This is a genomic window from Arthrobacter sp. ok362 (assembly GCF_900102785.1).
Lineage (GTDB): Bacteria > Actinomycetota > Actinomycetes > Actinomycetales > Micrococcaceae > Arthrobacter.
On sequence record NZ_FNGC01000019.1, the window covers coordinates 1 to 57,671 of the forward strand.

Here is a 57,671-nt window from a genome sequence, read left to right on the forward strand (position 1 = left end):
ACCGGCATCGAACTCCAGGTCATCATGACCGACCGCACCCTGTTCCAGGGCGACAGCGAACCCGCCCGGATCCCCGGCTACGGCATCGTCCCCGCAGCCTGGGCGAGAACCCTCCTCACCACCGGCACGGCACCCGGAACCACAAACACCACCGGACGCGGTACCGGCCCGGACGGACCCGAGGTCAACGGTGCCAGCAAGGGAAGCCCCGCTGCCCGCCACGGAACAGCCCCGCCGGGCATGGCCCCGGACGATGCCGCGTTCGGCGTCTGGCTCCGCCGGCTCTACACCCACCCCGCCGCCGGCGACCTCGTCGCCATGGACTCCCGCGCCCGGATCTTCCCCGCCGGCCTGCGCCGTTTCATCCAGGCCCGCGACGACACCTGCCGCACCCCCTACTGCGACGCCCCCATCCGCCACCTGGACCACATCGTGCCGCGACACGGCGGCGGGAGCACCAGCCAGAGCAACGGCGCAGGACTCTGCGAAGCCTGCAACTACACCAAGGAAACCCCCGGCTGGACCGCCATCCCACGCCCAGGACCACGGCACACCATCGAACTCACCACCCCCACCGGCCACACCTACCACTCCACCGCGCCACCCCTCCCGGGAACGCTGTTGTCAGGAGCAGCTTCCAAGGGCCATCTGCCCACGGGGGATCCGGTTTCCGGACCAACCCCTCTTGACCCACATGCGTTTGGAACGGATTGGCCGGGATCCCGGCACCGACGCCAGCTCCGCCACCGTGCGAAGACCCTCAAGAGCGGCAAGCGCCTTCCAGTGGAGGTGGCATAGGCCCTGACAGGTGCGGTTGGAGAGTGCCGGACCAGCCGAGCCTACAAACACAGGCCCGAGACGAAAACACGAATGCCGCCGTCGAGTCTTACAACTCGACGGCGGCACGTTATCGCCAGGCGGTTTCCCGAAGTCCAGAACCCCGTGGCTAGACCCTCAGGGCCACAATCTTCAGGACAACCGGGCGGGCAGCGTCTTGGGCTTGAAGGAGGGCCGGGTGGCCTCGTACGCCGTGATGTCTTCTTCGTGCTGAAGGGTCAGCCCGATGTCGTCCAGGCCTTCCAGGAGGCGCCAGCGCGTGTAGTCGTCAATCTCGAACGGCGCCACGATGTTGCCGCATTGCACGGTCTTGGAGACCAGATCCACCGTAACCTCGGTGCCGGGTGCGTTCTCGAGCTCTTTCCAGATGAGCTCGATGTCGTCCTGGGCGACCTCGGCGGCGAGCAGGCCCTGCTTGCCGGAGTTGCCGCGGAAGATGTCCGCGAAGCGCGAGGACAGCACGGTCTTGAAGCCGTAGTCCTTCAACGCCCAGACGGCGTGCTCGCGGGACGAGCCGGTGCCGAAGTCGGGCCCGGCCACCAGAACGGATCCGGCATTGAATGGCGCCTGGTTCAGGATGAAGGCCGGGTCTTTGCGCCACGCGGCGAAGAGCGCGTCCTCAAAGCCTGTGCGGGTGATGCGCTTGAGGTACACGGCGGGGATGATCTGGTCCGTGTCGACGTTGCTCTGGCGCAGCGGGACACCGATGCCGGTGTGGGTGGTGAACTTTTCCATTGCGGATCCTTCGGGACTGTATGGATCGGGGCTGTGCGGATCGGGGCTATGTGGATCGGGCCTGAGCCAGGCTTGAGATCCGGGCGGAGTGCGGCCGGAGGCTACGTGGCAGAAACTACGCGGCGTCGACTCGGACCGCCGCCGACTCCGGAACGGGGTCCAGATCCGACGGCGAGCTCAGGGTGCCGCGGACCGCCGTCGCCGCCGCGACTACCGGCGAGACGAGGTGGGTGCGGCCACCCTTGCCTTGACGCCCCTCGAAGTTGCGGTTGGACGTCGAGGCGCAGCGCTCCCCCTCTTCCAGCTGGTCCGGGTTCATGCCCAGGCACATGGAGCAGCCGGCAAAGCGCCACTCGGCCCCGAAGTCCTTGAAGACCTTGTCCAGGCCTTCGGCTTCAGCCTCGAGCCGAACGCGGGCGGAGCCGGGCACCACCAGCATGCGTACAGCCGGGTCCTTGGTCCGGCCACGGACGATGTCAGCGGCGGCCCGGAGGTCCTCCATCCGGGAGTTCGTGCAGGAGCCCAGGAACACCGTGTCCACCCGGATGTCTTTCATCGGGGTGCCGGCTTCGAGCCCCATGTACTGCAGGGCGCGTTCGGCGGCGGCCTTGGCGTTTTCATCGCCGAAGTCATCCGGCGATGGCACCTTGGCGGACAGCGACACCCCCTGGCCCGGGTTGGTTCCCCACGTCACGAACGGCTCCAGGGTGTCGGTGTCGAGGTCCACCTCGACGTCGAACGCCGCGCCGTCGTCGGTGCTCAGCGTGTTCCAGTATTCGACGGCGGCATCCCATTCGTCGCCCTCGGGCGCATGCGGGCGGCCGTACATGTAGTCGTAGGTGGTCTGGTCCGGAGCCACCAGCCCGGCGCGGGCGCCGGCCTCGATGGACATGTTGCAGATGGTCATCCGGGCTTCCATCGACAGCGCACGGATGGCGGAGCCGCGGTACTCGAGCACGTAGCCCTGCCCGCCGCCGGTGCCGATCTTGGCGATAACGGCCAAGATGATGTCCTTGGCGCTCACGCCCGGGCGCAGAGTGCCTTCGACATTGATGGCCATGGTCTTGAACGGCTTCAGGGACAGCGTCTGGGTGGCCATGACGTGCTCCACCTCGGAGGTGCCGATGCCCATGGCGAGCGCCCCGAAGGCGCCGTGCGTTGACGTGTGCGAGTCGCCGCAGACCACGGTCATGCCGGGCTGGGTGAGGCCCAGCTGGGGGCCCACCACGTGGACGATTCCCTGCTCGGCGTCGCCGAGTGAGTGCAGCCGGACGCCGAACTCCTGGCAGTTGTTGCGCAGGGTCTGGATCTGGGTGCGGCTGGTGAGATCGGCAATTGGCTTGTCGATGTCCAGCGTGGGAGTGTTGTGGTCCTCGGTGGCGATCGTGAGGTCCGGCCGGCGCAGCTTGCGGCCGGCGAGGCGGAGGCCTTCAAATGCCTGCGGCGACGTCACCTCGTGCACCAGATGGAGGTCGATGAAAAGGAGATCCGGCTGGGCGTTGGCTCCTTCGCCGTCCCCCTTGCGCACTACGTGCGCGTCCCAGACTTTCTCGGCCAGTGTCTTTGCCACGGCCTGCTCCCTTCACTGCGGTAAGTAATGTGCGTTCCTGCGGACTATTGCTTCCACTGAACCAGCACAGCCAAGTAATACGCCAGCGCGTTGACTTGCATCTCAGATAATGAGACGGCAATATCATTACATGGACAATTCTAGTGGAGTCGGTGTCATCGATAAAGCGGCCCATGTGCTTGACGCACTTGAGGCCGGCCCCACCACCCTGGCGCAGCTGGTGGCGGCCACAGGGCTGGCCCGGCCCACCGTTCACCGGCTGGCTCTCGCCCTGGTGCACCACAGGCTCGTGAGCCGCGACATCCAGGGCCGCTTCGTGCTCGGGAGCCGCCTGGTGGAACTGGCCTCGGCTGCCGGCGAGGACCGCCTCATCGCCTCCGCCGGCCCCGTGCTCATGCAGCTGCGCGACGCCACCGGCGAGAGCGCCCAGATCTTCCGCCGCCAGGGCGACTGGCGCGTCTGCGTGGCCTCCGCCGAACGTCCCATCGGCCTGCGCGACACGATCCCCGTGGGCACCCAACTGTCGATGAAGGCCGGCTCCGCCGCCCAGGTGCTGCTGGCGTGGGAGGACCACGACCGTCTCCTGGAGGGCCTCCAGTCCGCCCGCTTCACCCCGACTGTCCTGGCGGGAGTTCGACGCCGGGGCTGGGGACAGAGCCTGGGTGAACGCGAGCCGGGGGTCGCCTCCGTTTCGGCCCCGGTCCGTGGGCCGTCCGGCCGCGTGATTGCCGCCGTGTCCATCTCCGGCCCGATTGAGCGCCTGACCCGCCAGCCGGGGCGGTTGCACGCTGAGGTGGTCTGCAACGCCGGGCGTGTCCTGACGGAGGCGCTGCGCAAGACCAACGACTGAGTATGCTGTGCCCATGAATAGCTATGCGGTGTTCCTGCGGGGCATCAACGTGGGCGGCATCAATATCAAGATGGCCGATCTCAAGAGCGCACTGAAGTCGCGGCCGTTTTCGGGTGTCAAGACCCTGCTGGCCAGCGGCAACGTCGTGCTGGCCAGCGAGCTGGATCCTATTGGCATCAAAAACGATTTCGAGGCGTGCCTGAGGGAAACCTTCGGCTACGACGCCTGGGTCGTGGTGCTGACCGCGGGCCGCGTGGCAGCACTGGTCGACGCCTGCCCCTACCCGGCCGACGACGCGTCCACCCATACGTACCTGACGCTCGCTTCCGACGAGGCGGTGCTCTCGGAACTCTTCGAGGCAGGCAGCGCCCTGGACGGGTCCGAGCTCACCCGGCTGGGCCCGGAAGCCCTGGCCTGGCTCGCGCCCGCCGGCGGAACCCTGGACAGCCCGTTCAGCAAGCTCTCCTCGAAGGCGAAGTACAAGGCCGCCACCACCACCCGCAACCTGCGCACCATGATCAAGGTCCGCGACACGGCGCTCCGGAGCTCAGGCTTTAGCGATGACGGAAGCAATGGCTGAGGTACCCTCTTGCAGCCAGTCAAACCGCTCACCCAGATACTAGCTACTGGCGAACTTGTAGCCCTTCATGAGGAACGGATAACTGACGGGCGTACCCACCGAAGATGACGCTACGTCCCCATATTTGACCCCACCCGCCAAATCAATGCCCACTACTCCGTTGAATCCGGTCCTGTGACCAATGACCGGCGAGAACGCAGTCATACCGGTGTATCCTCCCGTGCTCAGTCGTACGGGCGTCGTTGAGACCTTTCCGGTCGATGTCCGGGCGTAGCGGTAGAGGGATCCGTTGTCGTTCACAATCAAGGCGGCAGCTGTCGAACGCGAAGGTACCAGCATGACCATCTGCTTGCGTTTCCACCCTGAGCCGATCGCGACCGGCGTCCCCAGCTTCCCCGTCGACAGAACAGGCCAAGCCTGAAGCGCTCCACTGATGTTCTCTGACGCCACCACAGACAGGGTCGAACCCCACTTGCCGATCGCCATCTTCCGGTCCAGCCAGCCGCTGACTCCCACGACGATGCCGGGAGCGAACCCGCCCTCCGGCAGGCCCTTGTGCACCTGCAGCGTCCCGTCACCGTGGCTGGTAATCACATCAAGAATGCCGTCACCGTTCCAGTCCGCGACATGGCAGGATCGGACATACGTACCAAAGCCTGAGTCGGCCCGCATCGGCGGCGCAAACTTCCCGCCTCCGAGGGACCGCGCCACATAAAGCCAACCGTCGGTTCCGACGGTGACGAGATCTGCCGCTGAGCGGATTGACGGCTTTTGCACAGTACTGACCTCAACGACATCCGTGCCATTCTCAGCCAGATACAGCTTTCCCTTGCTCGAAACCACCATGTTTGAATAGCTTCCGCGCAGGATTTCTTTCTTGGTCCGCGACTCCATGTCCAAAACCGTCACGGTCCCGCCGGCCTCATGCAAAATCGATCTCACGCTGGGGAGGTAACTGATGCTGCTCGTCTTATAGCCGGCAGGAGCGGCGCGGTTAAGGAGCTTGTATGCAGACACCACGCTGCCACTGGACTTATTCAGCCGGATCACACCGTTATTGGTGCTGACGTAAAGGACGCCGGAAACCAAAATCGGGCTGTTGACCTCGACTTCGCCGGTCAGCGCCCGCTTCCAAACGAGCTGCTTCAGCCGGGCATTCCAGGCAAACACATGCGCCGGCTTAGTGTCGTTAGCAGATCCGTAACCGCCCTTAATTCCGGTAGTGCCGTAGACGATGTCGCCCTCGCCAACAAGGCCGAGGACGGATTGTCCCAGTACTGGTCCACTGACCACGCTGATATCAGAATTGTTCAGGGGGTTGATGCTCACAAGGGCACCCGTGTTGTGACCGTACTCCGCAACGGTTCCAGCGACCACCCGGCCACCCGCGCGTGCCCAGGCGAACGGCCGGGACTGCAGGTACTTCTCACAGAGCTCGATGAGGCTGGTTACGCTCTTGGTCTGGGGATTGAATCTGAACAGTCGGCCGCCACCGTATGAACCCACGTAGATACTTGTCGCGTCGTACTGGAACATTCCCTCGATTTGGGCGATGCCTGTTTCAGTGGGCGAGCGCCATGTTGCCCGCGTGCCAAGGTCCACGGATCCAATACCGTCTCCCATAAATGCGCCCAAATACATGACGGTCCCGGACGCGGCCGGCAGCAGCGTCTGAATCTGGAAAGGACTTGTGGCAAACGCAATGGGTACCGTCTGGGTGATCACTTTTCCGGCAACTGAGACCTTGACGTACTTGTTGTTTTTTCCGTCCCCACAGAGGAGATTCACCGACGTGGCTCCATTGATGGTTTCCACGTTCAGTGCACGGGGAGTGTCAGGGACCAGGCAGACGGTTTCCGCGGCCATGGTCTTGGGATTGATCTTCATCAGTTTGTGCGTTCCCACCGTGTTCCAAACGGCATAGATGTCGCCACTGGCGCCCAACCCTGCAGAGACACGGCCAGCCGGTGCCCAAGCCCAAGGAAGCGTCTTCCACGCCCCGGCCGCTATGTCGTAGGCCTTGAACGTCAGGGTGCCGTCGGCGCCGTCGAAGTAGACGAAGAGCCAACCGGAGTGCGCTGAGATGCTACGGACAAAGCCCTTCGCCACTGCACTCGGAAGCGCGATTTCCCGCAATATCGTTGGACTGTCGGTGTGCCAGGTGACGATGCGCGGATTCTGAGCGCCGGTTCCGGCATAGACGTTGTCGCGGGCGTCGACAGCCAGGCTGCGGACATACTGCGCGTCGGCGTGCACCCGCGGTGTGTGGATGGTTGCGCCCGTTGCAGGATCGAAACGGGTGGCGCTACCCGCGGGATAGTTGCCGCACCAAACCCTGTTCTTCGAATCGGTTGCCCGGGCAAAAGAAACGTTTGTCGTGCCGGCCGCCGCAGCGAAGCCATTCGTCACCGTCCCCGTCAGGCTAACCTTTTTGACCGTGGCGCCGAAAGCAAGAATGGAGTTCGAGACGGGCTCGTAACTGACGTTGCCCGCGCCTCCTCCGCCCTCGGGGAAGGGAGTGGCTGACATCTCCCGTTTCCCGGTGGCAACATCGAAGACCTGCACCTGCTCGACAAGCCCGTGGCAGCCGGCAGCCAGCTTGAGGACGCCCACCTTGTTGCGGAAGAAGACGGCGCTTGGATCCGGGACGCTGCTGAAGACATTCTTATACCGGTTCACCACGGCCGACGGCTCGGTGCCTACGGTGGTCAACACAACGTCAGTGCCGTTCAATGACTCCAAGGAATTGGCAGGCGCAGTCGCCGGAGTGGCGGCCATGGCAGCTGTGGTGGTGGCGGAGGACAGCACCACCCCGGCCCCCAAACTAACGGCCATGGACAATACGCTTCTTCGCCCGATGATTTTAGGGAGCTGTGTCACTAATATTGCCTGTCTTCGTTGGGGCCCGGTTCACCAATAGCTTCACCCAATGGATTCCCATTTAGAGGCCATGAAATCTGTTTTGAGAGTAAATTTCTGGTTGACCTATCGGTCCCTGATTTGGACGCACTTCATTCAGCAAAACGTATCACCGCTCCCGCGCTGAAATTCGGCAGATGACAGCTACTTTGTCCAAGGTTTTCCGCAGAAGTTTCCGCAGTCAGCTAGTGGGCAGCTGCTCCAGCAGCACATGGGGAAGGAGGGCTCTCCGTGGTTGCCCAGACACAAGGCCTACACCACGACTCGAAACTTGTGCCCCACTACCAAAGTCCACGACGACGAGGCGAGACAGTAGGGCGACCCAACTCGTGTATGGCTCCCTAGCCGCTGGCAAACTTGTAAGACTTCATCCCAAAAGCGTAGCTAAGGGGTATTCCCACCGAGTTGGGCGCGACATCGGTATATTTGACCGCGCCCGATGCATCGATCCCCGCAATGCCGTTGTGGTCTGTTTTGTGCCCGACTATGGGCGAGAATGCAGTCATATACGAGAATCCACCCGCGCTCAAACGTACGGGCGCCGTCGAAATTTTTCCGCCCGCACCTCTGGAGTAACGGTATAGGGAACCGTTTTCGTTCACGATTAAGGCGGATGCCAGGGTCCTTGATGGTACAAGCATCACCATTTGCTTGTTTCTCCAGCCTGAGCCGATTGACACCGGTTTCCCGACTGCCCCCGACGCCAATACTGGCCACGCAAGCAGTTGCCCGCTGCTGTTGTCCGCGGAGACAACGGTCAGTTCCGCCCCCCAGATACCGACTGCCAGTTGTCGGTTGTGCCAGCCGCTCGCCGCTAGCCGTGTCGGGACGGCGAAGCCGCCTTCGCGCAGTCCTCGGTGCAGATGAAGGGTCCCGTCATCGTTACTAGTTAGCACGTCAAGAACCCCGTCTCCGTTCCAGTCCACCGCATGGCATGAGCGGACAAGAGAACCGAAGCCTGATGCAGCGCGGATAGGCTTTGCATATTTTCCGCTTCCAACTGACCGTGCAACGTATAGCCAGCCATCGGCCCCGACAGTGACGAGGTCGGCGGCAGTGTGGATGGTTGGCTTCTGGACTGCATCGATCTCGACGATGTTTGTGCCGTCCTCCACGAAATACAGCCTGCCCCTGCTTGTAGCCACCATGTCCGAATAGGTGCCCCGCAGTATCTCCTTCCGGGTCCGCGACTCCATGTCGAGAACGGTTGCCGTCCCTCCGCTGAAGTGCACGATGGAATTGCATTGAGGAAGATAAGTGATCTCACTCGTCTTGTAGCCAGGAGCAGGACTCCTGTTCAGGAGCTTGTAAGTGAAGACAAGGCTTCCAGTAGCCTTGTTAAGCCTGATGACACCGTTATTTGTGCTCACGTACAAGATGCCGCGAACCACGAGCGGGCTGTTTAGCTCAACTTCCCCCGGCAGTGGCTTCTTCCAAACGAGGCGATTCTGCCGGACATTCCAGGCAAAAACGTGCGCTGGCTTGGTGTCGTCCACCGAACCGTAGCCACCCTTGATCCCGGTAGTCCCATAGACGATGTCACCTTCCCCTACAAGGCCCAGGACCGACTGACCCGGGATGGGGCCGCTGATCACAGTGATATCGGAATTATTCAGGGGATTGATTATTGCCATGGCGCCGGTGTTATACCCGTACTCTGCGACGGTGCCCGCGACCACTTTGCCGGCGGCTTGGGTCCAGGCAAACGGACGGGACTGCAAATGTACATCGCGTAGTTCTATGAGCCTTATGACGCTCCTAGTTCGCGGATTGAACCTGAAGAGACGCCCTCGAGTGTACGACCCCACGTAAATAGTTGAGTCGTCGTAGTGGTACATCCCCTCGATTTGGGCAATTCCGGTATCGGTAGCAGAACGCCAGGTTGCCCGCGACACCAGGTCCACCGATGCGATCCCGTCACCCATGTATGCGCCCAGATACATGGTGGTCCCGGATGCGGAAGCTGCGAGCGCCTGCACTCTAAGCGGCGTGTCGGCCAGGCCAAAGTGGACGGTCTGGACAATTCTTTTCCCTGTAACTGAGACCTTCACGTAGTCGTGTTGCTGCCCCACCCCGCACAGAACGTTTAATATTGTGTCTCCGCTCGACATTTCGATGCTCATGGCACGGGGAGCACCTGGAACGACGCACACGGCCTCGGCCGCCATGCTTCTGGCGTCGATTCGGATCAATTCGAAGACGCCGGCCGTGTTCCGGATGGCATAGATGTCGCCGCCGGCGGGCAACGCCGCGGAGAGGCGCATCGCGGGCGACCAAGTCCACGGCAGTGTTTTCCAAGTCGCGGTTTCTAAGTCGTACACTCGGAATAATTCTTTGCTGCCTGCACCTTCGTAGTGCACGAAGAGAACGCCCGGATGGGCCGCAATGTGAAATACAAAGCCTTTCGCGGCAGCACCCGGGATCGCGATTTCACGCAATTTCATTGGGCTGTCCGTGTGCCACGTCACGATTCGAGGATTCAGCACGCCGGTCCCCGCATAGACGTTGTCCCTGGTATCGATGGCCAGGCATCGAACATACTGTACCCCCGCATGCACGCGAGGCGTATGGATCGTCTGTCGCGTGGACGGGTCGAACCGGGTTGCGCTCCCAAGCGGATAGTTTCCGCTCCAGATCCTGCCCTTCGAATCGACCGCCGGAGCAAAGGCAACACTGGTGGTACCTGGTGCGCCGCCGTAAGCGTCGGATACCAGTCCCGCCAGGCTCACACGTTTAGCCATTGCCGAGGGGCCAAAGGCGAACAATGCCCCTGTCGACGGCTCATACACAACCCGGACAGCACCCCCTCCTGCTCCCGGGAAGGGGGTTGAGGAGAGCTCAAGTTTCCCGGTGGACGCATCGATGACTTGAACTTGTCCCGCCAGTCCACGGCAGGCGGCCACGAGCTTGAGGGCGCCGGCTCTGTTCCGGAAGAAGAGTGCGGTGGGATTCGGTCCGCTCCTAAAAACATTTGCATAACGGCGCAGGACCGCTGAAGGCTCAGTGCCGACTATAGACAGCGGAACTTCCGTGCCATTGATCGCGTCCAGCGAGTTGGCCGGAACGCTTGCGGTGGTTGTGTTGTTTCCGACCGATAGTGCCGCGCCCGCCCCGACGGCCGCGGCCAGGGATAGAAAGCTGCGGCGCCCTACTACGCTGGGTGGATACATCACGGATAGTCCGTCCTCGTTAAGGAACTACCGGTTGTTTCCTTAACGAAGCTAACGCGAGGGGCTTGGGAAATCCTTTAGACGTTCTCTTCCCGCTTCCGCCTCGCTTACATCACATGACAGCAAGCAATGCGAAAACCCATCGAGGGTAGCGACGGTTCCGCTTCGGAAGAGTCCGCGCCGGCACCTCGACGTGCGAGGTCGGCTTCCGGCCCGAAAATGAACGACGCCGTCCGGGTCACCCCGAACTCCGCCACGGCGGCGACAACGAAGTGAGCAGCTCTGGGGCGCCTCCCCGGCCCCGATCCGAAGCAGTCATGAACGGCGCCAGGGCGCGCCCAGGACAATCCTGAAGGGGCACCCCGCCGGCGATAATGACGGTCTGCGGTGGCCAGCCCCCCGACCAGCGTCACATCTGGGACATAAGACGAACAGCCAGCGCGGTATGCCGAATCCACCGATGCAAGTCAGCGGCACCAGCCCTACACAATGTTGAACGGCGTCGACACTCCGTCTGACTCCCGCAGTGGACGAGATGGCCGCCAGCTGGTCGTGGCCCTAGTGGACGGCGCCACAGATATCGGCCTGAAAGCGTCAGGTGCCCGATCCGGTGTCGCATCCGCAGTCCCAAACAGCAATATCCGTGTGGTCCCAATGCGTGGCAGCCGGCTGGACGAGACCCTCCACCACGAGCGGGACACTGGCCCGACGGCCGGTACTAAGCTGCTGCGGTCATTTCGGGCAGCGGAATTAGTGGATTCTTCTACGCTGCCAAGGCTGGCCGTTGATAACAATAGTGGATTTCGTTGGGCCGACGGTAACCGAGCGCGGAGTGACGGCGCCGGTTGTTCTAAAGCCCCTCGATGTAGCGAATGACGTCGCTCCGGGCTTGTGATTTAGTCGCGTAAACGGTCCAATACACACGCTCGTTTTTCAGGGCTGAGAAGAACGATTCGGCAACGATCTTGTACCAGCATTATCCGGCTAATAGCCCGGAATGCCGGGGATTGGCCGGTTAAGGATCTAGCTGCTTCGGCTGGTCAGTTTCTGGAGTTGTTCTTCGTGGCGCCGCACGCTTGTGGCGAGGATGTCGAGTGCGGTGGGGAGGGTGGCGATCTCTTCGGTGAGGCCGTTGAGGGTGCCGCTGGCGGCTGCGCGGTGGCGGTTCTCCTCGATGGTGGCTCGGATCATGGGGTCCCGGTAGAGGGTGGTGCGGCCCAGGCCTGTGTGGGCGGCAACGGCGGCGAAAGTCACTGCCTGTCCTTTCCGGAGGAGCTCGGTGCAGGCGCGCTCGACGCGGTTGGGGGTGCTCGTGTTCGTCATCCCGCGGTGGCCTCGTTGATCAGTCTGTTGAGTCGTCTGATGAGCTGTTTGTGTCGTTCGGCTTCGGCGATCCAGCCTCGTTGTTCGGCGTCGCGTGCGAGTGCGTCGGCATCAACTCTTTGTGCGGCAAGGATCGGCAGTGAACTGGGCTCAGCGTGGAAGCCGGGGCCGTGCTCACAAATATTTGCATAGGCGCAGGCGCCCTGGGCGGGTGCCCGTAGGCAGAACCCTCCGGCCATGCGGGACTTCAGCAGCGGTGTCCTTCCAGTCCTTTCCGCCGGTGATGTCTCTCAGCGGCAGGCTGGTCCTGCCGGTCGCGGGTGTGAGTGCCTGTTGTTTGGCCAGATCAAGGGCCCGTTCGTACTCTGTGCGCACGGTATCGTCGAAAAGCCGTCCGTAGCGCAGGCTCATCTCTGCGGACATGTGACCGGGCAGCGCCATCAAGGCCTGCAGCGAGACACCGGCGTTGACCAAGGCGGTGGCGTAGGTATGCCGTAGCTGGTGCGGGGTGATGTGTTCGAGCCTGGCGAGACCGGCGGCGCGGTCGAGTTCGACGCGGACGGTTTGTTGCCCGAGCCGCCGTCCGTGGTCAGTGAACAGGAACTGGGCCGGGCGTCGGTAACGCGGGTGTGGCAGCGGCCGTCCGTGCGATCTGGTGTGGGTTATGTGGTCGATCAGCTCCAGGATCTCTGCATCGAGGGGGACCATCCGCTCGGTGTCCAGTTTGCCGAGGGGGACCTTCAGCCAACTGCCGTGGCCGGAGACTTCGTGGACGCAGTCCAGTTCAAGGTCGAGCAGTTCTCCGATACGCAGCCCGCAGGAACGTTGCAGGCGCAGGGCGGCCGCGGCCAATTCGTTTCCCGGGGAATCGGTCAGGGCCTGGGTGAGGCGCCGGTCGACGTCAACGGGCAGGTAACGAGGCAGCGTTTGCGGGAGCCTGGGGATGTCCTCGCGGAAGAGAAGCTTGCGCCGTGGCGCTTAGGGCCAGTCCCACTCGGTGATGTCGGTCAGGAACCCCATCAGCGCGAGCACCCGCCGGGACCGGTCGGCCACGGTGATGCTCTCACCGTTTTTGGTGTTGACGGCATCGACCATGCTGCTCAGATAAGGCTCGATTTCCTTGCGTCGATCGAGGGCAGCGACGGAGTCCAAACTGATCCAAATAAATGGTTGGGCCCTACAAGTTGTAAGTGTTCGGTGGCCAGTTCAAACAGGTTTCTTATCAGACCTTTGCGAATACTCCGGTGGAGGTATCTGGTTCCTCCACCGGATAGCCGGACGTCAGGACAGGCCGAGTTCTTCCCATGGCCCAGGAGCAGGTTCACGAGCCAACTCCGCCTTGCCGCCCATGTGCATCAAGGGCCCCCTCAGCATGCGCACGGTGCGGAGGTTGCGGACCTTCGCCGCGTTCGGGTGCAGGACGATGTCAACGCCCTTCCGTAGGGCCACTTGGTCAACGCCCCAGTTGAGGTACCACTCGGTCTGTTTAGGGAACGTCAAGACTGTGCGTATGTAGGAAGCCACGTAGCCCAGGAACCGTCGGCCGAGGTCGCTGTTCGAGAAGTACATGGTTCCGGCTGCAACGTCCCACGGTCGTGTGCCGGGACCGTAGTGTTCAGTGATCCATTCATCGGTTGAGCCGGAAATATAGCCGGCGTCAGCTTCCCCGATGGCTTCGAGTGTGTCCGCCCATGGCTGGTTGACAACCATATCCACGTCACTGATAACGAGCGGCTTGTTGTAGTGCCGCATTATTGCCGGGGCGACGAGGAACCGCAGCGTCGTGTAGTAGGGAACGCTAGTGAGCGATTCATCGCGGTATTCGAAGCTGAATCGGACCATCACGTCCTCCCGGTTTGCCCAGCCTTCCAGAATCGTGAGCGTGTCGCCCGAGGGGTTACAGACGTGGACGTGCACGATGACATGCGCCGGCCCTGACCGAAGCGACGAGTAGATGCACATATTGCCGTACTTCTTGAAATAAGAATCGTCACACCCGAGAAGGTGCACCAGGGAAGCGCGATCGAGAGATGGGTCTAGGTCCGGCAGCGTGATGCTTTTTGGGCTGTCGTGCAGGCCCTCAATCGCTTTGCTGAAGGCGTGCGACCTCCATGTGAAGACTCCGTTGTTGTAGTGGATGTTGCGCTGGCCATGTCTTTGCAGCAGCCGCGCAGCCTGGAGGTAGAAGCCGTCAGCCTCCGCGATCTCTTGCCGCCCGAAGTGGTTGTGGCCCAGATTGGTGTTCGACCAGCTCCGCTCGCCATTCAGCGCAATATCAGCAAGGCAAACGGACCGGCTGGATTGGTTGTGCTCCAGAGCATCCCCGAGGAGATCAAAGCGCTTGCTATAGGCCGAGTCCTGTTCAGTGTGTGTGGCGGGGACCTTGGCTGTGAGGAGCGGGATGGAAAGGCTCTTCATTACGCTCTTTCGGAATGCCTCGCCGACCTGAGAGGCTCGCAGGTCATCAATGGAACCGAGCTTCGACGGGTTCCGCTTCATCCACACGAGGGCCGAGAGGGCCAGAATGCGCAATTGGCTGGCGCGCGTGAGCGCATCGACAGCGGAGGCATCCAGCTCTGAAGCTACCACGGCGGATAGTTCAACATGTTCCGGTCGCCACTCTTGAACACGGACCTCTCGACGCCGCACGAGCGTGGAGCCGCTGAAGCCAGCCGTGACTTCGTCGACGTAATCGCCGTCGACGTCGAGGACGGCCCCGTAGAAGAGCCCGCTTTCAAGGAACACAACATCCGAGTGCAGCAGGCCATCAAGACCTGGGGTCACCGGGTGGACACCGCTTTGCGTTTTACTGAGAACGCGCCCGTCCTTCTTGAACTGGACAGTGAGGCTAGAGGGGTCTGCGATCCGCGGCGTAGCACCGAAGTAATACAAGCAACGCAGGTGTGGGACGTAGAGCGCGTCGTGTATCCGAATTGGCGGTGTCATCGAGGGGCCTCCATGGGCGCACGTAGGGACACTTCACGCGTCCGGAAAGCAGCTTTGTGTATCAGCTTAGTTCAGGCGGATACCTGACGATCACGACGAAGTAGCCCTGCCGCCCCCATCTTCCCTCGGGAGGGTGGGGGCGTTTCGTGTCCAGCTAGAGTTCTTTTGGCTCGGAGGGGTCTGGGCCACCGATCTATCGAGGCCGGTGCGGCATCCGGAACAGACTCCGACGAACAGGTGGGGACAGTCCAACCGGACGAAGCCCTCCCCAAAGGGCCACGTAATTCTCATGGCCTATGTATAGCATTCAAATGCGAACAGTGCGTGGCCGGCTGCTGGCCCTGAGCCGTCGAGTCATTCCGGGGCCCTTCCGGCGTCCAGATACGAAGTGGCCATGGCATCGTTCGCTCTCGACGGGTCCACTTATGAGTACCTACGACCGGATCCCGGGCACCCAGCGGACGAGACTCGATCATGGGAGTACGGGAATTACCCGAAGGTCATGGCGAGCGTGCCGTTGGCCGGCGGCGCCACGGGGGACGTCTACGCGGTCGCCGAACGCTGGAACCACTCCTATGTGTTCGTGGCCTGGGGCGATGACGGCGACCACAAGCACTTGGTATGATCCCCGCCGGCAACGTCGGCCGCGTCACCGATTGCAAACGGGACATCGAAGAATACCGCCGCTGCCCGCGAAGCTGCGCGCGATCCGCAGAGGCAGCCGGCTCCCCGGATCCTTCCTGCCTAGTCTTAGTCGGGAGTCAGCGAATGCCGGGGTAGCGGATATTTCCCTGAACGAGTGCGTTGGTTGACGACCGGATCAGGACTCCTGCACCGCCGCCATAGATTCGGTTGTTCCGAACCTTCGGGGACGTAGCCCACATCACGTGGATGTTGACCGCGGTTTTCGCGTCCTTCTGCCGCAAGATGTTGTCGCGTATGTCGATGCCGCGAAGGCGTGTCGCGGAGACGCCGCTCACGGTGATGCCGGTGCCGATCAGGTTGGGGTTTATTTTGTTGCCGATGACGTTTGCGTATTCGGACCGGATGATGTCGATTGCCGGGCCGGGGTTTGCCGGGGGCCTCGCCAGATCGAAGTTGAGGGTGTTTCGCTCGACGACGACGTTCGATGCCTGAACCTTGATGAAGCGTCGGGAGACGTTACGGATCTGGTTATCGCTAATTGACACCTTGCCCGATTTGAATGGGTACGTGCCGTCATAGAAGAGCACATGGATTGCATCGCCTTCCTCGCCAGTAATGTTCTCGATGCGGTTGCCGGAGATGACTGAATTGGCGGTTGCTGCGGTGCGAGCGTTGAGTCCGATGCCTCGGGAGAACCCGGGGCCGTTACCTCTCGTCTTGTCCCCGACACTGACGACATTGCGGACAACATTGTTGCGAACAATGATGCCGCCGGTGGTGGTGGCGTCGATTGCGCGAGCAGATTGTGTTGCTGACCGGAAGTTCTCATATCGGCCGTTCTCGACCGCGGCCGCTGCGCCGGTAACTTTCAGTCCGAAGGCTGCCCTGTTGTTGCCGTCGATGTAGGCGCGGATGTCGGCCTTCTTACCTGTCACAGTGAGCGCGGTGATGTTCGGCCCGTCAGCAAGGATTTTCGCGTTTGCGGTGTAGAAGTGCCTATCGTTGCCCGCCAGGGTGAGGCCCTTAACGATGCGGTATGTACCGTTTGCGAGTCGAATGCCGCCTGCATTGAGCCACATCTGGACGGCAATGGTGTCGTCAGTTACCCCGTCGCCCTTAGCGTTGAAAGGCGCGAGCTTCGGGTTCAGGGCGACGGCGTTTCTTGAGGGCAGGGCCAACTCTCCGATGCTGAGCTTCTGGGCGAACTCAGCGCTCAACGCTGTCCGAGTCCCGTCGTTCCGGAACTCCGGCGGACCGGGCTCTGTTTTCTCAAGCGGCTGACATCCGGTAAGGAGCAGGCCCAGACACGCGGTCAGGACGACGGCTGCACCCCTTACCCCTCGCGTCGATGATTTGGCGGCCACGGCGACTCCAATCCGCAAAGAGAATTCACGAATACGCGCCCAGCCCGTCCCATAAGTATCGTCAGGAATGCACCCGAGGGAAACCCCGGAATTTGGCTTGATTAGTCCGCCAGTGCGACCAGCGGCAAGTGCCTTCTTCAACCATCCCATGTAGGCGGCCTAGCCAGGCGCATCGGCCGCCGCGGCGCCTGAGGCTTTCGTCAGGCGTGCGTAAATGCGCAGGGTGGATGTGAATCCTCGTGCCCTAGACGGGCTTGCACCACGTGGACGGTAGGCCAGCGTCAAGCAGGGAGTTTTGTGGGCGAGGATCTCGAGATCCACGGCTTCCGGTCCAGACTGCCATCCTCCAACAGCTCGGCAGTGAGCGGCCGCCAGGCCCCTTCGCCGTTGGGCCGCTGGAAAACGAAGTCGACGTTCAACCCCCGCCCCGGTCGGCTGGCGACGGCCCCGCGTCCTATCTGGTGACGGGTTCGCGGTCAGGGTTCGGCCCACGGCAGCGGTGCCGGTAATGACTGGCCTGGGCGCGGTCAGGACGTTTCTCGCTACAGGGGCCGTTGGGCGGCTGGTGTTGGCCGCGACGTTGTAGCCGACCTTGCGGGCAGTAGTTTTGACGGTGATGGTCTTCCCGAGGTCGGCAGCGGTCAATTTGTACGTTGTGATGGTCGCACCGGCGATGGCCACCCCGGTCGGGACGTTGGTCAGACTCCTATCAGGACATGGCGGCCGGCCCGGTCACGCCTCGTAACGTGAGGCGGGCCGGTCGGCAGGTCGCATTGAAGACAACGGGCCGCACGCGGCCGGTGTCAGAAGGGCCGTGGGCCAGACCGACAGCCCCGGGACATATTCTGCCCGGGGAGCCAGATCGGACGCCATGCCGTGCTTCGGGCCAGACCTCCGGACCCTCACAGATCAATTTTGAAGGGCCGGATTGCCCGCGGCTTCCGCAACTTCCAGAACTACGGAATCAGGACCCTACTCGCCGCCGGAGGCCACCGCCCGTACCGGGAGAAATCACCCAACCACGCTTAGAGACGAACAGGCCCTATTGCCTTGGCAGCTCCGGACGCCTCAGCGCGCCTAGCCGCCCGAGTGCTGGTGGAAGGAAATCGAACTTCTCATCGTCACCGAAGCAACGACGGCGAAGGTGGAAAAGAACAGTACGGCCATTAAGCTTCTAAAACGTGCTGGTAGGGGATTCGTCGGTAGCAGGAACAACACGCTCCGCATTATGCCCAGAAGCGCCGCCAGAACAGTGGCCTGCAACATCCGCCGTGGAGCGGAAATGATCACGAACCACCGAGAGCTCAGCGATTACGATGGCGAATTCGACCGAGAAGGCTCACGCTGTCTGAATAGATGACGTCGGCGTGACAGTATAGCCCTCGCTGGACAGCGATACATCCTCTGCCCAACCATGTCCCGCCATCGAAAGGCGCAGTAGCTTGCTAGTTCGCTCCACAGCGGAGCAAACTATCCAATTCAAATCGGTGCTACTTGTTGTTTGGATCAGAGTGCTGAATCGGACGGACGGGCCTCGAAGTTCAAAAGTAATTTCCGGCGTCTCATACATGTTCCGATAATCATCACTACGCCACCCTGACATCGGTTCTGTTTGGCCATATGCCAAGTTGACTCGAGGGTTGTTCCCGAGCGCCGTGAACAGCATTGTGTTGCCCCGATCCGTCCGCACGCTGCAGGTCCCGGCCGCGGGATTTGCTTCGGTCACGGCGCCGGGGGGCAACTGCCAGCGCTGCAGCGTTGGGGAGTCCTCGGCGCCGCTTATACGGTCATCAACCAGGATATAGCCGCGCTTCAGCGAGTGGAGTAGCGTTCGATGCCAAACGATCCCCTTCAGCCCGCGAACTTGCACCGTGGCCATGACGTGATCTTCGCTTATCCGATGCGCAATCATGGGCGACTCTGCACTGGGGTAGTATGCCCGTCCGGGAACGTCAACGACATTGTGGGAGCTACGTCCCCGGAAGAACAGCCGCTCCGCTCCTGCTTCATATGCATATAAGCCTGAGTCGCACAGTAGCCTCTCGCCGTGTGCATCGAACGTTATCGAGCCAGCATCTTCGTGACCATGGACCGCGGTGGATCGCCCCGGTCCGAACCGTAAAGTTAGATAACTCGTTGCGGGCGTCTCGTGCCATGTGTCCCAGCTACTTCGCGCGAACAGATAGCCGGCTTCGTAAAGTGCGACGCGCTCCTCGGGCGCATTGCTCTTATTCTTGACCCATTCCGTCGGAGTTCCGCTTACTATCGGGGCCCGATGGAGAAGAGTATCTCCAATCAGCGCATAGTGAGTCGACGGCGACGTAGCGTGGGCCATGAAGGTCGGCATCCGATCCAAGACGGATTCAATGGCTACAGGTAGAGCCACTCCAGCGGCCTTCAGCCTCCTTGCCGCTTCCTCGTACCACCGATAGTTTCTGTATTGATAATCGATGGAACCTTCTCTGGAGACGCCTTGATCATCGATGGCTTGCTTGAACATGGACAAGATTCGCTGAGTCGCTAATTCAAGCCAGTCATTTCGTTCGAGAAACTGGGCAACCACAATCAGCCCCATATCTTGGTGCAGGCTGTGGTTCCCTTTCCCTTCATAATTTGCGGCATCCGCGAGGTGTTCCCCATGAACTACAAGACTGTTAACAAGCCAATCCGCGGGCCCAAATACAGTCAAAGCTTGTATCAAGACGATGGCTCTGACTCCAACGGCCATGTCGAACCAGGCGTAGTCAGACTCTGGGGTATCGACGGAATTCTTTTCAATCCAGTCTTTCAAAACACGCTCGTATAGCGCGATACCCAATTCGGAATCGATTTCCGAACTGTACTCCCTCAGGTTGTCCAACCACAGGAGCGTATGATACTGAAATCTCCAGTTAGCGTCGTCCAGTGGATCGGCGGACCATGAAAAATCAGGACCGACTCTCTGGGCCGCATGAGGGGGCAACGTAAGCATGCCATCGAGCAACTGCTCAAGGTGGATACTTCCGGAAACTTTCTTGCTCGCGGCCGTCGCATACGTTTCAAAAAGCTGTCCGCTGAGATCAGATATGTCTTTCATAGTTTTGAATTGCAAATCCTCTAGTACCGGTTATGGTCGGGCGAACAAATGTCTGCTGCCGGCTACCGGCCATCCAGCAGACGCCAGATTACTGAATACGCGTTAGCAGGTTTCGCGCAAATTCGCTGCTAACTACGGCTGGGGCAAGCCGTTCCATATGCGTCGCAAGTGACCGTTTGACGGACTCATTGCCAATCAGACCCACCGAGGCGACCATAGCCCGGGCGAAGGCGTCGGCCGAATCGTCCTCCACGAACACGGTAGAGCCGGCGTCGAGTCCCTCGCGAAAAGTCGGAGTATCGGCCGCAACCACCGGAAGGTCAAAGGTACCGTAGAGGAGAGCGGCACCGCTATTGAGCGTGCGCTCATAGTTCACGAGTCCCACGTCGGCCGCTCGCAGGAAGTACTGCGCCCTGTCATTCGGGATCTTGTTGCTCTCTATCAAGATGCTTGAATTAACAAGGGCACGATTTATGAATTCCCTGACAGCGGAGCTGTCATCCGCACTCCCCGCGACGAGGACCCGAAAGCGAAATTCAGGAGAGGCGGCAGCCATGATGTCCACGGCGTCGAGAAGCCGATCCAGCCCTTTATAGGACTTCAACGCGCCAAATAGAAGAAACACGACCTCGTCTGGGCCCAGGCCCAGCATCGCTCGGGCTTCTTCCCTGGTTATGACGTCAACATACGCGCCCTTGTAGCTCGGGTGCGGGGCTACAAGAATTTTCTCGCGGTCTAGTTTGACGTAACCGTCCATGGCGTCGACGGTGCTGGCTGACATTACGTGCACGATATTGGCTGCGTCGGCAATACGCTGCTGGATTTCAAGCTCGACGTCGACGTGAACAGCGTCATGCGGATAGACATTGTGAACTGTCCAGATTACGTTCACGCCGTTGTCTCGTAGTTGTTCCAGCCGAGCCGCCATTCCGATTCCAACAGTACGCGCACGTTCCTCCTCGGCGGCTCCCAGCGTCATCCAAGAGTTCCAGTGAAGATGTAGCGAAGTGGTGGAAGCCATCCTTCGGAAATCCAAGAGACCACGAAATTTCTCAGGTTTCAGAATCGGTGCTACGGCTATGCCGTGTCCGCCGAAATGCCGATAGAGCAGCGCCTGATAGGGATTCATACGAGCTACAGGAGTGTAGCCCAACAAATGCGGTTTTTCCTCACCGTTTGCGAGGGAAGAATAGGCGGCGAGCAGTTCGGACGCCGGGGACTGCGGACTCGCAGTGAAACTTCGGTATTCAATCTTCACTTGATTGGAGCCCCTTCGAACAATCCTGCAAATTCGTCGACGTAGCGTTCACCGTTACTGTCCCAGGTCCTAGAAGTCCTCACCCATTCGAGGCCCGCAGACGCCATGCGCCTGCACTCGTCAGGGTCTTCAAACAGATCAAGAAGCAATCCTGCCAACGCGCTTGCCTGGCCCGCGGCGAACGTAGTTCCTCGCAATGGTGGATCGACGATTTCGACCAGAGCGGGCAAATCACTAGTGACAATGGGTTTGCATAGAGCCATGGCCTCAAAGGGCTTTAAGGGAGTCACATAGGTGGCTGCGCGCTCGGGGATTCGTGGCACTACGAAGATGTCGATTAGCGAGTAGTAGTCGGGTATGGCTTTGTGGTCCACAGATCCAGTGAATATGACGCGGTCCGAGACACCCAAGTCAGCCGCCAGTTGCACAAGCGAGTCCTTCCGAGGGCCCCCTCCAACTAAAACGCACCGAGCCTCAGAACCGGCGTCTTTGAGGAGTCGACATGCTTGGATAAGGGTCTCTTGAGACTCCCGATAGTGGTCCATATTGGAGACATATCCGAAAGTGGGATGGCTATCAATCCCGTGATGATTGGCCAGCTCATTCGAACGTTCCCGAGGAGTAAAAGCTTCAGTATCGACTGCATTAGGGATAATACCAATCTTGTCAGCTGGTATGCCGCGGCTAATCAGTTCGTCCTTCATTGCTTCGCCAATGGTTAGCACGCGATCAGCACGGTGCATACACATCTCTTCGACCCACATACGGCGGGAAAATGTTTCCCCTTGAGACTCCCACTCCAAGTCGCCCGTCCAATTTCCTTCGAAGAATGAACGAACCTCGTAGACCAAGGGCAGCCCGGTCTTCTCTTGGAGAGCCAGACCGACGAGCGCCGTGTCGTAGCCTCTACGGCCAGAGCTAGCGTGTATGACCGACGGGCGGTACTTAAGGACTTCCTCATAGGCGAGTTGAGCAAACATTTGCAGGAATTCGTCAACTGGCATGCCCGCGTAGTCAATGTCGCCAACGTCAAGCCGGACGTGCCGAATGCCGTCGACGTCCTGAGTCGTTCCGAACGGGCCGCTGTTGAGTATTCGCGGGAAACCGGGTTCCGTGACAACGATGGGCTCGAGCCCTGCCTTGGCCTCGGCTAAGAAATTACTATGGCTGCGGGACGTGAATCCATTCGAAAGATATGGCCGACTTTCTTTGACGAGATGTAAAATCCGCCCCGCGACGGGATCCTCGATCGGAATACGGCGACCAGGGATGGATGGCGTCCATCCGGAGATCTCTCGCAATCTTCCCTCAAGCCTTCGAACTCCTCTCGGGTCGACGTTTCGATCCAACCGTGCCGATTCATAAGTGAGCAAAAGTGCGTCGCTGATTTCACCCCTCTTGCCTTGGAGATCCCTCAGTGCACGTACGAAGGAGGCGTTTTCCTTTAGCCTTTTCCTTAGCGCCGTCGCCCAAACGAAAGCCCTATCGTAGTTTTTCTCCGCCATGTAGTGCGTCAACGCGTTCAGCCCACCGAACCGTGAAGTCAACTGCACTATCTTCGTGTCTTGCGAGGAACCCGCGGCTTTCGAATCCGGAAGTGCCGAGATTGCTGCAACATTGGACTTATGGAGCCTCAAAAGCCTTGAAATGTCAGCGTGAGCCTTGTCGAGCTCCTCCATCGCGACTTCCAACATCTCCGAGTCTGAAATGATCCGAGAGTGAGTGTTCATTTGATGGTTCCATCAGCCTTCCGACTATTGTGTGCGGGGTACGCGGGATTCCTGCCGACGAGGCGAACGTACGAGTGGCTACACAGGCGTCAAGACGCGATTCTTATGCATCCATTCCGGGCAAAAACCAGCCTTCATCCTGGAACGGTCACTGACCCCTGCCCAATCTTGCCCGACAAGGTGCCGAGACACACAATCGCATGCAGGACTGCTACAGGTTGGTCTGCGGTCACGATGCGCTCCACTCGATCAAGAAGTAGTCTATTGCCGCCGGCTACTCAACGCCCCACTTCGAACTGCGAGTGTCACCTTCTCGTATTCCGCCCAACGAAAAACGACCCCGGGCTAGTGCCCGGGGCCGTTCTATCTGTGACCCCAGCGGGATTCGAACCCGCGTTACCGCCGTGAGAGGGCAGCGTACTAGGCCGCTATACGATGGGGCCGCGTACTCTCCAGAACAGCACTTCTGCCGTTCACGCTAAGCGATTATTTCATACACTCAGCAAGTGTTTCAAATCGGCTAACCGACCCGAAACCCCTGATCAGCCGCGGAACGCCGCGGACTTTCAGAGCTGGGATACCAGGACTCGAACCTAGAATGACGGTACCAGAAACCGTAGTGTTGCCAATTACACCATATCCCAATGGCACTTTCGGTCCGGATGTTTAGGCCTAAACCTTCGCTCCCGGCGCCTCAGCACGAGTAATTACTTTACCCGAGAGTTTTCACTTCCACAAATCGGGCCGGCAGTGCCGGGATCGAGCTGCACGGGCGGCCCCAGTGCCACCTCGGCGGCCGCAAACCCCGGGCCAGCCCTTGCCAATCCAGCGGAAACACGTTTACGCTCGATAAGTTACCAACGAGTAACCACCCCTCCCCCACTCCGCTGCGGGCAGCTTTGCGATCATTTTCCGATGTTAGCTGCATCACATCACCTTGGGTGGCCGGCGGCGGAGCCGCTGCCGGCGAGAACGTCGAGAGGAATCACCTGTGCCACAGAGTCGTGCCGCCGCCAGCAAGACCCGGACCCGAGCGCAGCAATTCGCCATCGCTACCCTGGCGCTGCTGCTCATTGCCCTGCTGGGGTTCTATACCCTCGTGACAGGCCGCATCACTGACGGTTCAGCGAAGCTCAAGGACGGGGCCGCCCAGGCTTCCGCCGGAGCCGGCCAACTGGAGGACGGCGCCGGGAAACTCGCCAACGGCGCTGGCCTGGCCGATACCGGCGCCGGCAAACTTTCCGTCGGGGCGGAAAAGATCTACTCGGGCATCAACAGCCAGCTGGCACCCGGAGCGGACAAGCTCCAGGCAGGCGCCGGGGAATTGGCCCAAGGCGCCGTCAAGATCGAAACCGATGTCAACAGCAAGCTTGCCCCAGGCGTCTACAAAGTCGACGACGGTGCGCAGAAGCTCGCGGCGGGGGCCGTGCAGCTGTCCGCCGCGCTGACTCCGACGCCGGCGGGCAACGCCGAGAACAACCTCGCAGACGGCGCCACCCAGCTGGACGGTGGCGCCGCCCAACTGGCCGCGGGAACCGTAGCACTGGCAGGCGGCACCGACCAGCTCAAGGGCTATCGCGGCGCCAACGCCAATCCGGAAGCCGGGACCGGGACGGCGGCCCTGGCTCAAGCCATGGAACTACTGCAGGCCGCGGCGAATGATCCGGTCCAGGGCCTCGTTCCGCTTTCAGTGGTGAAGGACAAGATCGCGAAGATCACCGCGGGCGCGCACAAGCTGGACGCCGGCGCCAGCCAGCTGCGGGCCGGTGCCCAGCGGCTGCAGGACGGCGCGGGCCAGATGCACGCGGGAACGGGCAAGCTCACGGCCGGATTCGCCACGCTGGCCGGAAAACTCAACAGCCAGGACCCCGCCAGCCCGGGCGTAGTGCTCGGCACCAGGCTCCTGGCCGACGGCACCTCCAAAATCCGTGTCGGGATGGACGGCGTCCCCGGCGATCCCGAGCACCCGGGCCTGCTCAAGGCCGCCGCCCGGATGACTGCGGGCAGCTCGCGGCTGGCAGACGGAACCATGGCGCTGAACGCCGGCATCAAGGGCAGTCCCGGCGATCCGGCCAACCCCGGCCTGCTGGGCGGCTCCAGGGCCCTGGCTTCCGGGGCCTCAGAACTTTCGGCCGGCAACACCAAGCTGGCGTCCGGCTCCTCACAGCTGGCCACGGGCGCGGACAAGCTCGCGGACGGCAACGCCAGGATCGCCGACGGCACCGGCACGCTGTATTCCGGAGCAGCCGCGGTGTCGCCCACCAGCATGCTCCGGCAGTCCGACGCCGCCACGGCCCTCGGACTCGTCGCAGTGCTGGCCCTTGGCTCCGTTGGCGCCTTCCTGGTGTTGCGGAAGAAGCAGGTCGACCCCCGGTAGTTTCTGGCGCCGGTTCCTGCGAACCCGCTACGCCAGCAGGTCCAGCAGGGAGCCGACCTCGCGCCCCACGAAGCCCGGGGCCGGCTCCCCGCCGCGGTTCAGCCAGACACCGAGGAGGCCGGCCGCCGTCGAGCCTTCCGCGTCGAGGAGCCGGTTGTCCCCGACGTACAGCGTTTGGCCGGGGCCGGTACCGATCCGCCGGACACCCTCGAGGTAGATGGCCGGGTCCGGTTTTGCGACGCCGACGGTATCGGTGCCCACCAGAACGGTTATCCGTGCCAGCCCGGCCGCGTCCAGCTTCACGCGCTGGTAGTCGTGGACGTTGTTGCTCACGGCCCCGTAGGGAATGCCGGCGGCGTCCAGGGCGTCCAGCAGCGGACCGACGTCGTCGAACGCGCGGATGTAGCCGTGTTGGCGGCTCGCGTAGGAACTCACCCAGTGGTGGGCCTGTTCGCCGTCGGCAAGTTCGACGCCGAAGTACCCCAGCGCCGCCCGGCCGCGGAGCAGCCGCTGCTCATTGAAGGTCAGCTCGCCGGCCAGGTAGCGGTCGTAGAAGTGGGTGGTCTCGCGGGTGAAGATCCGCCCGAACCTCTCCCACCCGGCCTCGTCCAGGCCGGGCAGGAGGTGCTCGCTGACGTCGCGGAGGGCCGCCGTCATGGCGAATTCGAGGTCCACCAGGGTGTCATCGATGTCGAACAAGACCCCATGAACAGCGCCCGCGGCCAGGCCCGCCGCCAGCATGTCAGCCGCGGAAGGCACGGAGGCGGGCCAGGGATGAATCCTTGCCCAGGATGACCATGGATTCGAACAGCGGCGGGGAGATCCGCCGGCCCGAGACGGCCGTGCGGACCGGGCCGAAGGCCAGGCGCGGCTTGACGCCGAGGCCTTCCACGAGGGCCTCCTTCAAGGCAGCCTGGATGTTCTCGGCCGTCCAGTCGGCGACGGGCTCCAGCGCGGACAGGGCGGCGTCGAGCACCTCGGTGAGGTTTTCCGGCAGGCCCTTGCGGGCGTCATCGGCGACGTCGATCGCGTCATCGGCCTTGAACAGGAACGCGAGCATTTCGGGGGCCTCGCCCAGCAGCGAGATGCGCTCCTGGATCAGCGGGGCGGCCTCGGCCAGGATCTCCTCCTCGCGGGCCGTGAGGCTCTTCCCGACCAGGCCGGCGGCCTGCAGGTAGGGCACCAGGCGGCCGCGGAAGTCCTCAGCGCCGAGCATGCGGATGTGGGTGCCGTTGATGGCTTCGGCCTTCTTGATGTCGAAGCGGGCCGGGTTGGCCAGCACATCGTTGACGTCGAAGTGCTCGATCAGCTGCTCCACGGTGAAGATGTCCTCGTCGGCGGAGAGGCTCCAGCCGAGCAGGGACAGGTAGTTGAGCAGGCCTTCGGGGATGAATCCGCGGTCCCGGAGCAGGAACAGGTTGGACTGGGGGTCGCGCTTGGAGAGCTTCTTGTTGCCCTCGCCCATGACGTACGGCAGGTGGCCGAAGACCGGCATGTAGCTGGCGACGCCGATGTCCATGAGGGCGCGGATCAGCACCACCTGGCGGGGCGTGGAGGAGAGCAGGTCCTCGCCGCGGAGCACGTGCGTGATCCCCATGAAGGCGTCGTCCACCGGGTTGACCAGGGTGTAGAGCGGGGAGCCGTCGGCGCGGACAATGACGTAGTCCGGGATGCTGCCGGCCTTGAACGTGATCTCGCCGCGGACCATGTCCGTGAACGTGACGTCCTCGTCGGGCATGCGGACGCGCAGGACGGGCTGGCGGCCCTCGGCCTTGAAGGCGGCGAGCTGGTCCCCGGAGAGCTCCCGGTCGAAGTTGTCGTAGCCCAGCTTGGGGTCGCGGCCGGCCGCGCGGTGGCGGGCCTCGACTTCGTCCGGCGAGGAGTAGCACTCATAGGCGTAGCCGGCGTCGATCAGCTTGGCCACAACGTCCTTGTAGAGGTCCAGCCGCTGCGACTGGCGGTAGGGCTCGTGCGGGCCGCCGACTTCCACGCCTTCTTCCCAGGTGATGCCGAGCCATTTGAGGGCTTCAAGCAGCTGCTGGTAGCTCTCCTCCGAGTCGCGGGCCGCGTCCGTGTCCTCGATCCGGAACACAAAAGTGCCCTTGGTGTGCCGGGCGTGGGCCCAGTTGAACAGGGCGGTGCGGATCAGGCCGACGTGCGGTGTGCCCGTGGGCGACGGGCAGAACCGGACACGGACCGGGGTGTCAGCGGTGACTTCACCGGTGGAGGCAGCAAGGGCGGAGCTGGAAACGGCGTCGGACGCGGAAGCAGTAGTCATAGTGGTACCAACATTACCAATCTCTCCCATCGCCACTCGCCCGGAATGCCGCTACGAAAAAGGACAGCCGCACCGTGGATCTGAACTGGTCAATCCACGGTGCGGCTGTCCACAATCGGCGTTGCTTCTTCGGATTCTTCGGAGCGAAGGCGGTCAGCGGCGGACCACAGGGTTGGAGAGGCGTCCGATGCCCTCGATCTCGACCTCAAAGCGGTCGCCGGCCTGCACCGAGCCGACGCCGGCCGGGGTACCGGTCATGATGACGTCGCCGGGCAGCAGGGTGAAGGCCTGCGAGACGATGGAGACGAGCTCCCGGACGCCGCGGATCATCTGGTTGGTGCTGCCGTCCTGGCGCAGTTCGCCATTGAGGCGGCCCTGGATCTGCAGGTCCTCGGTGTCGAGCTCGGTCTCGATCCACGGCCCCAGCGGGGCCGAGGTGTCGAAGCCCTTGGCCCGGGCCCACTGCAGGTCCGTCTTCTGGACGTCGCGGGCGGTGAGGTCGTTGCCGCAGGTGTAGCCGAAGATCACGTCGTCCACCCGGTCCTCGGGGACGTCCTTGCAGATCCGGCCGATGACGACGCACAGCTCGGCTTCGAAGGAGACGTCCTCGGAGAACTCCGGCAGGACAATGGGATCGTTGGGCCCGATCACGGAGGTGTTGGGCTTGAGGAACAGCAAGGGCTGCGCCGGGACCTCGTTGCCGAGTTCCCGGGCGTGCTCCGCGAAGTTGCGGCCAACGCCGATGACCTTGCTCCGCGGGATGATCGGCGCCAGCAGGCGGACGTCTTCCAGCTTGTGCTTCATGGGGGTTCGTTCCACGCCGTGGAAGAACGGGTCACCCTTAATGACAGTGACTTCCTCACTGCCGGGCTCACCGTCCACGATGCCGTAGAGGGGATCAGAATCGACTACAAACCGGGCGATACGCATGGTGCCTAGCCTACCGTCCCGTCGGCCGGCTCCTGGTTCAGCGGCGCCCGGCGGCCACCAGCGACGATCAGCGGCGCCCCCTGTTCAAGTAGTCAAGCGCTGCGCAGGTAGTCCAGCTGCGCCGCCACCGAGAGCTCCGCGGCACGGCGGACGGAGGGATCGACGTCGGCGTACACGGCGTCCGTGACGGCTCGGACATCGGCGTCAGCGCCGGCGTCCTCACCCAGTGCCGCGAGTGCGGCCCGGATCTGCTCGAGGCGGCCCTGCCGGTGGTCCCGGTAGGCGCGGGCGACGGCGTCCAGTGCCGGCAGCACCGGGCCGTGGGCCGGCAGGACAGTGGCCGGCCCCAGTCCCTCCAGCCGGTCCAGCGATTCGAGGTAGTCGCGGAGGGTGCCGTCGGGGTAGTCCAGCACGGTGGTTCCGGAGCCCAGAATCGTGTCCCCGGTCAGCACCGAGCCGTGCGGGCCGTCCTGCGGCAGGTGGAAGCACAGCGAATCCGCGGTGTGGCCCGGCGTCGCCAAAACCCTGATCTCCGTTCCGGCTGCCCGGATCGTTTCGCCGTCCTGCAGCGGCGGTGCGCCATGGCAGTGCGCGGGATCCGCGGCCCGGACAGGTGCGCCTGTGAGCTCCGAAAACCTCGCGGCGGCCGCGGTGTGGTCGGCGTGCCGGTGCGTGATCAGGATGAGTTCGACCGGCCCGTCGCCGGCCAGCGCCTGCAGGTGCGGTTCGTCGAGGGGTCCGGGGTCGACAGCGACCCTGCCCGCCGCCCCCGGGCCGGCAATGAGATAGGAGTTGGTTCCGTCCAGGCTCATGGGGCCCGGGTTCGGGGCGAGGCGGAACCGGGTCAGCTCGCTGCTGCGGAGAATGTCGCGGGATTTCTCGGTGGTCACGGTCCCATCCTTGCACTGATCCCCATCCTTGCGCTGGACTCCCTGCGGCCGCAGACGCCGACGGCGGCCGCCACCGGAAGGTGGGGACCGCCGTCGTACCGGAGGTTCCGGTTCTATATGCCTTGGTGTTAGGCGAGGCGGGTCAGCCAGCCGTGGGTGTCCTCCACGGTGCCGGTCTGGATCCCGAGCAGCTGGGCGCGGATGGCCAGGGTGGTCTCCCCCGCCGTGGCGTCTTCGGAGCCGATGAACTCGGTGGCGTCCTTGAGCACGCCGATCGGGGTGATGACCGCGGCGGTGCCGCAGGCGAAGACCTCGGCAATTTCGCCGGAGGCAACGCCGTCGCGCCACTCATCCAGGGTGATCTTGCGCTCGGTGACTTCCCGGCCCATGTCCCGGGCCACCTGCATCACCGACATCCTGGTCACGCCCTCGAGGATCGTGCCGGACAGCGCCGGGGTGACCAGCGAGCCGTCCTTCATCACGAAGAACACGTTCATGCCGCCGAGTTCCTCGACGGCGTTGTCGTTGAACTGGTCCAGGAACAGGACCTGCTTGCAGCCGTGCGCCTCGGCCTCCTGCTGGGCGATCAGCGAGGCGGCGTAGTTGCCGCCGCACTTGGCGGCGCCTGTTCCGCCGCGGCCGGCGCGGGCGTATTCACGCGAAATCCAGATGGAGACGGGCTTGAGCTCGCCGCCGAAGTAGTTGCCGGCCGGGGAGGCGATCACGCGGAAGGAGACCTCGCGCGCTGCCCGGACGCCCAGGAACGCCTCGGTGGCGATCATGAAGGGCCGCAGGTACAGGGCTTCGCCGTCGCCGGAAGGCACCCAGCCCTTGTCCGCCGCGACGAGTTCGCGGATGGCGCCGAGGAAGTACTCTTCCGGGAGTTCGGGCAGGGCCAGGCGCCGGGCGGACTTGTTCAGCCGGGCAGCGTTGGCCTCGGGGCGGAACGTCCAGATCGAGCCGTCGGCGTGGCGGTAGGCCTTGAGGCCCTCGAAGATCTCCTGGCCGTAGTGCAGCACTGCGGCGGACGGGTCCAGGGAAATGGGTCCGTAGGGCTCCACCCGCGCGTCGTGCCAGCCGCCGTTGCCCTCGGTGTCGACGCTGTAGTCGACAATCGCGGTGTGGTCGGTGAAATAGTCTCCAAATCCCGGGTTCGCCAGGATGGCTGCACGCTCTTCAGCAGACTTCGGGGTCTCCGAGTGGTGCTGGGTGAATTCGACGCCATGGGCAGTCTGAGTCATGGTTCCTCCACGATCGGCTGCCTGGCGCGGGAACGTGGTTCACCGGCGGACCACGGCAGCATATTGGTGATTCGAAACAAGCTTACGCCGGTTGGCAGCGGGGTTTTGCGGCACCTGCAGTGCAGGAAATACGGCCACGGCCTACAGCGCCGCCGCGATGGCGTCGCCCACCGCGCTGGTGGTGCGCAAGGCGCCATCGCGGGCCTCGACGTCGGCCGTCACAGCCGCTTCGATCTTCCGGGCGGCGCCAGTGAAGCCGAGGTGGTCGAGCAGGAGCGCCGAGGAGAGGATAGCCGCGGTGGGGTCGGCCTTCTGCTGGCCGGCAATGTCCGGGGCGGACCCGTGGACCGGTTCGAACATGGACGGCGCGGTGCGGTCCATGTTGAGGTTGGCAGAGGCGGCGAGGCCGATCCCGCCGGTCACGGCTGCCGCGAGGTCGGTGATGATGTCGCCGAACAGGTTGTCGGTGACGATCACGTCGAAGCGGGCCGGATCGGTGACCATGAAAATCGTGGCGGCGTCGACATGGAGGTAGTCGTGCGTGACGTCGGGGAACTCCTGGGCCACGGCTTCGACCGTGCGCTTCCAGAGCTGGCCGGCGAAGACCAGGACGTTGTGCTTGTGCACCAACGTGAGCTTCTTGCGGGGGCGGTCGTTGGCCCGGCGGAACGCATCGCGGACCACGCGCTCCACGCCGTGGGCCGTGTTCAGGGACACCTCGGTGGCCACCTCGTGCGGGGTGCCGGCGCGCAGCGTGCCGCCGTTGCCCACGTAGGGGCCTTCGGTGCCCTCGCGGACCACAATGAAATCGATCTCGCCGGGGTTGGCGAGCGGACTGCCGACGCCGGCGTACAGGCGGGAGGGCCGCAGGTTGACGAAGTGGTCCAGGCTGAAGCGCAGCTTGAGCAGGAGCTCGCGCTCGATGATGCCGGAGGGGATCCGGGTATCGCCGGGGGCCGCCCCGACGGCGCCGAACAAGATGGCGTCGCGCGTGCGAAGATCGGCGAGGGTGGCCGCGGGCAGGGTCTCCCCCGTCTCGAGCCAGTGCTCGGCACCGAGCTTGTAGTGGGTCTGCCGGAGCACGATCCCCTCGGCGGCCGCGGCCTTCTCAAGGACCTTCAGGGCCTCGGCCGTGACCTCCGGACCAATGCCGTCGCCCGGGATGACTGCCAGATCAATCGTGGATGCGCTCATGTTTTCAGCGTAGCCAAGTGATCCACATTCTGGTCAAGTCGTCTCACTATTCAAACATCCCGGGCGGGCGGCACGGGCTCAGGCCTCGGCGGGTTCCTCGTACTTCGGGAACGCCGGGGCCGGGGCGGGCAGTTCCGTGCCGGCAACGATCGGCGTCCCAAGGGCCGTGAACTGCCGCGCCGCGCCCTCTGGCTGGCCGAGCGTGTGCAGGATCGCCGCCGTCGCCGTCGGCATCACCGGCTGGGCCAGGATCGCGACGATCCGCAGCACCTCAAGCGTCACGTAGAGCACCGTGTTCATGCGTTCGACGTCGGTCTTGCGCAGCACCCACGGGGCCTGCTCGGCGAAGTAGGCGTTGGTGTCCCCCAGGACACCCCAGATCCCCTCCAGTGCGCGGCTGAACTCCTGCTTCTCAAACGCGGCCCGGGCGGCGTCCAGCAGTCCGTTGGCCTGGCCGAGCAGCGCGGTGTCCTCGGCGGAGAATGCGCCGGGCGCCGGCACGCGGCCCCCGCAGTTCTTGGCCACCATGGACAGCGACCGCTGGGCCAGGTTGCCGAAGTTGTTGGCGAGGTCGGAGTTCATCCTGCCCACAATTGCCTCGTGGTTGTAGTTCCCGTCCGCCCCGAAGGGGACCTCGCGCAGGAAGAAGTAGCGCACTTGGTCAAGGCCGTACTGGGCCACGAAGTCCTCCGGCGCCACCACGTTGCCCAGCGACTTGGACATCTTGACGCCGTTGTTCTGCAGGAAGCCGTGGATCATGATCCGCTTGGGCAGCTCAAGCCCTGCACTCATGAGGAACGCCGGCCAGTAGATGGCGTGGAAGCGGGAGATGTCCTTGCCGATCACGTGGACGTCGGCGGGCCAGAACTTCTTAAAGGATTCCGAGTCGACGTCCGGGTAGCCGACCCCGGTCAGGTAGTTGGTCAGCGCGTCGACCCACACGTACATGACGTGCTTGTCGTTGCCGGGCACCGGAACGCCCCAATCGAACGTGGTGCGACTGATGGACAGGTCCTCCAGCCCGCGCCTGACGAAGCTGATGACCTCGTTGAAGCGGGACTGCGGGGCACCGAATTCGGGGTGGGCCTCGTAGAGCGCCAGCAGCTTGTCCTGATAGGCGGAGAGCCGGAAGAAGTAGCTCTCCTCCGCCGTCCAGGTGACCTCGGTGTCCGATTCGCGCGAGTAGCGGATGCCGTCGTCCTTGACCACGGTCTCGTCCTCAACGTAAAACGCCTCGTCGCGGACCGAATACCAGCCTTCGTACTTGGACAGGTAGATGTCCCCGTTGGCCTCCATCTTCTTCCAGATGGCCTGCGACGCCGCGTAGTGGTCGGCGTCCGTGGTGCGGATGAAGCGGTCGTACGAGACGCCCAGGGCGCCGTGCGCGCCCTTGTAGATCTCGGCGTTCCGGTCCACCAGTTCCTTGGGCGTGACGGCTTCCTTCTCGGCGGCCTGGGCGATCTTCATGCCGTGCTCGTCCGTTCCGGTCAGGAAGAAGACGTCGTACCCGTCCAGGCGCTTGAAGCGGGCCATCGCGTCGGTGGCGATGTACTCGTACGCATGGCCGATGTGCGGCACCCCGTTGGGGTACGTGATGGCCGTGGTGATGTAGAACGGGGTCTTGTCAGTTGAAGTCACGGTCTAAATCTAGATCAGTTCTGTGAGGGTATCGCTCTGGCGGACCAGTTCGTGGTCATGTGAAGCCACCAGCACGGCAATGCCGTCCGAGGTCGTGTCCTTGAGGATGCTGATGATGCGGTTGGCCGCGGCACGGTCCAGGCTGGCCGTGGGCTCGTCGACCACCAGGACGCGGGTGCCGAGGATCAGCGCCCGGGCGATCGCCACCCGCTGGCGTTCACCGCCGGAGAGCTGCGCCGGGCGGTGGCGCATGCGCCGGCCCAGCCCGACGAGGTCCAGGAGGTCCTTGGCCATGTCGCGGCGCTTCTCAACCTCGCCGTCGGGCACGGCCGGCAGCAGGACGTTCTCGAGCGCGCTCATCCCGTCGATCAGGGCACCGCCCTGGTCAACGTAGCCGATCAGGGCACGGCGGCGGTCGGCGATCTCGTCGTCGCCCATGGTCTCGAGCGAGTCGCCTTCCCAGAACACCCGGCCCGAGGTCGGCAGGGTCAGCCCCGCGCCGACTGTCAGGATGCTGGTCTTGCCCGAGCCGGAGCGGCCGGCGACGCAGTGCATTTCGCCGGCGTGCAGCGTCATGTTGAAGTCGTCCACGACGTTGACGGCCTCGGCACCGCCCTTGCCGCCGCCGTAGTGGATGGTGATGTTGCTCAGTTCCAGCGGCGTGGCGTGGTCCGCGGCCTTCACGATCGTGTTGGCGCGGGTCTTGTGCGCACCGCGGCGGGTGCTGGCGGTCATCCGGTCGTGTGCCTCCCGGTCAAGGTTCAGCTCGTTAGTCATTGGACCACTTTCGTTGCAATCGGAATCCAGCAAAGTACAGCTACGAGACCGGCAATTGCGGCCCACAGCGCGGCATAGGGGGCGAGGAGGAGGCCGATGCCGAGGGCGCCCACAACGCCGAGGGGCAGCGCGACGGTTCCCACCATGGCGTTTTCAAAAAGGCGGACCTGGCCCAGCATGTCCGGGTTCCAGCCCATGGCCCGCAACGTGCCGAGGTACTGGCGCTTGGCCTGCAGCTCGAAGCGCCCGGTGACCATGGTCAGCAGCAGCCCGACGGCAACGCCGGACACGCCCAGGATGATGCTCGGGAGCGCGATGCTGGCCGCGGCCAGCCCGCTGAGGGCGCTGGCGCCGGCGGCCCGGGGAATGTCGATCAGCAGGGCAACCAGTCCGCCGACGGCCGCGGCGAAGACACCGACTGCAACGGCCAGCGAGATGGTGTTGAACTTGTTGGAGCTCAACTGCCGGTTGGCAAAGGTCAGCGGCGAATCGATCGCCATGAGCCGTTCATCGTGTTGCGGCTCCTGGTCCACTACCTCGCGGTGGCGCAGCTGCTGCGCCGCGACGAACGCCGCACCCGCGTACAGCACCAGGACCGACGCCGAGACCACCGCAGTCGCGGTGCTCCAGGTGATCAGGCTCAGGGCGGTGCCGACGACCGCCAGCAACGCGGCGCCGACGCCGAACTCGGCCAGCACCCAGGAGCGGATCCTGCGCTGGGTCCAGCCCATGGCACGCAGGGTTCCGGCCTCGCTGCGCCGTTTGCGGATGTAGCTGACGGTGGAGGCGCCGGTCAGGAGGGCGGCGCCGCAGAGGGTCAGGAACAGCAGGGTCAGGTTCGTGGCGGTCAGGGAGCCGGAAACGGCGTCCGCGGCGTCCTGGCGGACCCACGACTGCTGCACGGTGCCCAGCGGCGATTCCTTGCCGGCGCCGTCCTTGGAATAGCCGGGAACGGCGATGTTGGCGTCTTCGCGGGCCGAACCGGCCACAACGGTGGCCTGTAGGCCCATGTCGCGGATCTCGTTGGCAAGCTTCTCCACCTCAGGCTGCGCCTGCTTCCAGCTGCCCGGAACGTTGGCGCGGACCCGGACGGCGTCGATCACGGAGGCGTTCTGCTCATAGCCGCGGGCGGCCGCGAGGCCGTAGTAGTCGGTGATGGCGCCGGCGGACTGGCTGACCAGTCCCGTGGCGCTCAGCGAGGGCTTGAGTTCGGTGTTGACGTCCGTGCCGGACGCATCCTTGGTCAGGGTGAACGGCGCGGGGTCGTAGCCGCCCAGGGGCAGCCGGTTGACGTCACCGGCCGCGTCCTTGACGTTTGCGGCGTCGAACGTGCCGTAAACCATGGCCAGCGGCGTGGCCAGCTTCTTGCCGGTTTCGAGGTTCTGCCGGTAGGAGCGCTCGTCCACCGGATCGCGCTGGGTCTGGTCGACGGCGGCGCCGTTGGCGGCCTTGTCCGGCAGCCGGTTCACGGTGACCCAGTCACCGGGCGTGGCGCTCTTGTCCACGGCCCCGTTGGCGGCGGTTTCGCCGTCCTTGTACGCCGGGGCGGCGGCAAAGTTGGTGCTCCAGGTGGCGGGGTTGTAGAGGCCCTGGCTGAAGGACCCGGTGTCACCCATGAGCTGCGAGAGGTCCTTGGACCCCGGCCAGGCGAGGGCGAACGGGGACTTCGAAACGAACGGCAGGTAATCCTTGTCCAGCGAGCGGGTCACGGTGCCGACGTCCTTGGTGACGTTGCCGGAGCCGTCGATTTCCTCGATCTTGACCGAGTACTTCAGGTCCACGGCGGTGCCTGAGCGCACGATCAGCGGGATGGCCTGCGAATCGGCGGTGAGCTGGCCGTCGCGCTTGGCCTGCTGGTACTGGGTCATCAGCGGTGCCCAGTACTTGAGCTTGACGCCGAGGAAGTCCGGGCCTTCCTTGAGTTCGTCCATGGAGATGCCGTTGGTGAAGAGACTCTCGAAGTGCCGGCCGATCGCTCCGGCGTTGCGGGCGTCCGCGGGCGGGGCCTTCTCCAGCGGGGCCAGGAAGTCACCGGCCGTGCCGAGCAGCGCGCGTTCGGAGACGGGGTCGACGGCGACGACGGACTCGGTCACCTGCGGCGCCATGGGCAGGGAAACGGAGAGGTTGAAGAGATTGTGCTCGGAGCCGCCGGCCGGGGCGGGGAACTTGATGCCCGTCTCGCCGTCCGGGCCCTGGATGCGGACGTTCTTGCCGCCGGCGACTTCCTCTTCGACGAGCTTCGCCTTGCCGAGGGAGCCCTCTGCCGTGGTCTTGAACAGGGTCTGGTCGGAGTGGCCGTCGGAGCTGACGGCGCTGGCGGTGAGACGGTATTTCTTCGGTGTGTCGCTCAGCACCGATTCCGCGGCCGGCCACTTGCTCGGGTCCGTGGCGGTCGGGTCGCCGGAAGTGCCCGCGAGGCCCGCGTTGAAGCCAAGGTAGTCGGTGGCGTCAAGCCGCGGCGATTCCAGGTTCTGCGTCACGCGCGAGACCAGGCTGATGGGCGCGGCCACCGAGGTGCCGGAGAGCTTGCGGATCGAATCCAGCTGCTCGAAGCTGATGCCGCCCTGGCCGGTGGCGATGTCCGGCTGCATCAGGCCGCCGTTATCATCGGCCTTGGCCTGAACCAGGACGTCATAGAGCCCCCGGGAGTTTTGGTCCACGGTCCTGTTCAGTGCCGCCTGGGACTGACCCTGGACGAGCACGGACAGGCACATGGCCACGATCAAAATGGACGCGGTCAACAGAAGCACTCTGCTTCTGATGAACCTCTGGACGGCGTTCATTGGGCTCCTGAAAGCTGGATTGCGTGCGCACGCCGCAGTTCATTTCCTGCGGAAGTGAGGGCGTCCCGTGACGGGCGTGCAAAAGTAAAGGCCGGTCTGCCGGCCAAGACCCGAAATTCGGTCGTAGCCATTGTACGCAGACCGGCCGCCCGCTCGTGGCCGCCGGCGGCGGACATGCCGCCGCCGGCGCCCCTGCGGGGAGGATTTCAGTCCTCGAGGTCAACCTCACGGACCATGTCAGCGCCGATCCCGGCCTTGATCGCGTCAAGGACCTGCTGGGGAACGGAGCTGTCGATGGTCAGCAGGGCCAGCACCTGGCCGCCCTCTGTCTGGCGTGCCACCTGCATGCCGGCGATGTTGATGTTGTTCATGCCCAGGATGTGGCCGATCGTGCCGATCACGCCGGGGCGGTCCGAGTAGGAAACCACCACGAGGTGTTCGCTGATCGGGATCTCCACCTCGTAGCCGTTGACGCCGACCAGTTTTTGGATCTGCTTCGGGCCCGTCAGCGTTCCGGCGACGGAGATCTGGCTACCGTCGCTGAGGGCGCCGCGAAGGGTCAGTACGTTGCGGTACGACTCGGTGTCCGGCGTCGTGATGAGGCGGACGTTGATGCCGCGCTGCTCAGCGATCACGGGGGCGTTGACGTAGGAGACCTGCTCGGTCACGACGTCGGCGAAGATGCCCTTGAGCGCCGCGAGTTCCAGGACCTTGACATCGAGCGAGGAGATCTCGCCTGCCACCTCGACGTCGAACTGCGTGAGGGAGGCATGGGTCAGCGCGGTGAAGATGCGGCCCAGCTTTTCCACCAGCGGGATGCCCGGGCGGACGTCCGGGGCGATGACGCCGCCGGCGACGTTGACGGCGTCGGGGACCAGTTCGCCGGCGAGTGCCAGGCGGACGGACTTGGCGACGGAAACGCCGGCCTTCTCCTGGGCCTCGTCGGTGGAGGCGCCCAGGTGCGGGGTCACCACGACGTTGTCGAGTTTGAAGAACGGCAGGTCGGTGCTGGGTTCCTTGGAGAAGACGTCGACGGCGGCGCCGGCGATGTCACCGGCCTGCAGCGCGGTGTAGAGGGCTTCCTCGTCCACCAGGCCGCCGCGGGCGACGTTGACGACGTACGCCGTGCCCTTCATCTTCTTGAAGGCGTCGGCGCCGAGCATGCCGACGGTTTCCGGGGTCTTGGGCATGTGGATGGTGATGAAGTCCGACTGTGCGAGGAGCTCGTCGAGCGTCACCAGCTGGACTCCGAGCTGGGCGGCCCGGGCGGAGGTGATGTAGGGGTCGTACGCGAGGATCTTGGTGTCGAAGCCCTTCAGGCGGGCCGCGACCAGGGCGCCGATCCGGCCCAGGCCGATGATGCCGATATTCTTCTCAAAGAGCTCGATGCCGGTGTACTTGGAGCGCTTCCACTCCCCGTCCTTAAGGGCGGAGCTGGCCTGCGGGATGTGGCGGGCAAGGCTGAGGATGTGGCCGACGGTCAGTTCGGCGGCGGAGACGATGTTCGAGGTCGGCGCGTTGACCACCATGACGCCGGCCTGCGTGGCCGCCTTGATGTCCACGTTGTCCAGGCCGACGCCCGCGCGGGCGATCACCTTGAGGTTCTTCGCGGCGGCGATGGCCTCGGCGTCCAACTGGGTGGCGGAGCGGACCAGGATCGCGTCGACGTCGGCGATCGCGGAGAGCAGCTGGGAACGGTCGGAGCCGTCAGTCTGGCGGATTTCAAAGTCCGGGCCGAGGGCCTCGACTGTGGCGGGTGAAAGTTCCTCAGCGAGGAGTACGACAGGTTTGGTGCTTGTCACCGGTGACCTCTTTAGCTCTCTTGTGTATCTGGTGGGGATTTTGGTGAATCGGGTGGTGCTGGTGATGCGCGTGGTGCTGGACAGCAGGGAAGCCGGACCCCAGGTCATGGTGTCCGGCTCCCCTGCCGGGCAATGCCTAGCGGGCGACTGAGCCTTCGGTGTAGTCGTCCTCGTTCTTGATCCAGGAGAACAGCTTGCGCAGTTCGCGGCCGGTGGCCTCGATCGGGTGGTCCTCACCCTTCTTGCGCAGTGCCTTGAACTCCGGCGCGCCGGCGTCCTGGTCATCGATGAAGCGCTTGGCGAAGGTGCCGTCCTGGATGTCCGCCAGGACAGCCTTCATGTTTTCCTTCACCTGCGGGGTGATGACGCGCGGGCCGGAGACGTAGTCGCCGTATTCCGCGGTGTCGGAGACGCTCCAGCGCTGCTTGGCGATGCCGCCTTCGACCATGAGGTCCACGATCAGCTTGAGCTCGTGCAGCACCTCGAAGTAGGCGACCTCGGGCTTGTAACCGGCTTCGGTCAGGGTCTCAAAGCCGTACTGGATCAGCTGCGAGGCGCCGCCGCAGAGGACAGCCTGCTCGCCGAAGAGGTCGGTTTCGGTCTCTTCGGTGAAGGTGGTCTCGATGACGCCCGCACGGGTGCCGCCGATGGCCTTGGCGTAGGACAGGGCCAGTTCCTTGGCCTTGCCGGACGGGTTCTGCTCGACGGCGATCAGGTCCGGCACGCCGCGGCCGGCTTCGAACTCGCGGCGCACGATGTGGCCCGGGCCCTTGGGGGCAACGAGGGCGACGTCGACGTCGGCCGGGGGCTGGATGTAGCCGTAACGGATGTTGAAGCCGTGGCCGAAGAACAGGGCGTCGCCCGGCTGCAGGTTCGGGGCGATGTCCTCGGCGTAGACGTGGCGCTGGACCTGGTCCGGGGTCAGGACCATGATGAGGTCGGCCTCGGCGACGGCGTCGGCGACGTTCAGGACCCGCAGGCCTTCGGCCTCGGCCTTGGCGCGGGACTTCGAGCCTTCCTTCAGGCCGACGCGGACGTCAACGCCGGAATCGCGCAGGCTGAGGGCGTGGGCGTGGCCCTGGGAGCCGTAACCGATGACGGCGACGGTGCGGCCCTGGATGATCGACAGGTCGGCGTCGTCGTCGTAAAACATTTCAGTCACTGGGGTGTCTCCTTTTGAGTGGATTTCTTCGTAGATATTGTCTGGGGGGTGCTGCGGTACAACGGGGCGCCTGCGCTTACGCTGTGTCTTACGCGGTATTAAGCGCTGCGGAGGGCCCTGTCACTCATGGAGCGGGATCCCCGCCCAACGGCCAAGGTGCCGGACTGCACGATTTCGCGGATGCCGAAAGGCTCCAGCACTGACAACAGTGCCGTGAGCTTCTCGGGGTGGCCCGTTGCCTCAATGACCACCGACTCTGTGGAGACGTCGACCACTGAAGCGCGGAACAGGTCTGCAGCCTGGGTGACCTGCAGGCGTGTCGCGGCATCCGCACGTACCTTGACCAGGATGTGGTCGCGCTGTACGGAAGATTCTGAGGTGAGCTCGACGATCTTGATCACGTTGACCAGCTTGTTCAGCTGCTTCGTGACCTGTTCGATCAGCTCGCCATCGGCGTCGACCACCACGGTCATCCGGGACATGCCCGGAACCTCGGTGGGGCCGACGGCCAGGGAATTGATGTTGAAGGCCCGGCGGGCGAAGAGGCTGGCGACGCGGGTCAGCACACCGGGCTTGTCTTCGACCAGAACGGACAATGTGTGGCGGGTCATGTTCAGTCCTCCTCTTCCCATTCCGGGGTCATGTTCCGGGCAACCTGGATTTGGTCGTTGCTGACCCCGGCGGGGACCATCGGCCAAACCATCGAGTTGGGGCTTACGACGAAGTCGATGACCACCGGGCGGTCATTGATCTCCAGTGCCTTCTGGATGGTGGCGTCGATGTCTTCGTCGCGTTCGCACCGGAAGGCGGCGCAGCCGTAGGCATCCGCCAGCTTGACGAAGTCCGGGATGCGGACCGTGTCGTGTCCGGTGTTGAGGTCGGTATTGGAGTAGCGGCCCTCGTAGAAGAGGGTCTGCCACTGCCGGACCATGCCGAGGGAGGAGTTGTTAATGATGGCGACCTTGATGGGGATCTTGTTAATCGCACAGGTCGCCAGTTCCTGGTTGGTCATCTGGAAGCAACCGTCGCCGTCGATGGCCCAGACCACGCGGTCCGGTTCGCCCACCTTGGCGCCCATGGCCGCCGGCACGGCGTAGCCCATGGTGCCGGCGCCGCCGGAGTTGAGCCAGGCGTGCGGGCGTTCGTACTTGATGAACTGCGAGGCCCACATCTGGTGCTGTCCGACGCCGGCGACATAGACGGCCTCGGGTCCGGTCAGGGCGCCGATGCGTTCGATGACGCGCTGGGGCGCGCTGAGCCCGTCCTCGGGCTCAGTCCAGCCCAGCGGGTAGGTTTCCTTGAGGTTGTTAAGGAAGGCCCACCAGGTGGTCAGATCCGGGGTGCCGAAGGCCTCGAACTGCAGGCGCAGGGCCTCGGTCAGCTCCGGGATGATTTCCTTGACCGAGCCAACGATCGGGACGTCGGCCGTGCGGTTCTTGGAGATTTCCGCCGGATCGATGTCTGCGTGGATGACCTTGGCGTTCGGGGCAAAGGACTTCAGAATGCCGGTCACGCGGTCATCGAACCGGGCGCCGAGGGTGATCAGCAGGTCGGACTGCTGCAGGGCGGTCACGGCGGAAACCGTGCCGTGCATGCCCGGCATGCCCACGTGCTGCGGGTGCGAGTCCGGGAACACGCCCCGGGCCATCAGGGTGGTCACCACGGGAGCGCCGGTCAGCTCAGCGAGTTCGCGCAGTTCGGCCGAGGCGTGGGCCTTGACCACTCCGCCGCCGACGTAAAGCACGGGCTTGCTGGCACCGGAAATGAGCCGGGCGGCCTCGCGGACCTGCTTGCTGTGGCCGCGCACCACCGGCCGGTAGCCCGGGAGATCGATCTTGGGCGGCCAGGAGAACGTCATCTGGCCCTGCTGGGCGTCCTTGGCGACGTCAACGAGGACCGGGCCCGGGCGTCCGGTGGAGGCCAGGTGGAAGGCCTCGGCCATCACATGCGGGATGTCGTTGGGGTCGGTGACCAGGAAGGAGTGCTTCGTGATCGGCATGGTGATCCCGACGATGTCCGCTTCCTGGAAGGCGTCGGTGCCGATCACCCCGCTGGAGACCTGGCCGGTGATGGCCACTATCGGCACGGAGTCCATGTGGGCATCCATGATGGCGGTAACGAGGTTGGTGGCACCGGGGCCCGAGGTGGCGATGCAGACGCCAACCCGTCCGGTGACCATGGCGTAGCCTTGCGCGGCGTGGCCGGCTCCCTGTTCGTGACGGACCAAAACGTGGTTCATTTTGGAGGCCATCAAGGGGTCGTAGGTGGGCAGGATCGCGCCACCGGGCAAACCGAAAATGTCCTGGACGCCGAGTTCTTCGAGCGAGCGGACAATTGCTTGCGAACCGGTCATGACCGTCGGGGGTACGACGTTGTTCGGTCCGAGGACAGGAGAGACGGCAGCAGAGTCGACGCCGGCGTCAGCCGGACGATCGACGCGTTCCGGAGCCTTGTGGGCTCCAGTGGACTTGGTGGCCATCAGCGAGGGGCTGATCGGCGATCCTTTGCTCATCGGACTCTTCCTTTGTGGATCTTCGGTGATCGTGGAATTACGGTGTGGTGCTGGTGGTGCGGCTGGTGGTGCGGGAAATAAAAAAACCCCTCAGCCGGCGGGCTCTTCGAGGGGTTGCGCGTGACGGTTCGTTACCAGTGAAGGCTATTGAGCCACGCGCTTGGTAAGTACGACGGAAACATCTGCAGTGCTCTCGACTGCAGTGGCTCCGGCGGTAACGATCTCGATCATGCGTTCAGTTTTCCCTCTGAGTGAGACAGGTGTCAACGAGCCCGGCCCCCGTCTCACTATCTGGACAACTCTGTCCACGTACTGATCTTCTCAATCCCCTTGGCGACTCTTCCGCATTGGCGGCCGGGCTTAATAAGCGCAACGCCGAGGGCCCCGGAGTGGACGGCGTTCAGCGCCGTCCACTCCGGGTAGGCGTTACGCGTCAGCCGCAGTAGGCGCCGGTGGAGGCGCTGTGGACGAGCTTGGCGTATTTGGCGAGGACGCCCTTGGTGAACTTGGCCGGGAGCGGCTCCCAGCCGACCTTGCGGGCCTCAAGCTCGGAGTCTTCGACCAGGAGGTCGAAGGTGCGGGCCGCGATGTCCACGCGGATCCGGTCACCGTCCTTGACGAACGCGATGGGGCCGCCGTCGACGGCTTCCGGCGCGACGTGGCCGATGCACAGGCCGGTGGTTCCGCCGGAGAACCGTCCGTCGGTCAGCAGCAGGACGTCCTTGCCCAGGCCTGCGCCCTTGATGGCGCCGGTGATGGCGAGCATCTCCCGCATACCGGGGCCGCCCTTCGGACCCTCGTAGCGGATCACCACGACGTCGCCCTTGTGGATCTCGCCCTTGTCCAGGGCGTCCAGTGCGCCCTGTTCCCGCTCGAACACGCGGGCCGTGCCCTCGAAGACGTCGGCATCGAAGCCGGCGCTCTTGACGACGGCGCCTTCCGGGGCCATCGAGCCGTGAAGGATGGTGATGCCGCCGGTCTTGTGGATCGGGTTGTCCAGTGCACGCAGGATCTTGCCGTCCAGGTCCGGCGGGTTGATCGCGGCGAGGTTCTCCGCCACGGTCTTGCCGGTGACGGTGAGGCAGTCGCCGTGCAGCAGGCCGGCGTCGAGCAGGGCCTTCATGATCACCGGCACGCCGCCGATCTTGTCGACGTCGGTCATCACGTAACGGCCGAACGGCTTAAGGTCGCCCAGGTGCGGAATCTTGTCGCCGATCCGGTTGAAGTCTTCCAGCGTCAGCTCCACCTCGGCTTCGCGGGCGATCGCGAGCAGGTGCAGCACGGCGTTGGTGGAACCGCCGAAGGCCATGGTGACGGCAATCGCGTTCTCGAACGCCTTGCGCGTCATGATGTCCCGGGCCGTGATGCCCAGACGCAGGAGGTTCACCACGGCTTCGCCGGACTTGTGCGCAAAGGCATCGCGTCGACGATCCGCGGATGGCGGTGCGGCGGAGCCGGGCAGGGACATGCCCAGGGCCTCGCCGATGCAGGCCATGGTGTTGGCCGTGTACATGCCGCCGCAGGCGCCTTCGCCCGGGCAGATTGCTTTTTCGATGCGGTCCAGGTCCTCGCGGCTCATCTTGCCGGCCGCGCACGCACCGACGGCTTCGAACGCGTCGATGAGGGTGACTTCCTTTTCGGAGCCGTCCTCAAGCTTGACCCAGCCGGGCATGATGGAGCCGGCATAAAGGAACACGGAGGCCAGGTCCAGGCGGGCCGCGGCCATCAGCATGCCGGGCAGCGACTTGTCACAACCGGCCAGGAGCACGGAGCCGTCGATCCGTTCGGCCTGCATGACCGTCTCGACCGAGTCGGCAATGACTTCGCGGGACACCAGGGAGAAGTGCATGCCCTCATGGCCCATGGAGATGCCGTCGGAGACCGAGATGGTGCCGAACTGCATGGGGAACCCGCCGCCGGCGTGGACGCCTTCCTTGGCGCCCTGGGCCAGCCGGTTCAACGAAAGGTTGCAGGGGGTGATCTCGTTCCACGAGCTCGCCACGCCGATCTGCGGCTTGGCGAAATCGTCGTCGCCCATGCCGACCGCCCGGAACATGCCGCGCGCGGGGGCGGCGTGGATTCCATCGGTAACGACCCGGCTGCGGGGCTTGATGTCCGGCTTGGTGTCTGCTGCTGTTTGGGTGTCCTGACTCATGGCTCAAAGTCTAGGGCTCCCCCGCAGACGCCAACGACCCAACAGCGGAGCGTTAAGCGGAAAACCGGGAATATTTCGATCAAATAGTGGACTCTCGTCTCACATCTTGAACTTGCCGGCCGTTTTTCCTCAGGCCCGGTGAGCCTCGTCACGCAGCTCCGGGGCTTCGGCGACACCTTGGGCCTCGGCCTTGAGCATCGCCAGGACCTGCTGGATGGTGGTCCGGGCCGCGACGTCCGGACGGGCCAGCGCAACGATGCTCCGGCTCGCCTTCACGCCCTCGAGCGGGCGCAGGACGAACCCCCGGCCCTGGTTGCTGACCGCCGTGTACCGCGGCAGCAGGCTCAGCCCATGTCCGGCGCTGACCAGGGCTTCCAGCACCCGCAGATCCGGGAACTGCTGGGCACGGACGGCTTGCGAGTCGGCCCGCACCTCGATCTGGCGCAGCACGGTGTCGAACGGAAAGCCCTCGGGAACTCCCATCCACGGGAAGCCGACAACGTCCTCGGCGCACAGCGTGGCCTTGCCGGCCAGAGCGTGCCCTGCCGGCAAGGCCACATCCAGCGGTTCGTCCAGCAACGGCACCACCGTCAGGCCCTGGCCGCCGAAGACTTCCGGACCATCCACACTGTGCGCCAGGACGATGTCGTAGTCCGCGGTCAGCCCGGCAAAACCGGCAACCCCCGGGTCCTCGAAATGCGCTTCGAACCGCAGCCCTTCGACGGCTTTGACCCGGTGGAGCATGCCCGGAAGGAACATCTCCGCGGCGCTGGGAAAGAAGGCCGCCACCACCCGGGTCTGCCAGCCGCGCCGGTACGTGTCGATCGTTGATTCTGCCCGCGCCATGGCCGTCGACACGTCGGCGGCGGCGCCGGCCATGGCCAGCCCGGCCTCGGTAAGCCGCACTCCCCTGCCGGACTTCTCCACCAGCACTACGCCCAGTTCCTCCTGCAGGGTCTTCAGCTGCTGCGACACGGCCGACGGTGTGACCTTCATGGCCTCGGCAGTGGCGCCTACGGTCCCGCGGCCGGCGAGTTCGCGCAGAATCTGCAGTCGCTTGAAATCCATGAGGCGAGGCTACACGCCGGGCGGGGTTTGATTTGGGTTCGGGCCGCATCACCGGGCCGTCTATGCGTTCCAGGGATCCCCGGTCTTGGCCGCCGGGAGGCTGGACAGCCGGCTTCGCCCGGACGTAACGTCAAGCATCGGCAACCCATGCCTCCTGGACTGAAAGGCTCTGCTATGGACTGGATAGTCTGGCTCGTCGTCATCATCGTGGTGGTAGCTGTGATCTGGTGGCTGCTTAACCGCAACAAGAGCCGCACGGGCGCAGATTCCGCGTCCGAGGCAGGCACCGGCACAGGCACTTCTGCCGACACTTCTGCCAGTCCGACGGCGGCAGCCGGTCCGACGGTGGCAGCCGGCTCGACGGTGGCAGCCGGCTCGACGGCGGCAACCCCCGTGGCGGCCGAGCCCCCAGCGGCCACAGCCGCTCCGACGATCGAGCCGGCAGCGGCGGCGGCTCCCGAAGCAGCAGGTACCTCGGGCAACGCCGAATGGGAGACCCAGTGGTCCGAGACTGCCCCGCCGGCGGACACGCATGCTCCAGCGGCCCATATTGATCCGGCGCACGGCGCACACGCTGCGGCGGCGGAACCTGGTGCGGCTGCGGAACCACCAGCAGCGGCGGGCCATCCGCTCCACCATCCCGAATACACCGAGCCTCACGCGCCGACTCTGCCTGGAGCGGAATCGGCAGCTGCGGAACCGGTCGAAGACGCAGGCACCGGCACTGGCACTGGCACCGGCACTGGCACTGGCACTGGCACTGGCACTGGCACTGGCACGACGATGCCTGCCGCGGCCGCCCCCGGGTCGCAGCCCGCGCCGGACGCTGAGGCGGAAACGATGCAGACGGCAGCCTCGGCCGGGACAGCCGGGGCCTTCGCAAGCCACGCTGCCGAGCCCAGCGGCCATCTGGCCACCGAGCAGCCCTACGGCGAGGGGTCAGCGGCTCCGGCAGCCGACGGAAGCGGCCCTGTTGGTTTCACCGTCAAGGGCAACGCCTCGTCGATGATCTACCACGACGAGACCAGCCCTGCGTATGAAGAAACCCGGGCAGAGGTGTGGTTTGCCTCCGCAGCGCACGCCGAAGCAGCCGGGTTCCGGCCGCCGCGCCGGACGCGGCAGTAACTGGCGGCTCAGTCCGGCGTCCCAGCTCATCCCGTCCTTTGATGCTCCCCCGCTTCTTTCGCAGGCGCTTCTTTGGCAGGCGCCCTTTAAGCAGGGCGGTCCGGGTCACCGCCCTGGCCGTTGTGCTGTTGTTCTTGGGTGCCTGTACCGGCGGCGGGCCAACCTCGCCCGTGGTCCAGTCGGGAGACGGCACCTCGGCCGGCTCCGGCCCGGCAGGCCCGGCGGCCACACCGCGTGAGCCGACTGTTGCGGGCCGGATAGACGGACTGCAACTGCCGTGGTCCACGGTTTACCTGCCCGATGGCACCGCGGTCGTCTCCGAGCGCGACACCGCACTGCTCAGGACCATCAAGGGCGGCCAGCTGGGGACGCTCGGCAAAGTGCCCGGCGTCGTTCCCGGCGGAGAAGGTGGCCTTCTGGGTCTTGCCCTCTCCCCCAACTTTGCGGCGGACCGGTACCTCTACGCCTACTTCACCGCGGCGGCGGACAACAGAATCGCCCGCATGCGGCTGGAAGAGCGCGGCGGCCGGCTGGAGCTCGGCACCCTGCAACCCGTTTTCACGGGGATTCCAAAGGCCGGCACGCATAACGGCGGACGGATCCGCTTTGGGCCCGACGGTTTCCTGTATGTGGGAACGGGCGACTCGCAGCGCCGCGAACAGCCGCAGGACAGCAAGGCCCTCGGCGGAAAGATCCTCCGCCTCACCGCGGACGGCCGGCCGGCGCCGGGAAACCCGTTCGGCGAGAACCCGGTCTACAGCCTTGGCCACCGGAACGTCCAGGGGCTGGCCTGGGACGGTGCGGGCCGGCTGTGGGCCAGCGAATTCGGCCCCGACGTCAACGACGAGCTCAACCTGATCGTGCCCGGCGGCAACTACGGCTGGCCGGACGTAACAGGCGCCCCGCACCGTTCCGGCTTTCTGGACGCCAAAGTGGTGTGGCCGTCGACGGCGGAGTCGTCCCCCAGCGGACTGGAAATTGTCGGCAGCACCGCCTATCTGGGCGCCCTGCGCGGTCAAAGACTCTGGGTTGTTCCCCTCAGGGGCGAATTCGCCGAAGAACCTGTGAGCTATTTCACGGGAAAGTACGGACGGGTGCGCAACGTTTCACTGGCTCCTGACGGCCGGCTATGGCTCCTCAGCAACGGCCAAAACCCTGATTTCGCGCTGATTTTGGACCTTCATGGCTAGCCGCCACCGCCCCGCACCCCTCGATTTCACACGACAGCCAATCTCGTGTAGAGTTTCATGTCGTTGCGGAGAACAACGAGGGAAATAAAAAGCCCCGATGAACGAAAACAACAGATGCACCTCTAGCTCAACTGGCAGAGCAATTGACTCTTAATCAATGGGTTCCGGGTTCGAGTCCCGGGGGGTGCACCACAGAAACCCCGTCTTTACTGGCCAAAAGCCATGAAGGCGGGGTTTCTTTTTGCCGCTATCCCTCCGAGGGCATATTTATGGGCTATTTATTCTGGCCAGCCCTCCGGCGGCAGGAGCCCAGGCGCCCACGTTCAGATAGCATCGTCTCGTGGCTGAGCGAACCGGTCGAGGGCCGCTGGTGTCCGGTGAGCATATCCGGGCGGTCCGCACACATCTACTGAGTACCTATGGCCGAATGAAAGCTGTCTCCATGAAGAAGTTCCTCCCTCTCTCCGTGGCGCTGGGCGCTGTTGCCTTGTCCGTCTCCGGATGTTCAACCGCCACCCCTGGCCCAGGCACAGCCGTTCCGACTCCGAGCGCGACCTCATCCGCCGCAGCCGCGACTCCGACCACCGGCTGGGAGCTGAACACCAAGGGCGGTGCCGAACGGATCAGGGCCGCCGGCCTGCCGGTCCTCAACATGGAAGGGGCAGCCGAGCACTTCCACGCCCATCTGGACGTTTTCGTGGACGGCAACCCCGTCGCTGTCCCGGCGGACATCGGCTTCAGCTTCACCGCGACCGGGCAGCCGAACGGCATCTCGGCGTTGCACACCCACGACGAGTCGGGCATCATCCACATTGAGGCGCCGGTCGCCGGCGCCACCTATACGCTTGGCCAGCTTCTCACCGAATGGGGCGTTCTGGACGGCACCGACAAGCCCGGCACCGCGCATTCAGGCGTATCGGACTGGTCCGTCGTCGTGAACGGCGCGAAGCAGGACGGGCGCGCCCAGGCTGTCATCCTGAAAGCCCATGACGAGATCGTCCTGTTCCATGGGACGGCGCCGGAGCCGCTGCCCACGGCGTTCAAGTTCCCGGCCGGTCTCTAAGCCCCGGGCCGTTTAGGCGAGGTTGAACTCCACCCCGGCGCGGGAGAAGCTGGCGTGCCAGTCCGCTTGGGCCACTACTGCTGCCGGCGGCTGCTCAGTCGCGCCTCCATGCAAACAGACCGGCGGCGCTATGCAAGCAGGCGCACCGGACTTGAAATCCTGACCGTAAGCATGCTTAGGATAGGCATGGCCGTAGAGATCGGCCGCCAAACCAGAGGAGGAAACACCATGGGACTAGGCGACAAGATTGAGAACGCTGCCGAGAAGGCCGGCGGTAAAGGCAAGGAAGCTGCCGGGAAAGCCACGGGCGACGAAAGTCTGCAGGCTGAGGGGCAAGCTGACCAGGCCAAAGGTGACTTGAAGCAGGCCGGCGAGAAGGTCAAGGACGCCTTCAAGAAGGACTGACCTGAACACAGGCGAAGGGCGCATCTCCGATACGGGGTGCGCCCTTCGTTATGAGCGGACGAGCCGACGACGACAGTCCTCACGGGGCTGCGTCCGGCACGTCCGGCTCTGCTGTGCGGGCCAGGAATCTGCCAGCCCGATGGAAGTCGCGGACAGTGAACACCTCCCCAATCAACCAGATAGCCGTGCCAGCAGCCATGAGCCATGAGACTAACCCGGTTCCTCGTAGGACTTGGGGAATGTATATGAGCGGGAGCACGGGTATCCAGATGAGCTGTGTGGCGAGATTCTTTCGCAGTTGCACGGCCGCGGCCCGCGAGACGACAAGCTGGTCCGGGTCGGCGGGTGTCTTCCCGAGAATCTGGCGGCGGATGCCTTTTCGCTCTTCGTCCTCCAGCGAGAGCAGCACATCGATCCTGCCTGGCTCCGCTGCGGGCGCGATTTTCTTCGCGTTGTAGACGAGCCCCCCGGTCGCGACGCCCAACACTGCCAGGGAGCACCCGAACACCAGGAATGACGGCCAGTCCGCCGGATCGCCTCCAAATGCCAAGATCCCGAAGATGGTCCCCGTCCCGACAAGGATGATCACGCCGGCAGGGAAATACCGCGTGTAGTAGGTCTTCAGGGCACTCCCCAGGCCGAGGTCTGCAACGCCCTGCGCTCTTCGCGTGGCCGTGGCCCAGCGAGCGTCTGACTTAGGCATGAGATCGTCGATTCCGCTCATCGTCCTCTTCCCCATAGGCGCAATGATCCTGCGCCTGATCATCGACTACGTTTGACGCCCAGTGCAATAAGGTCGCGCTAATCGCGGGTGGGTGGATGCGTGGGGCCCGGCCTTTTCCCTAGAGCATGAAGCCCGAACGGGTTAGGGTGGCGGCAATAGTCAACTATTGGATCGGGGACCAATGAAGTTCTGGCGTTCCATGATGGCCCTGCCGCGGCTGGACACCGTATGACCGGTGACTCCGGGGAAGGCTGGCAGCGATTGCTGCGGCGCACATCCCTCTCCACCGGGCTCCTTGCCCAGTTCCCGGAGGAAGAGTCGTTGTGGCGGGACAAGAGAGGCCCGGTGAGGGGTGCCGTAGACGGCATCCTTGGTTTATCCGTGGCGCGGACGATTACGCGGTCGTGATGACATCGAGACGGCTTGGCACGTTCCTTCTCTGCGTGGGTGCCTTCGAGGCCCTTATCGGCACCATCATGGCCATTCAGATTCCACCAGCCCGCCTCGGCGTCTCGCCATACGTGCTCGTGTTTTGCGGCCTCGTCTTGATGTTTGGCGGGTACTACACCGGGAAGCGCGAGAGCGGGAACTGACAAGCCGCCAGGCCTTTGTGGGCTCCAGCGGAAGGACCACGACACCTGGAAGGCGCATGGGCCACGGGGCGCCGGGTAGCGAGATCGACCCACTTCAGCTATTCGGAGTGGCAGCGCTATCCCATAGACACAATAGGTAGTAGCCTCTCAATTACGCCGACGGTGGCCAAAAACTTGGGGGAAAACATGAGCGATTCGAACGACCTGCGCAACGGAACGATGCCAATGGATGGCCCGGCCGAGTCGACGGGTGCCGCCTTCCATCTGCAACAAGGCCGGAAGTACCGGCGCACCTCCATCATCATCGGCGTCGTTGGGCTGTTCCTGTTCGGTATCGCGGCGGGCGTCGTGGCGTTCATCTTTGCCCGGCGGGCCGAAGCGGCGGGCGTCAAGGCCACCGCAGGAAAAGTCCTGGGCGTGCTGGACATCATCGGCGGCATCGTCGTCATCGCGCTCTACTTCGCCAACAGGTAACGTGGGATCCGGACTCCGGCGTCGAGTTCCGGTCCAGCTCACCACCGTTTATCAGGACAGGATCGCCAGCATCAGAACCTTGACCGAGGAACTGCACCTGCGAGTGTGGGGTGACGACCCAGGCCGGTCCGCCCTGAATAGAGGACGGCGATGATGCAGTCCCGGGGAGCCGGAGCGCGTTTGGCTCGCAGCATGAAGCGCCGGGGGTTACTTCTAATCATGCTTGGCATGCTGACCGTTGTACTGACCGTGGCTGTGATCCGCGGATCCGGCAGCACTGCCTGCCCGGCGACCGGCTACGCCTACACGGGCGATGTGGAACTGGTCTTCCCGCAAGAGCCGGTGTCGGTTGCAGCCTGCTTCGGGGAGGGCTGTACTCCGGCCCCGGTAACCAGGAGCACCGACGGCAGGTGGCTGGTGCCCCAGTCGGTGCCGTATCTGGTGCCGCCCATCAGTGTCACCTCGGTCTATGTGGACGCGGTGGACACCTCAGGTGCCCGTGTTGCGGGCGAGCTGCCGATCGAAACGGAACCGACCGGGGAACATCCGGACGGCCCCGAATGCGGCGGACCCTTCCGGTTCAAGCCAGTGAAGGTGGCGTCCTAGCGACGAGCGGCTGGTTTCCCGAAGCACCACAGGGGGTTTCCACGACCCGACCGGTGCCTGGACGGGGGCGGTCGCGGGGCTAAAGCTTACTGTTCAGTGAGGCTGCTGAGCGGGCGGCCCGGCCGTCACTCAGCCATAAGCCCGCCTCCACCACCGCCGCGTATGAAGGACCCCCGACTCTCGGTTAATCCTCGGGGTCCCCTTACGCAACTCGCTCATCGGAAAGACCATGCCAACTAGCGCTGCGAAAAGTGCGCCAAATAGCTTTGCGATTCACACGCTGACGCCGTCGGGAACAGCCTGAGAGCAAATGTGAAACCTGCCGTGAACAGCCGACGAAGACGAGTTGAACGACGGCGTGTGCGTGCTGGCGCCGTATTCTGACGTCATAGTGTCGGCATCATGACCACCCCCAATCATCACTTCCGCAGTGCTGCCATCACCGCACTGGCTTTGTCCCTCCCGGTTGCTTTCCTTGCCCCCGCCGGCGCCTCCACAGCCGCGCCCGGAACCCCAATAAAGATGGCAGCCGTCACCCCGGCGCCCTCCCCCAAGCTGGGCCTCGGTGCTTCAGACCTGCCCGAGACCCGCACCGTGACCACGCTGGCCCCCGGCCTGACCCGGACATCCATCACCCGCGGAACACCCAACCAGGACTTCTCCTGGACCGCCGAAGTGGCCCTGCCGTCAACGTCACCGGACCCCGACGCTCCGGCTTCGGCACTCTCCGATGAGGCACATGCGCGAGCCGTCGCCGACAAACTTCAGGCAGTTGGACTAACCGCCCGCGTCGAGCACGTCCAGTCCCCCCAGCTGGCCGACGCAGGAGGAGACCTCGGCTACCGGGTTCGGGTAGGACAGTTCCCGGCCAAAGCCGACGGCGCCACCACCATTGCCCGGATCAAGGCGGCCGGCTACGCATCGTCGGTGATCTACACGGGCTGGGACGGTGACCAGGGCACCAGCGAGATCACCCGTGGCCCCTGGAAGCTCGAAGTTCTCACCATTGACCCGAAAAAATTCCGCGGAGACCTCACCTCCTCCTTCGGACCGAACCTTCAGGACCGGGAAACGGCCAGCCAGCTGGGCGCCGCAGCGGGAGCGCTGGCAGCCGTGAACGGCGGCTTCTTCGTGATGGACCCGAATGCCGGAGCCCCGGGCGACCCGGCCGGAACGGCTGTTCATGACGGCAAGGTCCTCAGCGAACCTGTCGGAGACCGGCCGTCCCTGGTCATCGGCCCCAAGAATGACACCTCCATCCAGCGGTTGCACTGGGACGGTTCCGTGACTGCGCCCGGGAACGCCGGGAAGCTGGCGTTGGACGGCGTGAACCGCGTGCCGGGCCTCATCCGCAACTGCGGCGGCGCGGACGACACACCGACCTCCCTGCCGATGCACGACTTCACCTGCACCGACGCGGACGAGATCGTGGCCTTCACTCCCGAATTCGGCACCTCCACACCGTCCGGCCCGGGCCTGGAAGCCATCCTTGACGCCCACGGCAGGGTCACGGCCGTCAACACCTCCCGCGGCACCACCGTCCCGGCCGGCGGTCACACCCTGCAGGCCATCGGAGCGGACGTCAACAAACTCGCCGCCCTGGCCAAACCCGGTTCCAAACTGACGGTCGACACGGACCTCCTCAATGAGAGCGGAAAGCCCTTGAAGGCCAGCGCCACCACCGACGTCGTCAACGGCGGACCCACCCTTGTCGAAAACGGCAAGATCAACGTGACCGCCAAGCGTGACGGCATGGTCCACACCGGCGACAGCAACAGCTTCTTCTACGGCTGGGTGCACAAGCGCAACCCGCGCACCATTGCCGGTATCGACGCGCAGGGCCGCACCCTCCTGGTCACCGCAGACGGACGCCAGACAACTTCCCTTGGCCTGAGCATCAAGGAAGCCGCAGACGTTGCACGTTCCCTCGGAATGGTCAACGCGATCAACCTGGATGGCGGCGGGTCCACCACCATGGTCGAGAACGGCCAGGTCATGAACTCCCCCTCCGACGCCACCGGTGAACGCCCGGTCGGAGACGCCCTGCTCCTCATGCCCGGCCGCAAAGGCTAAAGTCCGCGTCAGCCTCGAAGCCACAGCGTGCCAAGGAACAAGTGATCCGGGTCGGTGTTCTGGCCTCAATGGTGGACTATTGCGCCTCGCACGCGCCGCCGACCGGGAGCTGCAGCCGGTAGTCGTCCCGCTGCTTCCGCACGAACTTCACGAAGTACGTCACCGCGACCACCAACACGATGGCATGGAAGGCTAAGTGGATCCAGTCCCATTGTTCGGTGCGTAACGCCGGTACCAACGCGCGTGTCAGTGAAACGGCAGCCGCCACACCTACGGCGGCCAGAACCGGGAGCGGGAGCGGTATGCGCTCTCGTTGCGGAGAGGCCATGGGCTTACCCTAGCAACCCCGATATGAAGAGCCTGGCCGCCGTCGTGCGTTCGTTGCGCGCCTGGACATACCACAAGACTGTCGCGCAAACAGCCCATGTCACCGCGCTGGTGAGCGCTTAATCCAGCGGGTGCCCCCAGCTGACGAAGAGTGCTACCCCCGCCACCCACACGGCAGGGAGGACAACCACCAGCACCACTTTGCGGTGGGCAGTTATCCACTTCCTCATGCCGGTCATCGCCCGAAAACCGTCGACACGAAATGATCGGTGGTGGCCATCACCTCTTTCGCTGCCGCAGCCAGAGTATGATCCCGGTGCCGCTAATAATCACGAAGAAAATACCTGACACGGCAAGCCCCCAAGCGGGGTCCCCTCCGCCGGCATTTGGCAATGCTGAAGCACCGGGGTCAAAGCCACCGCCGGAAAAGTCTTGGGCGTGCTGGACATCGTCGGCGGCATCATCGCCATCGCGATCTTCGCCAGCAACAGGTAGCAGGCAGTCCGGGCATCGGCGTCAGGCACCGGACGGGAATGGGGAACCGATGAGGCTTCAGGGCTCGCCCGGGTCAACACCCGCAGCCCCGTTCCGGCCATGCCGCCGCGGGCAAGCTGAAGCTGACAGCCAACCGCAGGGACCGCTACTACAATTGGCCGGTCCCTGCGCTTTGTTCCGGCCCGGCTGACGCCCGGCCCCCGACAGAAAGACCCCATGACGACCACATCTGACCACGCCGTTCCGGCCCAGGTTGACCTGAAACAGGCCGCAACCCCGGACCGCAAACCCCTGGTCCGCTGGCTGCTCGCCAACCAGGTCGCACCCGCCGGCCCCGAAGCCGAGGAAGACCACAAGCCCAACGCCTGGTGGAAGGTCATGTGCCTGACCGGCGTCGACTATTTCTCCACCCTGTCCTACCTTCCCGGCATCGCGGCCCTCGCCGCCGGCGCACTGTCCCCGCTGGCGACCCTGCTGATCGTGGCCCTGACCCTGCTGGGCATGCTGCCGATGTACCGCCGGGTCGCCCAGGAAAGCCCGCACGGGCAGGGCTCGGTGGCCATGCTGGAGAAACTGCTGCCGTTCTGGCGCGGCAAGTTCTTCGTCCTGCTGCTGCTCGGGTTCGTTGCGACCTCGTGGATCATCACCATCACCCTCTCCGGCGCCGATGCCACGGTGCACCTGCTGGAGAATCCGATGATCCCGGAAGGCCTGAAAGGCAGCGCCGTCATCATCACGGTGATCCTGCTGCTGATCCTTGGCGGAGTGTTCCTGCTCGGCTTCAACGAGGCCGTCGGCGTCGCCATCCCGCTCGTGGCCGTCTACCTGCTGTTGAACGCCGCCGTCGTCGCCGCCGGGTTCGTACACGTCCTCTCCGACCCGACACTGATCGCCGGATGGCAGGACCGGCTGCTGGCCAGCGCCGGCGGCGGACCGATGGATTTGATCGGCCCGGCCGTCATCGCCTTCCCGCTGCTGGTCCTCGGGCTCTCCGGGTTCGAGACCGGCGTGTCGATGATGCCGCTAATCAAGGCGACCGGGAACAGCCCGGAGGAGCTCATGGCCTCCCGGGTCAAGAACACCCGCAAGCTGCTCACCACCGCGGCGGCCATCATGAGCGTCTACCTGATGTCCACCAGCTTCCTCACCACGGTCATGATCCCGGCCAAGGAGTTCCAGGAGGGCGGACAGGCCAACGGCCGCGCCCTGGCGTTCCTCGCCCACGACCTGTTCGGCGCCGGGTTCGGGACCGTCTACGACCTTTCCAGCGCCCTGATCCTCTGGTTCGCCGGCGCCTCGGCCATGGCCGGACTGATCAACATTGTGCCCCGCTACCTGCCGGCCTACGGCATGGCACCGGAATGGGGCCGGGCCGTCCGTCCGGTCGTGATCGTCTACACCGTGCTGAGCGTCGGCATCACCATCGCCTTCAAGGCCGACGTCAACGCCCAGGCCGGTGCCTACGCCACCGGCATCCTGGCCATGATGGTCTCCGGTGCGGTCGCCGTGACCGTCTCCGCGATCCGCCGGCACAGCCGCGCCGGGACCATCGGCTTCGGCGCGCTGACGCTGGTCCTGCTCTACGCACTGGGCGCCAACGTCATCGAAAAGCCCGACGGGATCGCGATCTCGGCGTTCTTCATCGCCGGCATCATCGTCGTCTCGCTGATCTCCCGGGTGAAGCGCACCACCGAATTGCGGCTGGAAACCATCGAGTTCGACGAAGCGGCCCGCCAGTTCATCACCGACTCGATCGCCTTCGACGGGCAGCTGAACGTGATCTCCAACAAGCGCCAGGCCGGCGACAAGGCCGAATACGCCGACAAGGAGTTCGAACAGCGCGGCCTGAACCCGGTCCCGGGCCCGGCGGACGTCATCTTCCTGGAAGTGGAAATCTCCGACCCGTCGGCGTTCAGCCACACGCTCCGGGTCGAAGGCGTCGAGGTGGACGGCTACCGGGTCCTGCGGGTGAAGTCTCCGGCGGTGCCGAACGCGATCGCCGCGGTCCTGCTGGCCATGCGCGACTCGACCGGCATAAAGCCGCAGTGCTACTTCGGGTGGTCCGAGGGCAATCCCGTCGGCCACCTCATGCGGTACCTGTTCCTGGGCGAGGGCGACACTGCCCCGCTCGTGCGTGAAATCCTCCGCGAGGTAGAACACGACCCTGGCCGCCGGCCGGGCATCCACGTAGGCTAAGGCGCGACGCACTGACCACAGCAACGAAAACAGCCCCGTCGGGAACTCTCCGGGCGGGGCTGTTGACGTGCTGGGTCGGCGTTGACGTGCCGGGTCAGCGGCAGTCGTGATCCTGTGTGATGGCTTCTATTTACCGCTGTGTTGATACGTGATTGCATGACACATCATCGGTTTGCGGAAGGGTAGTCTCATGCCAGACTCGGTCGGGGCGGTATCGGTCGTGAGCACAGGTGTTGTGGAGATCCGAAGGCAGCATGTCGAATCGGACGGAAGCCCGCTGCTATGGTGGCTGCTCACCGCCCGGGACTGGTCAGGTCCCCGCCCGATCAACGTCTACGTCATTGAACACGAGCAAGGACTCGTGCTTTTCGACACCGGCCAGGACCGGGCATCCGTCACCGACCGCAGCTACTTCCCCGGCGGCATCCCCGGCTTCCTCTACCGAAGGCTCGCGCGCGTCGCGATCGGCGAGCAGGAAACTCTCACCCAACGTCTAGCCGACATTGGCTACGACATCGCGGAGGTCCGTTGGGCCGTCCTGTCACACCTGCATCAAGACCACATCGGCGGCCTGCGCGAACTAAAGCATG

General features: G+C 64.1%; 44 protein-coding genes, 3 tRNA genes and 1 pseudogene (1 of these 48 running past the window's edge). 16 read left to right on the forward strand and 32 right to left on the reverse strand.

What is annotated here, in order from left to right:
• The coding region (locus tag BLQ10_RS19715; protein ID WP_175558703.1) for an HNH endonuclease at positions 1–798 on the forward strand (798 nt) is incomplete at its 5' end.
• Positions 799–969: 171 nt separating this feature from the next.
• Here BLQ10_RS19715 and leuD read toward each other — a convergent pair.
• Together leuD and leuC are read right to left on the reverse strand one after the other, a co-directional pair.
• Positions 970–1,572, reverse strand: coding sequence for a 3-isopropylmalate dehydratase small subunit (gene leuD / locus BLQ10_RS19720; protein ID WP_091564705.1), 603 nt, complete (start codon positions 1,570–1,572; stop codon positions 970–972).
• A gap of 115 nt (positions 1,573–1,687) precedes the next feature.
• Positions 1,688–3,142: a 3-isopropylmalate dehydratase large subunit gene (gene leuC, locus BLQ10_RS19725; protein WP_091564706.1), complete on the reverse strand. Its 1,455-nt coding sequence runs from the start codon at positions 3,140–3,142 to the stop codon at positions 1,688–1,690.
• 130 nt (positions 3,143–3,272) lie between these two features.
• On the opposite strand from leuC, the gene BLQ10_RS19730 reads away from it, so the two are divergent.
• On the forward strand, positions 3,273–3,992 hold the full coding sequence (locus tag BLQ10_RS19730) for an IclR family transcriptional regulator (RefSeq protein WP_026266447.1): 720 nt from the start codon (positions 3,273–3,275) through the stop codon (positions 3,990–3,992).
• A 13-nt stretch (positions 3,993–4,005) separates the two neighbouring features.
• Positions 4,006–4,572, forward strand: a complete 567-nt coding sequence (locus tag BLQ10_RS19735; RefSeq protein ID WP_091564707.1) for a DUF1697 domain-containing protein — start codon at positions 4,006–4,008, stop codon at positions 4,570–4,572.
• A gap of 39 nt (positions 4,573–4,611) precedes the next feature.
• Here BLQ10_RS19735 and BLQ10_RS19740 read toward each other — a convergent pair whose 3' ends face one another.
• From BLQ10_RS19740 to BLQ10_RS19765, 7 genes and pseudogenes are all read right to left on the reverse strand, one after another.
• Positions 4,612–7,407 carry an FG-GAP-like repeat-containing protein gene (locus BLQ10_RS19740; protein WP_091564708.1) on the reverse strand — a complete coding sequence of 932 codons (2,796 nt, stop codon included), beginning with the start codon at positions 7,405–7,407 and terminating at the stop codon, positions 4,612–4,614.
• A gap of 425 nt (positions 7,408–7,832) precedes the next feature.
• Positions 7,833–10,661, reverse strand: a complete 2,829-nt coding sequence (locus BLQ10_RS19745; RefSeq protein ID WP_091564709.1) for an outer membrane protein assembly factor BamB family protein — start codon at positions 10,659–10,661, stop codon at positions 7,833–7,835.
• 763 nt (positions 10,662–11,424) lie between these two features.
• Positions 11,425–11,619: pseudogene (locus tag BLQ10_RS19750) on the reverse strand (IS3 family transposase); the annotation flags it as partial.
• Between the two features lie 65 nt (positions 11,620–11,684).
• Positions 11,685–11,984: a DUF6262 family protein gene (locus BLQ10_RS19755; protein ID WP_091564710.1), complete on the reverse strand. Its 300-nt coding sequence runs from the start codon at positions 11,982–11,984 to the stop codon at positions 11,685–11,687.
• A gap of 174 nt (positions 11,985–12,158) precedes the next feature.
• A complete protein-coding gene (locus tag BLQ10_RS19760; protein ID WP_254785686.1) occupies positions 12,159–12,836 on the reverse strand; it encodes a tyrosine-type recombinase/integrase in 678 nt (225 codons plus the stop codon).
• A gap of 126 nt (positions 12,837–12,962) precedes the next feature.
• Complete coding sequence (locus BLQ10_RS22580) at positions 12,963–13,136, reverse strand: hypothetical protein (RefSeq protein WP_217635840.1); 174 nt, start codon at positions 13,134–13,136, stop codon at positions 12,963–12,965.
• Between the two features lie 129 nt (positions 13,137–13,265).
• The gene (locus BLQ10_RS19765) at positions 13,266–14,930 is read right to left on the reverse strand and encodes a hypothetical protein (RefSeq protein ID WP_091564711.1); all 1,665 of its coding nucleotides are present in this window, start codon (positions 14,928–14,930) and stop codon (positions 13,266–13,268) included.
• Positions 14,931–15,324: 394 nt separating this feature from the next.
• On the opposite strand from BLQ10_RS19765, the gene BLQ10_RS22195 reads away from it, so the two are divergent.
• Positions 15,325–15,555 carry a hypothetical protein gene (locus tag BLQ10_RS22195; RefSeq protein WP_139164294.1) on the forward strand — a complete coding sequence of 77 codons (231 nt, stop codon included), beginning with the start codon at positions 15,325–15,327 and terminating at the stop codon, positions 15,553–15,555.
• Positions 15,556–15,691: 136 nt separating this feature from the next.
• Here the strand turns inward: BLQ10_RS22195 and BLQ10_RS19770 are convergent, their stop codons facing one another.
• From BLQ10_RS19770 to BLQ10_RS19800, 6 genes are all read right to left on the reverse strand, one after another.
• Positions 15,692–16,939 carry a right-handed parallel beta-helix repeat-containing protein gene (locus BLQ10_RS19770; RefSeq protein WP_139164295.1) on the reverse strand — a complete coding sequence of 416 codons (1,248 nt, stop codon included), beginning with the start codon at positions 16,937–16,939 and terminating at the stop codon, positions 15,692–15,694.
• Between the two features lie 1,339 nt (positions 16,940–18,278).
• A complete protein-coding gene (locus tag BLQ10_RS19780; protein WP_091564714.1) occupies positions 18,279–20,015 on the reverse strand; it encodes a heparinase II/III domain-containing protein in 1,737 nt (578 codons plus the stop codon).
• A gap of 88 nt (positions 20,016–20,103) precedes the next feature.
• Entirely contained in the window at positions 20,104–21,273 is a 1,170-nt protein-coding gene (locus tag BLQ10_RS19785; protein ID WP_091564715.1) for a glycosyltransferase, read from the reverse strand.
• The gene (locus tag BLQ10_RS19790; RefSeq protein WP_091564716.1) at positions 21,270–23,003 is read right to left on the reverse strand and encodes a glycosyltransferase family 4 protein; all 1,734 of its coding nucleotides are present in this window, start codon (positions 23,001–23,003) and stop codon (positions 21,270–21,272) included. Before BLQ10_RS19790 ends, BLQ10_RS19785 begins: the two co-directional genes overlap by 4 nt.
• A 370-nt stretch (positions 23,004–23,373) precedes the next feature.
• A tRNA-Glu gene (locus BLQ10_RS19795) sits at positions 23,374–23,446 on the reverse strand.
• 129 nt (positions 23,447–23,575) lie between these two features.
• Positions 23,576–23,647, reverse strand: a tRNA-Gln gene (locus BLQ10_RS19800).
• Between the two features lie 347 nt (positions 23,648–23,994).
• Between BLQ10_RS19800 and BLQ10_RS19805 the strand changes: the two genes are divergently transcribed.
• Positions 23,995–25,380: a hypothetical protein gene (locus BLQ10_RS19805; protein ID WP_091564717.1), complete on the forward strand. Its 1,386-nt coding sequence runs from the start codon at positions 23,995–23,997 to the stop codon at positions 25,378–25,380.
• 27 nt (positions 25,381–25,407) lie between these two features.
• On the opposite strand, the gene BLQ10_RS19810 is transcribed toward BLQ10_RS19805, so the two are convergent.
• The 15 genes from BLQ10_RS19810 to BLQ10_RS19880 form a co-directional block, all read right to left on the reverse strand.
• Complete coding sequence (locus tag BLQ10_RS19810; RefSeq protein WP_091564745.1) at positions 25,408–26,121, reverse strand: HAD family hydrolase; 714 nt, start codon at positions 26,119–26,121, stop codon at positions 25,408–25,410.
• Between the two features lies 1 nt (position 26,122).
• Positions 26,123–27,658, reverse strand: a complete 1,536-nt coding sequence (gene gltX / locus BLQ10_RS19815) for a glutamate--tRNA ligase (RefSeq protein WP_091564718.1) — start codon at positions 27,656–27,658, stop codon at positions 26,123–26,125.
• Between the two features lie 153 nt (positions 27,659–27,811).
• Entirely contained in the window at positions 27,812–28,588 is a 777-nt protein-coding gene (locus tag BLQ10_RS19820) for a fumarylacetoacetate hydrolase family protein (RefSeq protein WP_091564719.1), read from the reverse strand.
• 92 nt (positions 28,589–28,680) lie between these two features.
• Positions 28,681–29,478, reverse strand: a complete 798-nt coding sequence (locus BLQ10_RS19825; protein ID WP_091564720.1) for an MBL fold metallo-hydrolase — start codon at positions 29,476–29,478, stop codon at positions 28,681–28,683.
• A gap of 128 nt (positions 29,479–29,606) precedes the next feature.
• Complete coding sequence (locus BLQ10_RS19830) at positions 29,607–30,719, reverse strand: branched-chain amino acid aminotransferase (protein ID WP_091564721.1); 1,113 nt, start codon at positions 30,717–30,719, stop codon at positions 29,607–29,609.
• 141 nt (positions 30,720–30,860) lie between these two features.
• Positions 30,861–31,913: a 3-isopropylmalate dehydrogenase gene (locus tag BLQ10_RS19835; RefSeq protein WP_091564722.1), complete on the reverse strand. Its 1,053-nt coding sequence runs from the start codon at positions 31,911–31,913 to the stop codon at positions 30,861–30,863.
• A 78-nt stretch (positions 31,914–31,991) separates the two neighbouring features.
• Positions 31,992–33,551, reverse strand: coding sequence for a methionine--tRNA ligase (gene metG / locus BLQ10_RS19840; protein ID WP_091564723.1), 1,560 nt, complete (start codon positions 33,549–33,551; stop codon positions 31,992–31,994).
• A 9-nt stretch (positions 33,552–33,560) separates the two neighbouring features.
• Positions 33,561–34,286, reverse strand: coding sequence for an ABC transporter ATP-binding protein (locus BLQ10_RS19845; protein WP_091564746.1), 726 nt, complete (start codon positions 34,284–34,286; stop codon positions 33,561–33,563).
• A gap of 38 nt (positions 34,287–34,324) precedes the next feature.
• A complete protein-coding gene (locus BLQ10_RS19850; RefSeq protein ID WP_091564724.1) occupies positions 34,325–37,111 on the reverse strand; it encodes an ABC transporter permease in 2,787 nt (928 codons plus the stop codon).
• 206 nt (positions 37,112–37,317) lie between these two features.
• Positions 37,318–38,913: a phosphoglycerate dehydrogenase gene (gene serA / locus BLQ10_RS19855; protein WP_091564747.1), complete on the reverse strand. Its 1,596-nt coding sequence runs from the start codon at positions 38,911–38,913 to the stop codon at positions 37,318–37,320.
• 136 nt (positions 38,914–39,049) lie between these two features.
• Entirely contained in the window at positions 39,050–40,075 is a 1,026-nt protein-coding gene (gene ilvC / locus BLQ10_RS19860) for a ketol-acid reductoisomerase (RefSeq protein WP_026538933.1), read from the reverse strand.
• Between the two features lie 98 nt (positions 40,076–40,173).
• On the reverse strand, positions 40,174–40,686 hold the full coding sequence (gene ilvN, locus BLQ10_RS19865) for an acetolactate synthase small subunit (RefSeq protein WP_018773531.1): 513 nt from the start codon (positions 40,684–40,686) through the stop codon (positions 40,174–40,176).
• 2 nt (positions 40,687–40,688) lie between these two features.
• Positions 40,689–42,587: an acetolactate synthase large subunit gene (locus BLQ10_RS19870; protein WP_091564725.1), complete on the reverse strand. Its 1,899-nt coding sequence runs from the start codon at positions 42,585–42,587 to the stop codon at positions 40,689–40,691.
• Positions 42,588–43,020: 433 nt separating this feature from the next.
• Complete coding sequence (ilvD, locus tag BLQ10_RS19875; protein WP_091564726.1) at positions 43,021–44,742, reverse strand: dihydroxy-acid dehydratase; 1,722 nt, start codon at positions 44,740–44,742, stop codon at positions 43,021–43,023.
• Between the two features lie 129 nt (positions 44,743–44,871).
• Entirely contained in the window at positions 44,872–45,810 is a 939-nt protein-coding gene (locus tag BLQ10_RS19880; RefSeq protein ID WP_091564727.1) for a LysR family transcriptional regulator, read from the reverse strand.
• A gap of 174 nt (positions 45,811–45,984) precedes the next feature.
• Between BLQ10_RS19880 and BLQ10_RS22500 the strand changes: the two genes are divergently transcribed.
• The 5 genes from BLQ10_RS22500 (at position 45,985) to BLQ10_RS19905 (ending at position 49,593) form a co-directional block, all read left to right on the forward strand.
• Positions 45,985–46,935, forward strand: coding sequence for a sunset domain-containing protein (locus BLQ10_RS22500; protein WP_175558704.1), 951 nt, complete (start codon positions 45,985–45,987; stop codon positions 46,933–46,935).
• Between the two features lie 41 nt (positions 46,936–46,976).
• Positions 46,977–48,125, forward strand: a complete 1,149-nt coding sequence (locus BLQ10_RS19890; RefSeq protein ID WP_091564749.1) for a PQQ-dependent sugar dehydrogenase — start codon at positions 46,977–46,979, stop codon at positions 48,123–48,125.
• Between the two features lie 116 nt (positions 48,126–48,241).
• Positions 48,242–48,317 (forward strand) — tRNA-Lys (locus BLQ10_RS19895).
• A gap of 250 nt (positions 48,318–48,567) precedes the next feature.
• Entirely contained in the window at positions 48,568–49,188 is a 621-nt protein-coding gene (locus BLQ10_RS19900; RefSeq protein ID WP_091564728.1) for a hypothetical protein, read from the forward strand.
• 228 nt (positions 49,189–49,416) lie between these two features.
• Positions 49,417–49,593: a CsbD family protein gene (locus tag BLQ10_RS19905; RefSeq protein WP_091564729.1), complete on the forward strand. Its 177-nt coding sequence runs from the start codon at positions 49,417–49,419 to the stop codon at positions 49,591–49,593.
• Between the two features lie 79 nt (positions 49,594–49,672).
• On the opposite strand, the gene BLQ10_RS19910 is transcribed toward BLQ10_RS19905, so the two are convergent.
• Positions 49,673–50,317 (reverse strand): hypothetical protein, encoded by a 645-nt coding sequence (locus BLQ10_RS19910; RefSeq protein ID WP_091564750.1) that lies wholly within the window; start codon positions 50,315–50,317, stop codon positions 49,673–49,675.
• Positions 50,318–50,724: 407 nt separating this feature from the next.
• Here BLQ10_RS19910 and BLQ10_RS19915 point away from each other — a divergent pair, with 407 nt between their 5' ends.
• The 4 genes from BLQ10_RS19915 (at position 50,725) to BLQ10_RS19930 (ending at position 54,063) form a co-directional block, all read left to right on the forward strand.
• Positions 50,725–50,910: a hypothetical protein gene (locus tag BLQ10_RS19915; RefSeq protein WP_139164296.1), complete on the forward strand. Its 186-nt coding sequence runs from the start codon at positions 50,725–50,727 to the stop codon at positions 50,908–50,910.
• Positions 50,911–51,096: 186 nt separating this feature from the next.
• Entirely contained in the window at positions 51,097–51,384 is a 288-nt protein-coding gene (locus BLQ10_RS19920) for a hypothetical protein (protein WP_254785687.1), read from the forward strand.
• Positions 51,385–51,612: 228 nt separating this feature from the next.
• Positions 51,613–51,990, forward strand: coding sequence for a hypothetical protein (locus tag BLQ10_RS19925; RefSeq protein ID WP_091564731.1), 378 nt, complete (start codon positions 51,613–51,615; stop codon positions 51,988–51,990).
• Between the two features lie 402 nt (positions 51,991–52,392).
• Positions 52,393–54,063, forward strand: a complete 1,671-nt coding sequence (locus BLQ10_RS19930; RefSeq protein ID WP_091564732.1) for a phosphodiester glycosidase family protein — start codon at positions 52,393–52,395, stop codon at positions 54,061–54,063.
• 76 nt (positions 54,064–54,139) lie between these two features.
• On the opposite strand, the gene BLQ10_RS22205 is transcribed toward BLQ10_RS19930, so the two are convergent.
• Positions 54,140–54,391 (reverse strand): hypothetical protein, encoded by a 252-nt coding sequence (locus BLQ10_RS22205; RefSeq protein ID WP_139164297.1) that lies wholly within the window; start codon positions 54,389–54,391, stop codon positions 54,140–54,142.
• A 710-nt stretch (positions 54,392–55,101) separates the two neighbouring features.
• On the opposite strand from BLQ10_RS22205, the gene BLQ10_RS19940 reads away from it, so the two are divergent.
• Entirely contained in the window at positions 55,102–57,081 is a 1,980-nt protein-coding gene (locus BLQ10_RS19940) for an APC family permease (RefSeq protein WP_091564734.1), read from the forward strand.
• 190 nt (positions 57,082–57,271) lie between these two features.
• Positions 57,272–57,671, forward strand: partial view of an N-acyl homoserine lactonase family protein gene (locus BLQ10_RS19945; RefSeq protein ID WP_091564735.1) — the start only. Its footprint extends 470 nt past the window's final position; only the first 400 of its 870 coding nucleotides appear in the window; it begins with the start codon at positions 57,272–57,274; its stop codon lies beyond the right edge, outside the window.

Coding starts and splice junctions, on each gene's coding strand:
- BLQ10_RS19740 (WP_091564708.1), bottom strand. CDS start 7,407: ATGGCCGTTAGTTTGGGGGCCGGGGTGGTGCTGTCCTCCGCCACCACC.
- BLQ10_RS19890 (WP_091564749.1), top strand. CDS start 46,977: ATGCTCCCCCGCTTCTTTCGCAGGCGCTTCTTTGGCAGGCGCCCTTTA.
- BLQ10_RS19790 (WP_091564716.1), bottom strand. CDS start 23,003: ATGAACACTCACTCTCGGATCATTTCAGACTCGGAGATGTTGGAAGTC.
- BLQ10_RS19730 (WP_026266447.1), top strand. CDS start 3,273: ATGGACAATTCTAGTGGAGTCGGTGTCATCGATAAAGCGGCCCATGTG.
- BLQ10_RS19910 (WP_091564750.1), bottom strand. CDS start 50,317: ATGAGCGGAATCGACGATCTCATGCCTAAGTCAGACGCTCGCTGGGCC.
- BLQ10_RS19780 (WP_091564714.1), bottom strand. CDS start 20,015: ATGAAAGACATATCTGATCTCAGCGGACAGCTTTTTGAAACGTATGCG.
- gltX (WP_091564718.1), bottom strand. CDS start 27,658: ATGACTACTGCTTCCGCGTCCGACGCCGTTTCCAGCTCCGCCCTTGCT.
- BLQ10_RS19745 (WP_091564709.1), bottom strand. CDS start 10,661: ATGTATCCACCCAGCGTAGTAGGGCGCCGCAGCTTTCTATCCCTGGCC.
- BLQ10_RS19830 (WP_091564721.1), bottom strand. CDS start 30,719: ATGACTCAGACTGCCCATGGCGTCGAATTCACCCAGCACCACTCGGAG.
- BLQ10_RS19900 (WP_091564728.1), top strand. CDS start 48,568: ATGAAGAAGTTCCTCCCTCTCTCCGTGGCGCTGGGCGCTGTTGCCTTG.
- BLQ10_RS22500 (WP_175558704.1), top strand. CDS start 45,985: ATGGACTGGATAGTCTGGCTCGTCGTCATCATCGTGGTGGTAGCTGTG.
- BLQ10_RS19755 (WP_091564710.1), bottom strand. CDS start 11,984: ATGACGAACACGAGCACCCCCAACCGCGTCGAGCGCGCCTGCACCGAG.
- ilvN (WP_018773531.1), bottom strand. CDS start 40,686: ATGACCCGCCACACATTGTCCGTTCTGGTCGAAGACAAGCCCGGTGTG.
- BLQ10_RS19810 (WP_091564745.1), bottom strand. CDS start 26,121: ATGCTGGCGGCGGGCCTGGCCGCGGGCGCTGTTCATGGGGTCTTGTTC.
- BLQ10_RS22205 (WP_139164297.1), bottom strand. CDS start 54,391: ATGGCCTCTCCGCAACGAGAGCGCATACCGCTCCCGCTCCCGGTTCTG.
- BLQ10_RS19870 (WP_091564725.1), bottom strand. CDS start 42,587: ATGAGCAAAGGATCGCCGATCAGCCCCTCGCTGATGGCCACCAAGTCC.
- BLQ10_RS19835 (WP_091564722.1), bottom strand. CDS start 31,913: ATGAGCGCATCCACGATTGATCTGGCAGTCATCCCGGGCGACGGCATT.
- BLQ10_RS19905 (WP_091564729.1), top strand. CDS start 49,417: ATGGGACTAGGCGACAAGATTGAGAACGCTGCCGAGAAGGCCGGCGGT.
- BLQ10_RS19735 (WP_091564707.1), top strand. CDS start 4,006: ATGAATAGCTATGCGGTGTTCCTGCGGGGCATCAACGTGGGCGGCATC.
- BLQ10_RS19765 (WP_091564711.1), bottom strand. CDS start 14,930: ATGACACCGCCAATTCGGATACACGACGCGCTCTACGTCCCACACCTG.
- BLQ10_RS22195 (WP_139164294.1), top strand. CDS start 15,325: ATGGCATCGTTCGCTCTCGACGGGTCCACTTATGAGTACCTACGACCG.
- BLQ10_RS19915 (WP_139164296.1), top strand. CDS start 50,725: ATGACATCGAGACGGCTTGGCACGTTCCTTCTCTGCGTGGGTGCCTTC.
- BLQ10_RS19820 (WP_091564719.1), bottom strand. CDS start 28,588: ATGCGTATCGCCCGGTTTGTAGTCGATTCTGATCCCCTCTACGGCATC.
- BLQ10_RS19880 (WP_091564727.1), bottom strand. CDS start 45,810: ATGGATTTCAAGCGACTGCAGATTCTGCGCGAACTCGCCGGCCGCGGG.
- BLQ10_RS19850 (WP_091564724.1), bottom strand. CDS start 37,111: ATGAACGCCGTCCAGAGGTTCATCAGAAGCAGAGTGCTTCTGTTGACC.
- BLQ10_RS19920 (WP_254785687.1), top strand. CDS start 51,097: ATGAGCGATTCGAACGACCTGCGCAACGGAACGATGCCAATGGATGGC.
- leuD (WP_091564705.1), bottom strand. CDS start 1,572: ATGGAAAAGTTCACCACCCACACCGGCATCGGTGTCCCGCTGCGCCAG.
- BLQ10_RS19845 (WP_091564746.1), bottom strand. CDS start 34,286: ATGACCGCCAGCACCCGCCGCGGTGCGCACAAGACCCGCGCCAACACG.
- ilvD (WP_091564726.1), bottom strand. CDS start 44,742: ATGAGTCAGGACACCCAAACAGCAGCAGACACCAAGCCGGACATCAAG.
- BLQ10_RS19925 (WP_091564731.1), top strand. CDS start 51,613: ATGCTGACCGTTGTACTGACCGTGGCTGTGATCCGCGGATCCGGCAGC.
- BLQ10_RS19940 (WP_091564734.1), top strand. CDS start 55,102: ATGACGACCACATCTGACCACGCCGTTCCGGCCCAGGTTGACCTGAAA.
- BLQ10_RS19930 (WP_091564732.1), top strand. CDS start 52,393: ATGACCACCCCCAATCATCACTTCCGCAGTGCTGCCATCACCGCACTG.